We start from the raw sequence: 57,671 nt of genomic DNA on the forward strand, positions 1-57,671 counted from the left end.
GTGCACAAGCCCTTCGTTCGGCGTTTCCTGCCCGATGTCACCCGTCCGCTGATGACGGGCAACGATTTGGCTGCCGCGGTCAGGCGGCGCAGGCTGGATGCGGTGGTGGTGGGCAGCGACCAGGTGTGGCGCCCGCATTACCACCAGGACGAGCAGGCGCTGGTCTATTTCCTGGACTTCGTGGAACCTGAGGTGACCGCGCGCATCGCCTATGCCGCCTCGTTCGGCAAGCCGCAGTGGGAACATGCGGACATCGCCGAGCCCGCCAGCGAGCTGCTAAGCGATTTCGCCCATGTCTCGGTGCGCGAGAATACCGCCGCCGACATCTGCGCTGAGACGTTCGGCGTGGAGAATGCCGAGGTCGTGCTGGATCCGACACTGGCGGTCGACCCCCGGTTTTACGAGGAAGTCGCCTCCGACGCCGCCGACCTCGACTGCGAGGACGGCGAGTTCGTGTTCGAATATGTGCTCGACCGCGAAAGGATCGAGCCGGGCATCGCCGAGAGGCTGGCCGACGATCTGCCCGATCTGTCACATGCCCGCGCGATCCATCCCGAACTGCCGGGCGACGCCGATACGCTGCCCGACTGGATGGCGCATTTCCGCCATGCCGGCTGCGTGCTGACCGACAGCTTCCACGGCACGGTGTTCTGCATCCTGAACCGCCGCAATTTCATCACCATCGTCAACCCCAAGCGCGGCGCCGACCGGTTCCACACGCTGCTGGGCGCGCTGGGGCTGGAAGGGCGGACTGTGAAGCGACTGGACGATGCGACCGCGCGGCGACTGCTGTCGCAGCCGATCGACTATGATGCGGTCCATGAAAAGCTGGACGCGCTGCGCCGCAGCTCTCGCGATTTTCTGAAAGGCGCGCTGGACGCCGCCCGCTAGAACGGCCTAGCACGTCGCGCCCGGCTGCCGAAAGGGCAACCGGGCGCTCTGCGATCAATAGCGGTAATGCTCGGGCTTGAACGGGCCTTCGACCGGCACGCCGATGTAATCGGCCTGGCGCTTCGACAGCGTGGTCAGCTTCACGCCCAGCTTGTCGAGGTGCAGCGCGGCGACCTTTTCGTCGAGGTGCTTGGGCAGGATGTGGACCGCGTTGTCGTACTGGTCGGCCTTGGTGAACAGCTCGATCTGCGCCAGCGTCTGGTTGGTGAAGCTGGACGACATGACGAAGCTGGGGTGCCCCGTGGCGCAGCCCAGGTTCACCAGACGGCCCTTGGCGAGCACGATGATCTGCTTGCCGTCGGGGAAGGTGACGAGATCGGTACCCGGCTTCACTTCCTTCCACTCGTAATTGTCGAGCGCCGAAATCTGGATCTCGCTGTCGAAGTGGCCGATGTTGCACACGATCGCCATGTTCTTCATGGCTTCCATGTGCGCGCCGGTGATCACGCCTTCGTTGCCGGTGGCGGTCACGAAGATGTCGCAGCGCTTCACCGCCTCGTCCATGGTGACGACTTCATAGCCTTCCATCGCGGCCTGCAGCGCGCAGATCGGATCGATCTCGGTCACCAGCACGCGCGCGCCGCCGTTGCGCAGCGAATCCGCGCTGCCCTTGCCGACATCGCCGAAACCGGCGACGCAGGCGACCTTGCCGGCCAGCATCACGTCGGTCGCGCGGCGGATCGCGTCGACCAGCGATTCCTTGCAGCCATACAGGTTGTCGAACTTCGACTTGGTCACGCTGTCGTTCACATTGATCGCGGGAAACGGCAGCTTGCCGGCCTTGGCGATGTGATACAGGCGGTGGACGCCGGTGGTCGTCTCTTCCGACACGCCCTTGATGGCCTTGACCGTCTCGGTCAGATAGCCGGGCTTCTTCGCGATGAACGCCTTCAGCGCGCGCTGCATCTCGATCTCTTCGGCGTTTTCGGGATCGGGCATGGTCTCGCCCGCTTCCATACGCGCGCCCCACAGCGCGAACATGGTGGCATCGCCGCCATCGTCGAGGATCATGTTGCAGGTCTCACCGCTTCCGGCGTCCCAGTCGAAGATGCGGCCCACGTAATCCCAGTATTCGGCCAGGCTCTCGCCCTTCACCGCGAACACGGGGATGCCCTGCGCCGCGATGGCGGCGGCGGCGTGGTCCTGCGTCGAATAGATGTTGCAGGTCGCCCAGCGAACCTCTGCGCCCAGCGCGGTCAGCGTCTCGATCAGCACGGCGGTCTGGATCGTCATGTGCAGCGATCCGGTGATGCGCGCGCCCTTCAGCGGCTGCGATGCGCCATATTCCTCGCGCAGGGCCATCAGGCCCGGCATTTCGGTTTCGGCGATGGCGATCTCGTCCCGGCCATAATCGGCCAGCGAGAGATCGGCGATAACATAATCCTTTTCAGCGACACTGGCCACGGCGGGTACTCCTGAGTCTGTCTATCCATCGGGGCACCGATCGGGCGCCCCTCACATGGACGCCGCTCTACAGAACGAGCGCGCCGAGGGCAAATATAAAGACTTCTTTATATGACGCGGCCACCGGGCGATGCGGCGCCCAGCAGAAAGGGGCCGAAGCCCGCGGCCCCGACCCCTTCTGTCAGGGGCGATCCATCAGCCCCTGTCGCCCCCGCGGCGAAGCGGGAAAAGGCGTATCGTTCAATCGACCATGGCGAACTGCGCAGGCCGCGCGGGCGACAGCAGATGCTCCGCCGCCAGCACCAGCTCCGCCTGTCCGCCATTGCTGGCCAGATCGCGCGTCACCTGCTTGAGCTGGTCGCATTGCAGCCACGGATGTCCCAGCCCGTACTGGTTCGCCATGCCCACGCTGATCTTGTCCATCTCGCGCTTGGCCCCGCGCTCGCCCAGCCGCTTCACATGGCCGTTCTTCAGCGTGGCATAGGCGCCCTTCATGATGGTCAGCCGCTTGGCCGAGAAATCGTTGTAATCCGCCTGGAAATCATGCGCGCCCTTGCGGCAGCGCAGCGAGGTCACCATCAGCATGATGTCCAGCTTGCGCAGGTTTTCCGCCTGCGCGGCGTCGGCAGGCGTCTCTGCCAGTGCGGCCTGCGGCGCGCCCGCCAGCATGGCAAAGGCCGATGCGGCCGCGGCAATTGTCCTGAAAGTCCCCATTTCGCATATCCCCGGTCTGCCCGGACCGCCCCTCGGTCCATGGTCAGCAGGATCGCGCGATTCCTTTACTCAATCTTCAAGCTGCGCGGTAAACCGATCTTAACCATGGCGCGCACAGTTCCGCCGCCCTTCTCGCACGGCGCCTCCTTGCACCGGGCCGCGCAGCCCCTATGTCTCGCCCTGACGCGCGTTAAGGCGCGGATGCACGGGAAAGAAGGACACAACACCATGACCATCAAGCAAGGCGAAAAACTGCCCGACGTGACGCTGACCAAGACCACCCCCGACGGCCCGGAAAAGGTCCAGTCCGCCGATTATTTCGCCGGCAAGAAGGTGGCCCTGTTCTCGGTCCCCGGCGCCTTCACCCCGACCTGCTCGGCCAAGCACCTGCCGGGTTTCGTCGAAAAGGCGGACGAGCTTAAGTCCAAGGGCGTCGATGAAATCGCCTGCACCGCCGTGAACGATCCCTTCGTGATGCAGGCATGGTGCGACCGCGACGGCAGCGAGGCGATCACCATGCTCGCCGATGGCAATGGCGACTTCGCCGAAGCGCTGGGCCTGACCATGGACGGCAGCGGCTTTGGCCTGGGCAAGCGCGGCCAGCGCTGGTCGATGGTGGTCGACGACGGCACCGTCACGGAACTGAATGTCGAGGATCCGGGCGCGTTCGAGAAATCGACCGCCGAATACATGCTCGACCAGCTCTGATTCCAGGCCGAGATTAAAGAGGGGCGCTTCCGTTCGCGGAGGCGCCCTTTTTCGTTGCGCTTTTCCATGGCGCCCCCTTCCCCTCGGGTTTCGCCGTGTTACGGTGCCTTTCGGTCGAACTCGGGTCGCTTGGGGAAAGACCATGATCGCCAGACTGCTCGCCATGGCCGCCGCCTTGCTGGCCGCCCTGTCCGTCACCGCACGCGCCCAAGACCTGCTGATCCAGAACGTCCGGCTGATCGACCTTTCCGCCGAAAGCCCGCAATTGAGCGCGCCGCAATCCGTGCTGATACGCGGCGACCGGATCGCCGCCATCGCGCCGGTCGGTGCCATCCCCGTGCCCGAAGGCGTCACCCCGATCGACGGAAACGGCGGCTATCTCCTCCCCGGCCTTACCGACATGCATGTGCACGTGTGGGATCAGGCCTCGCTCGGCTCCTATCTGGCGCATGGGGTAACGGCGATCCGCAATGCCTCGGGCATGCCGTTCCATCTGGACCTCGCGCAGCGGATCGAGGCGGGCGAGCTGGCTGGCCCGCGCCTCCTCACCACCGGCCCGATCCTAAACAGCCACGGGGCGAACGAACAACTCAACCACCAGTTCGTCACCACCAGTGCCGAAGCGCGCGCCGCCGTCCGCTGGCAGCACGAGGCGGGCTTTCGCCACCTCAAGGTCTATTCCAATCTCACGCGCGAGGCATGGGCGGGCGTCAAGGCAGAGGCCGAGGCGCTGGACATGACGATCATGGGCCACACACCCGAAGGCATCCGCGCCCAAGGCACACCCCGCGACCGTCCCTTCGACATGGCGTTCACCGATCTGCTCGATGCGGGCTTCGTCACGATCGAGCATGTCGAGAGCATCGTCTGGCACGGATTGCGGAACCGCCACGATCCGGCTGCCGCCCACGCGCTGGCGCAGCGCATCGCCGCATCAGGCACGCCTGTCGATCCCACGCTGGTCGCCTTTCGCAACCTGCTCCACGTCGCCGAGACGAAGGGGGCCTATCTGCGGCGACCCGGCACCGAATGGATGAACCCGATGCTGGTCGCGCAGTCACAGGGCGAATACGACCGCTGGACGAACGAAGCGGTCGAACCCAACCGCGAGGCCTTTGCCTTCTACAAGCAGATGACGAAGATGCTGTCCGACGCGGGCGTCACGCTGGTCGACGAGCTGGAATTGCTGGTCGAAGCGGGCCTCTCCCCCGCTCAGGCGCTGCGCACCGCCACGCTGAACCCCGCGCAGGTGCTGGGCGAGGACGCGACACGCGGCCGCATCGCGCCGGGCATGATCGCGGACATGGTGCTGGTGAACGCCGACCCGCTAGAGGATTTTACCGCGCTGCGAAGCCCCGTGCTGGTCATCGCACAGGGCCGCCCTCACGACCGCGCCGCACTGGACGCCTTGCTGGACGAAGCCGCCAGACCCGACCTCGCCCGCACGCAGGCAAACGTGATCGCCGGGCTGCAGGCGCAGGGCACCGATGTCAGCGACCTGACGGGGGGCTGAAGTTGCCCGCGAGAGGAATGTTCGCCGGCAATTCAATCGAACAATCGTCCGGCCCATGCGGCCTTGCAGCCTGATCGCACGGAAAAGCTCAATCCTCCGCCGCGTGTGCCTTGAACTTCTCGATCAGCTTCGCGAAATCGCCCGACATTGCTTCCTGCCGTGGCGGGAACTCCTTGAAGGTCATCACGTGCTGGGTCATGAAATCGATGATCGGCAGCAGCACCCAGCCCTTGTGCTCGGCCAGCTTGCGATTGACGTCGCCCCATTGCCGTTCATACGGGTCCATCAGGATGTTGGTGATCATCGGTCGTCCCAGATGGACCAGCGGGTTGTCCCATTTTCCTTCCATCTTCGCCGCGATGGTCACCTTCCACGGTCCGTATCGGACAGCCGTCAGATTGACCTCGTCGTAGTAGAAGTAATGCTTGCGCGCCGACGGTCCCTTGCCGGTAAACAGCGCGGTCTGGTCATAGCCGTCGAGGTGGACCTTGTATGTCTTGCCCTCGTGCTCGACGCCTTCCCTCAGCTTCTTGTCGATGTCGGACATGCCGACCAGCGCCGCGAAGGTCATGAAGAAATCCTCCATGGCAACGATATCCGAACTGACCTGCCTGGGCGGGATCTTTCCGGGATAGCGGATGACGCAGGGGACGCGGACGCCGCCTTCCCATGTGGTCCCCTTGTCCCCTCGAAACGGCGATGTGCCGCCTTCCGGCCACATGTACTGATAGGCGCCGTTGTCGGTGGTATAGACGACGATGGTATCCTCGGCGATGCCCAGCTCGTCCAGCTTGTCCAGCAACTGGCCGACATGGCCGTCATGCTCTGCAAGACCGTCCCCATAGATGTCCGCTTCCGAAGCGCGCGACACGCCCTTTCGCTCGTCGAGCAAATGGGTGAACACATGCATGCGGCTGGCGCAATGCCAGACGAAGAAGGGCGTATCCTCCTTCACCTTGCGCTCCATGAAATCGGATGTCTTGGCGACGATCTCGTCGTCGAAGGTCTTCATGCGCTCGGTATCCAGCACGCCTTCGTCCTTGGTCTCGCCATCGGCGGAGCCGGAAATGACGCCGCGCACGCTCCATTTCTTCTCGAACTCCGACGTCTGGGGCCGGTCGGGGTCTTCCGGATCCTCGTTCGCGTTGAGGTGATAGAGATTGCCGAAGAACTCGTCGAAACCGTGACGATGGGGCAGATGCTCCTCCCGGTCGCCAAGGTGGTTCTTGCCGAACTGGGCGGTGGCATAGCCATGCATCTTCAGGATCTGCGCGATGGTCGGGTCCTCGGACGACATGCCTTGCGGCGCACCGGCGCAGCCCACGGTGGTCAGCCCCGTGCGAGCAGGCATCTGGCCGGTGATGAAGGCAGCCCGCCCGGCCGTGCACGACGGCTGGGCGTAAAAGGACGTCAGCTTGATGCCCTCATCGGCTATCCTGTCGATATTGGGCGTGGGCACGCCCATGATGTCGCCGCCAAAGCAGCTGACATTCGAATAGCCGATATCGTCTCCGAAAATGACGAGGATGTTGGGCTTTTTCTTGTCGGGCATGATCACGACCTTTCTAAGTAATCTTGAAAGACATGATCCGGGTTTAGGGCGCGAGTCTGAACCTTAGTATCGGGGTAAGGCACGAGTTCTGTCGCGGTTTCCACTGTCCTACAGCCCGGCCGTATCGTAACACCGCCGCTCGCCCGAAACGGCGATGCGGTTCTTTCCCAATGTCGATTTTCTCCGGATGTTTTCCCCGGCCCCGCGCGGTGTCACCTTTGGCCCGCAAGGCCAGCATTTCCGCGCCTTACGGCCGGGTGACAGCCCTTGTAGGACGTGTCGCCTTTGTCACTTTTCGCCGGGCTTTACGCCTCAGGCCGCATCGCCGCCCTGAAAGGTGTTGTCGCGCGGAAAGCCGTTGGGCGGCAGGCGGCCTGCCGCGCCGCGCGCGACCTTCCATTGCCACATGTCGCTCTCGGTCCGGGTCCGCCCGCTGTCGCCGCCCATCTTCCACGACAGGCCCTCGTCCAGCTTCAGCGTGATCGCATCGGACAGCCCGCCATCGCGGTAACGCTGCAGCTGCACCCCCTGCCCGCGCGCCATCACCGGCAGTTCCTCAAGGCTGAAGATCACCAGCTTGCGGTTGTCGCCCACCACCGCGACATGATCGTCCTGCGGCGCGATCTCGCGCACGATCTTCAGCGTGACCTTGTCCTTCAGGTTCACGACCTGGCGGCCCTTGCGCGTCTCGGCCAGCAGCTCGTCCATCTCGGCGGCAAAGCCCCGGCCCGCGCTGTTCGCCAGCAGGATCTGCCCGCCCTTGCGATAGACCAGCACCGCGACGATCGGCTGACCCGAATCGATGTCGAGCGTGGTGCGAAGCGGCTCGCCAAAGCCCCGCCCGCCCGGCAGCTTGTCGCAGCCCAGCGTGTAAAAGCGCCCGTCGCCGCTGGCGATCAGCAGCTTGTCGGTGGTCTGCGCATGCAGCGCGAATGCCGGCCCGTCGCCTTCCTTGAACTTGAAGTCCGCGCCCTTGCCGTCGGGGCCAAGGTCGACGTGCCCCTTCATCCCCCGCACCCAGCCGCGCGCCGAGATGATGACCGTGACCGGCTCCTTCTCGATCATGGCGTCCATGCTGAACTCGACCGCGGGCTCGGCCTCGGCCACGGTGGTGCGGCGCTTGCCCAGCGCGGTATCCACTGCATATTCCTTGCGCAGCGCAGTCAGGTCGCGCTTCAACCGCGTGCGCTGGCGCGCGGGGCTGTCGATCAGCTTCTGCAAGTCCTCGCGCTCGGCCAGCAGCGCGTCGTGCTCCCCCCGAAGCTCCATCTCCTCCAGCTTGCGCAGGGACCGCAGCCGCATGTTCAGGATCGCCTCGGCCTGCCTGTCGGTCAGCGCGAACTCGGCCATCATGACCTGCTTGGGTTCGTCCTCGGTCCGGATGATCTCGATCACGCGGTCGAGGTTGAGGAAGGCGATGATATAGCCTTCGACCAGTTCCAGCCGCCGGGAGATCTGTTCGAGCCGGTGGTTGGCGCGGCGCAGCAATATGTCGATCTGCGAGGCGATCCAGTGCTGCAGAACCTCGCCCAGCCCCATCACCTGCGGCGTACGTGTCGCATCCAGCACGTTGAGATTGAGGCTGAAGCGGCTTTCCAGATCGGTCAGCCTGTAGAGGCTTTCTTTCAGCAATTCCGGATCGACGTTGCGGCTGCGCGGGACGAGGACGATGCGGATCTGTTCGTCGCTCTCGTCGCGAACGTCTTCCAGGATGGGCAGCTTGCGGTCGCCGATCAGCTGCGCGATCTGCTCGATCAGCCGGCCCTTCTGCACCTGGTAGGGTATCTCGCTGATCACCAGCTGCCACTGCCCGCCGCCCAGCCGCTCGATCCCGGCGTCGCGGTCGGCCTCGCTCGCGGCCTCGGCGGCGTGGAAGCGGCCGCGCATGCGGAACGCGCCGCGACCGGTCTCATAGGCGTGCGAGATCGCCTCGGCGCTGTCGACCACCAGCCCGCCGGTGGCGAAGTCGGGGCCATGGAACACTTCCATCAGCTCGGCATGTTCGGCGCGCGGATTGTCGATCAGCTTCAGAGCGGCATCGACGATCTCGGCCACGTTGTGGCTGGGGATGTTGGTCGCCATGCCCACCGCGATCCCGCTGGCGCCATTGGCCAGCAGGTTGGGGAAGATGCCGGGGAAGATGTCGGGCTCGGATTCCTCGCCATTATAGGTCGGGATGAAGTCGACCGTGCCCTCGTCCAGCCCCTGCATCAGCAGCATGGCGGTGCGCGTCAGCCGCGCCTCGGTATAGCGGTAGGCCGCGGCATTATCGCCGTCGATATTGCCGAAATTGCCCTGTCCCTCGTCCAGCGGATAGCGCAGCGCGAAATCCTGCGCGAGGCGGACCATGGCGTCATAGACCGATGCATCGCCATGCGGGTGATATTTGCCGATGACGTCGCCGACCACGCGGGCCGATTTCTTGAACGCATCGGTGGGGTTCAGCTTCAGCTGCCGCATCGCCCACAGCAGGCGGCGATGCACTGGCTTCAGCCCGTCGCGCAGATCCGGCAGCGAGCGCGCGGTGATCGTGGACAACGCATAGACGAGATAGCGTTCGGACAGCGCGGCATCGAAGGGCGCGTCGACCAGACGGTCGAACGGATCGGGTTCAAGCGTATCGGGAATCTCGTCGGCCATTCCTGCGGATTAGCAAGCGGGCGCGGCAGCGCAAAGCGCGGGCGCAAGGCAATCCCCCGCCGCGGCATATTCGGCCGCGCTGCACGGGCTGCGCTCCGCATGCGACGAGCCGTTGAACAGACCGGAACGGGCCATTCGCGCAGCCGTTAATTATACAAAGGCCCATAGATCATAGGCCCCACATAAAATTCAGGAGAACGAGCATGACCCAACGCGTCCTCATAATCGCCACCAATGGCTTTGAACAAAGCGAACTCACCGGCCCGCGCGACCGGCTGCGCAAGGATGGCTATGAAGTCATCGTCGCCAGTCCGGAAAGCGGCAAGATCAAGGGCTGGGACCAGGACGACTGGGGCGACGAAGTCGACGTCGACCTGACGCTGGATGAAGTCAGCACCGGCGATTACCACGCACTCGTCCTGCCGGGCGGGCAGATCAATCCCGATATATTGCGCATCAACGATACGGCCGTTGGCCTCATCCGCGAATTCGCCAATGCAGGCAAGCCGGTCGCCGCTATCTGCCATGCTCCGTGGCTGCTGATCGAAGCGGATCTGGTACGCGGCAAGACCGTGACGAGCTGGCCGTCGGTGCGGCGCGACCTTGCCAATGCGGGCGCCAATGTCGTCGACCGCGAAGTGGTGGTCGATGGCAATATCATCACCAGCCGCAATCCGGACGATATTCCGGCCTTTGCCAGCGCAGTGAACGAAGCCCTGCAGAAAGCGGCCGAGCCCGCCGACGCCTGATCGACCGATCCGGATGACGAAAGCCCCCACCCGCCGGCGGGGGTCTTTTTTTTATGCGCAATTTTGGCCCGCAAATCGATTCCCGGCGTGCATCGATCGGGAACAAGTTCAACGGCTTGATTGTTAACCTGCCTTGTTAACCGCGTTTGTCACCCGAGCGCCGCTTGCTCGGTCTTTCAGTCCCGCGTAAATCCGTTGGGAATCAGGGGAATTTCCGTTTTGTCTGGATGTTGGCCAACCGGCGCTATCCCATTTTGGCTCAGGTACAAGGGGGCGCTTGCTCCTAAGCTGTTAAGGTTCAACATTAATGTATCGGACAAGGGTCTTTCGGCCCGCGCGATGCACCTCGTGACCGCTGCCGAAGGGCGGTTCGTGACAGGTGCGGCGTACCGGGCATGACCGGTTGCCGGGCAAGGGGTCGATGCTCGCTGCCATGAAGGCGGCTGCATCGAAGAAAGCAATAAGCGGACATCGGCCGACGGGCCGTTCCGCGGGGGGCCAGGCCGAAAGGACGACGCCCCGATCAATGGGGCGTAGTCGATGAAAACAGGGGCAGACACCACGGGCGCGAACGGACTGAGCGGCAACGCCGCCGGGACGAATGCGGCGGGGGCACGGCTGGCACAGGATGCAGCGGCCAATGTGATCGCCGGCACCGGCCGTCGCGCGCTGGCCGATCCCGACCAGACGACCACGGTGGTCCTGCCCGAAGGCGCCACGCTCGACGATCTGCGCGTCGATGGCGACAATCTGATCGTTGCCCTGCCCGACGGCACGCAGATGGTGATCGTCGACGGCGCGATTTATGACGTCGACCTGGTGATCCAGGGAACGCGCATTCCCGACGAGAACTGGAAGGATTATCTTGGGATCGAGGACCAGATCGATCCCGAAGCAGGCGGCACCCGCAGCTCCGGCGGCAATTTCGCGGACCCGGTCATGCCGATCGACCCGGCCTACGACATCGGCAATCTGCTGCCCTATACCGAACTGCAGTTCCCGGTGCAGGAAGATGTCGAAATCGGCCAATATGTCCTTCGCACCGATGACGAAGGCCCGGTCCCGCCCGGCATCCTTCCCATTATCGAGAGCATCGCGGGCACCACCGTAGACGAGGACGGGCTGCCCGCGCGCAACGGTGATGAGGGTCCCGAGCCTGCCGGCACGATGGACGAGACCGACGCCGAAAGCGCGACCGGCACGATCCGCTTCAACTCGCCCGGCGGGGTGGACGAGATCCTGATCGACGGCATCCCGGCCATCGATATCGTCGACGGAGAGGCCGTGATCGTCTTTCCGCCGACGGCCATCGGCCCGGGCCTGCTCACCATCGTGGACGTTGACCTCGCCACCGGCACGATCACCTATGATTACACGCTGACCGACAACACCGACGGCACCGGAACCAGCGTCGATTTCGACGTCACCATCGTCGCGCCCGGCGGACCCAGCGCCACCGGCAATGTCGTGGTCACCATCATCGACGACGTGCCGGTCGCAGTCGACGACGGCAATCTCGCGACCCTGCCCGACGAGGCCAGCGGCGCGGTCATCGGCACCGTCGCCCAGATCGTCTCGAACGACGATTACGGCGCCGACGGGGTCGGAAATCCGGCCATCACCATCGGCAATGGCGATCAGGGCGGCACGATTGCCGTCGTCAATGGCGAGCTGGTCTATACCCCCGCGGTCGATGTCGCGCCCGGACAGACCGTCGTCGAACGCTTCACCTATACGATCACCGACGGCGACGGCAGCGTCTCGAACGAAGCGGTGTTCACCGTCACCCTGACCGAGGGCGGACCCGCGCTCAATGTCGATGCCGCGCGCATCACCGTGGACGAGGACGGCCTTCCGGGCGGGCTCGCCGGCGGACCGGGCGACGTCGCGGGCACGGCGACCAGTGCCAGCGGACAGCTTGCCGGGCTGGACTTCGGTCCCGACGGCGTGGGCGATATCGCGCTTGCCGCTTCTGCCGATACGGGTCTGGTCACGCTGGCCGGGAACGCCGTCGAAACGGTGTGGGACGCGGCCAGCCATACGCTGACCGGACAGGATGCGGTGACGGGTGAAACCGTCTTCACGCTGGTCATCACCGATGTCGCCAACGGCAGCTATATCTTCACGCTGCTGTCCCCCGTCGCCCATCCCGGCGCGGCAGAGGATAATGCGACGCTGTCGATCCCGGTCACGGTCACCGACGGCGACGGCGACAGCACCGGCGGCACTATCGCGCTCGTCATCAACGACGACAGCCCGGTGGTCAGGCTGACCGGCACGCAGGCAGGCGTCGCGCTGCTGGACGAATCGCCGCTGTCGGCAGACGGCATCGCCAGCGCCACCATCGATTTTTCGGGCAATTTCGCGGTCGGCTATGGCGCCGACGGCATGGGCGCGACCAGCTACGCGCTCGGCCTGTCGGGTGAGACTGTCGGATCGGGCCTGTTCACGCTGGACGGGACGCAGATCGTTCTTACCATCAGCGGCGGCGTCATCACCGGTTCGGCCGACGGCACCGATTATTTCACCATCAGCGTCGATGCGGCCGGCAAGGTCACTTTCGCCTTCACCGAAGATTACGCGAATGTCAGCCATGGCGACCCGGCCAATCCGGACGATGTCGTCGCCATCATCGCAGAGGCCGGCGCGATCACGCTGACCGCGACGGCCAGCGATGCGGACGGCGACACCGCCAGCGCCGTGATCGACCTGGGCACGGGCATTTTCGTGATCGGCGACGATGGGCCGGTCGCGGTGGACGACGGCGGCTTCGTTGTGGACAACGGCCCCCTCGCGATCGACGTTTTCACCAATGATAGCCCGGGCACCGACGGCGTCGATCCCGCCACCGGCATCGCGCTGGCGGACGGCCCCGCCAAGGGCACGGTCAGCTATAACGGCGACGGCACCTTCACCTACACGCCCAACGCGGGCGCAAGCGGAAGCGACAACTTCACCTACACGATCACCGATGCGGATGGCGATACCTCGACCGCGCAGGTGACCCTGACGATCACGCCCGACACGGCGCCGGTCATCGTGCGCACCGGCAATGTCCGCGTGGATGAAGACGGGCTTGCGGGCGCCAACGCCGACAGCGGCCAGACCGATCCGCGAGAGAATGCCTCGACCGGCATGGCGTCGGGGGCGGGCACGATCCGGGTCGATTTCGGATCCGACCTGCCGACCGATCCGCGCGGAGCGTTTGCGTTCTCCAATGCCGATGCGCTGGACGGTTCGATCCGTTCAGGCGGGCAGCCGGTCGATTTCTCGGTCGATGCGGCGGGCAATCTGGTCGGCACCGTGGACGGCGGAGTGACGACGGTCATCACCATCGCGCTGGGCACGGTCTCCGCACCCTCGAACGGTGTGGTCAATTACAGCTATACGGTGACGCTGCTGCAGCCGGTCGACCATCCGGTCGGCGGTGTCGAGGACACGGTGAGGCTCGGCGGAATCACCTTCACGGTCACCGACAGCGACGGCACGGCCACGTCGGGCCAGTTCTCTGTCAGGATCAGCGACGACGTCCCGACGGCAGAGGCGCAGGCAGAAGGCGCCCCCATGCTGGTGGTGGACGACAGCACGCTGGGCATTGACGCCAGCGCCGATTTCTCGGCCGTATTCGACCTGTCGGCTGGCGCGGACGGCACCGATGCGACGCGCTATGCGCTGGGCATCGCGGCGGCTGGCGCGGACAGCGGTCTGACCGACACGGCAAGCGGCGACGCGATCCTGCTCTATCTGGAAGGCAGCACGGTCGTGGGCCGCGTCGGCGGCGAGACAGGCGATATTGCCTTCACGCTGGATGTCGATGCGAACGGCACGGTCACGCTCGACCAGCGGCGCGCCATTGCGCATGACGATCCGTCAGACCCGGTCGAGGCTGCGCCCGATGCGGCCGAAACGCTGGCCTCGGCAGGCCTGATCACGCTCACCGCGTCGGTCACCGATGGCGACGGCGACACCGCCAGCGCCACGGTGAACATCGGTCAGACCTTGCGGTTCGAGGATGACGGCCCGGCGATCGACGCAATGATCGCCGATGACGATGCCTATGCTCAGACCAGCGACGCCGCCCTTCCCGGCAGCGACAGCGCCGTGCTGAACCTTGGCGCGCTGTTCGGCTATTCCGGCGCGGACGACGGCGCCGACGGCGAGGGCAGCATTTCCGAAAGCTTCGCCCTCACCCTCCTCGTCGCGGAAGGCAGCGCAAGCGGCCTTTCCAGCGGCGGTCAGGCCATCAACCTGTTCATCAGCGCCGACGGAACGGTCGTGACCGGGTCCACCGCTGGCAGCGGAGGCGGCGTCGGCGTTGCGAATACCGTGTTCACGGTGTCGCTTGCCCCCGACGGCACGCTGACGCTCAGCCAGATGCAGCCCATCGACCATGCGCCGGGCAGCGACAGCGTCATGCTGCCGAATGGGCTGATCGGTGCGGATTACGGCGTGACCATCACCGATGGCGACGGCGACAGCGTGACCGATACGACCAGCAACGATCTGGGCGGCAATCTGGTCTTTGGCGACGATGCACCGTCGGTCGAAGTCAGCGGCGAACTGCCCGCGGCGGTGCTTGACGAATCGCCGCTCGCGCCTGACGGCGACGGCATCTATTCGGTGACGAAGGATTTTTCGGCAGGGTTCAGCTTCGACCCCAGCGCCGACGGTCCGAACACCGCGACCTATGCGCTGCAACTGTCGGCCAATGGTACCCCCAGCGGGTTGTTCGCGCTCGACGACAGCGATGTGACGGCTGCCGACGGCGACGGTATCGGCCAGGGCGACCCGATCCTGCTGACCATGGACGGCGGCGATGTCGTCGGCATGGCGAATGGCACCGAATATTTCCGCATCTCGCTGGACCAGGCGACGGGCGAAGTGACCTTCACTCGGTCCGAGAATGTCTGGCATGCGGTGACCGGTTTCTATGCGGGCGACGATGCGCAGACCATCACCCTGCCCGCCGACATCCTCAAGCTGACGGCTACCATCACCGACCGCGACGGCGACAGCGACACCGCCTCGATCGATATCGGCCAGAACAGCTTCACGATCGAGGATGACGGCCCCAGCGTCGGCATGGTGACCAAGTACACCGGCTTCCAGCTTTCGGGCACGACCGATTACGCGATGGTCGCCAACGACATTCTCGATTTCGAATTCGGAACCGACGGACCGCTCGGCGGGTCGCTGGGCACCGGCGTCGAGTTCGTCATCCGCCCGACCAGCAGTGTGGCTGGCATGGCCCTGACCAATATCGACCAGCCGGTCTACGACCCGGTTGACGGCGTCTGGAAATTCGCGTTCGACTATGTCGACAGTGAGGGGCAGGCCGGATCGAACAGCGGTTCGATAAGCTATGACGGCACCAATTATCAGCTGGTTCTGAACGACAGCTTCGAATTCACCTCGGTCACCTCGCTGTCGGACCCGGTGAACAGCACCGCTTATGAAGTGGACGGCGTCTCGAACGATCGCAGCGAGATCCTCGTCAACGAACTCGCCAACGGCACCGAAGCTCCGATCTTCGTGCAGATCACCGGCGTGAAAGGCGGCATCACTGCGGGCGGCGACAACGCGCTGTCTGCCGGCGAACAGGTCGGCGGCGACCAGAGCTGGATAACCACCGACAACAATGCCTATGGCGTGGCGGGAGAAGCGCTCGACAGCGGCGAGGTCCTCGACCTCAAGTTCCATGCGTGGGATCCGAAGCAATATGACGTCGACACCTCGGCCTTCGTTTCGGGCCTGACCTTCACCCTCGACGGCGTGGGTGCGGATCAGGATTTCGTCGTGATCCTCAAGCTCGCCGATCCGAACGATCCCGGCAATATCCTGACGACCCGCGCCGTCGTGGTCGGATCGGACGATATCTACCGCCAGGCCGATGCGATCCCCGACGGCTTTGCGGCGCCGGCGCTGGATAATGACGACGGCTTCGTCATCATCGAGGCGAACGACTATCTGCAGAGCGGCGAAAGCTATGTCATCGTCGGCGCGCAGGTCATGTCCTCGACCGGCGGATTGACCGGCAGCGGCATCGACCTCAACGGCGCAACCGGCGATGCAGGTGCCAGCAGCGGCACGGCGGGCTTCGGCGCGGAGACCAACGACAGCGATGTCGTGACCATAAGCGACATCGGCCTGATCCGCACGGTTATCAGCCAGCAGACCGTGTCGCTCGACATCGACATCACCGTGACCGATGCCGACGGCGACACCGAATACACCACATTCCACATCAACCCGTTCGGCGATCCGGTCGTGCTCGACATGGACGGCGACGGGTTCCACTTCCAGTCGCTCGACAGCGGGGTGATGTACGACATCAACGGCGACGGCGTGCTGGACCAGACCGCGTGGATCGGGGCCGGCGACGCCATCCTCATTCGCGATGCGAACGGCAACGGCATCGTCGACGACGCCAGCGAGTTCATCTTCCACCAGGACAGGATGACCGACCTGCAGACCCTGCATGCGCAATATGGCGATATGCTGGACGGCAATGATGGCGATTTCGGCAAGTTCGGCATCTGGCTGGACAATGGCGACGGCGTGTTCCAGTCGGGCGAATTCAAGACGCTGGCCGAAGCGGGCATCACCGATATCGCGCTGACCAGCGATGGCACGCCCGGCACCGCGATCGGCGGCGAGGTGCAGATCATGGGCACGGGCAGCTTCAACGGCGGGACCGGTGCGCTGGTCGATGCGGCGTTCCGCTATCAGCTCGGCACGAAGGCTGCGGCAGGACAGCGCACGCAGGAGATGGCCGCGATCGCCGCAACGGCGACCGCCGTGCTGGCTTCGACTGCCGCCCACGCGGAGCCGTCTTTTGACGGCCAGCAGATGGTTAATTTCGAGGAAACGGGCCAGGGACAATCGTTCGCCCCCACGGTGGCACAGCTGCAATCGGGTCACGAACTGCCGTCGCTGTCGTGGAACGCGCAGATCGCGGCAGACCCTGCCGCACGGCCAGAGGCGGCGCGCGACCACCATGACATCGACCACCAGTTCGCCGCGGAACGCCCGCTGGCGGGGCAGAACGAAGATGTCACGCCGCTCGGCCGCGGCGATGGGCTGGACGATGCGGGCGCGTCGTCGCAGCACGAGGCGGCATTCGATGCAGGCCACGCCGCTCCGTCGGCGGGCGCGGTGTCGGCGCAGATGATGGAAGCGCTGCTCCAGCTGTCGGCTGAACAGCCCGCGGCAGGCGACGCCGCCCAGCCCGCGAGTGACGCGGTGCGCGAGGCTCTGGCAGAAGTGACCGGAGAGGATGCGATCTCTCAGCTCGTCGATCAGGTGATTGACAGCGCATCGGCGGACGCACAGGGCGCGGCTGCGAATACGCATGGATGGTGGGCCGGACAGGGGGCGGCCGTGCATGGTGCCGGGCATTCCGGTGGTGACGGCGTTGGGCACGACGGGGGTGCCAGCGATCTAGCGGCCTTGCTGAACGGGCTTGTCGCCGGAACGGGCCATGGCGGCGCCATGCCTGCGGATAATGGCGACGAAGCCGCGCTGATGGCCGCCGCAAGCCAGTAGGCGGCAACAGGGTAATCACAGGGGGCGGATCGGCGAAAGCGATCCGGCCGCATAATGGGGGCATTGGAAATGGAAGTTCGTACCGTCCGCAAGCTGGCGGCAGGCGTGGCCTCGGCCTCGCTCGCCATGCTGCTGGCCTGCCCGGCAAATGCGCAGACAGCTCCGCAAGCGGATCAGGACCTGATGGGCCTGAACGATGGCGAGCTGCGCGACGCGCTGGACATGCGGTACGATGCTGCGCTGGCCGCCACGCTGGACCCTGCGATCATCAACGCGACCGATGCCCGCTTTCACTGGGCGTCCGAAGCCAAAGTGCAATGCGCGATCGCCATCGGCTTTACAAAGAACGATCTGCGGGACGAGGATTCGATCCGCAAATGCGATGCCGCCTATCGCCGCCTGATGGCGCCGCCCCCGGCACCGCCGCCGCCCCCGCCCCCCCCGCCGATTCCAGTTCGCCCGGCGATCTGCGACCAGGCGGTCAATACGGTGTTCTTCGACTTCGACAGCCGCGCCGCGCCGCAATCGACTGCAGCGACCGCGCAATTCCTGCGTTCGAACACGCAGACCTGCGGCTGGACCGGCTTCGACGTGGTCGGCCACACCGACCGCGCGGGCAGCGACGCGTATAACGACACGCTGTCGATGGCCCGCGCGCGGTCGGTCGCCGACATCATGGTCGCACAAGGCATTCCCGAAACAATGATCACCGTCGCCGGACGGGGAGAGCACGATCTCGCCGTCCAGACGGTCGATGGTGAGCGCAATCCCCAGAACCGCCGCGTGGTCATCACGGTCCGCTAAGGGACGAAACACATGAAGAAGCTTCGCAAACTCACCCTGATCGCCAGCGTCATGGTCGCCGGCGTTTCGACGCTGGCCATCGGCCAATCCGCTGCCGCACAGGAAGCCATCGGCGCACAGGAGACATCCGGCGCGATCTCGATGGCCGAGGCGGTGGCCGTGGGCGTCGATTCGCACCCGCAGATCAGCCAGGCGCAGATGAACAAGGAAGCCATCCAGTTCGAGCGCAAGCAGGCGCAGGGGCTCTATGGCCCGCGTGTCGAGGTGGAGGCCGGCGTGGGCGTGCGGCGGCTCGACAATCCGACGCGCAGTTCGCTCGGTATTTCGAACGACTGGCTCAACCCGCTCGACGCGCAGGTTCGCGCCGACTGGACCGTGTTCGATTTCGGACGCCGCCGCGGCGAATTGCTGCGCCAGGCCGCACGCGTCGATGGCGCGTCGCTGCGCGTTCTTGAACGCAGCGAGTTCATCGGCCTGCAGATCGCGCGCCAGTATCTCGACGTTCTGCTGCAGGAACGCGTCGTCGCGGCCAGCATGGACAACACCGCCTTCCACCGCACGCTGGTCGGCAACCTCAGCGAAGGCGTGCAGCAGGGTTCGATCTCCATCGCCGACCGCCAGCAGGCGGAGGAACGTCTGCAGGCCGCGCTGGTGCGCGAGGCCGAGGCCAGCGAAACGCTGCAGAACGCGCGCATCCGGCTGCAGAGCCTGACCGGCCTGCCGATCCAGAGTGTGATGCTGCCGCCGGACCTCGGCGCGATGCTACCCGCCAGCGAAGCGCAGGCGATCGGTCTTGCCCGCACCCAGAACCCGCTGGTGCGCGAAGCGCAGGCCGATGTCGACGCCGCCAATGCGCTGGCGAAGAGCGCCAAGGGCGACCTCTATCCGACCGTCGGCGTCGAGGCCTATGCCCGCGCGGGCGACGAGATCGACGGGTTCCAGGGCGAAACCACCGATGTTCTGGCCCGCGCCTATGTGCGCTGGCAAATCTTCGACAGCGGGATCAACGCGGCGAAATATCAGGAAATGGTCCGCCGTTCGAGCGAGGCGCGCTTCGCCATGCATGCCCAGCAGCGCGAGGCGGAGGAAGACGTTCGCACTGCATGGAACGGACTTGAGACGCAGAAGCGCGTCGTGCAGGAACTGGCCACGCAAAGCACCGTGACCGACGGTCTGATCAATTCCTATCAGGAACAGTTCAATATCGGCCGCCGCTCGCTGCTCGACGTGCTGGATGCGCAGAACACGCGCTATAACGTGCAGGTCCGGCTGGAAAGCGCCCGCTTCTCCGAGATTTTTGCGCAGTATCAGGTGCTCGCGGCGACGAACCGCTTCCTTCAGGCCCTGTCGGTCGAACCGCACTACGGCGCGGGCGAGGCGGAGCGCGAGCGCTTCGACTATGGCCCGTCGGTTGCGGCGGAACGCCAGGGCCGCGTTTACCCCAAGTAAGCGCCTCCATGGCTATGCCGAGCATATGAACGACAGGCGATTGCCCCATGGACATGGCTGACGGCCCGGCAGCGGATATGCGCGAACGCCCCGCAGGCGGCAATGTCCCTTCGGCGCGCGCGGGCGATCCGCTGGCCGAATGCCTTGCACGGGTGGCGCGCCACTTCGACACGCCCTTCGCGCCCGCGATGCTGCACAGCTCGCTAGCGATGGGCGCGGATGGCCTGCTGCCATGGCACCAGTCCGGCCCCGCGCTCGAACTGCTCGGCCTGAATTACGAGGAACGCCGCGCCCGGAAGCTGCCGCTCGATGCCTCGCTCTATCCGATGATCGTGCGGACGGCGGACGATTCGATCGTCCTGCTGCTCGATCGCAACGACAGCGATGTCCTCGCATGGCATCCCGGCACCGAACAGGAGCACTGGACCCCGGCGGACGGCTTCGCGGACAAGCAGGGTCTCACCCTGCTGTCGGTCGAGGGAGACCCGACCGCCATGCGCGACGCGGGCCAGCCATGGCACCGCAAGGCCCGCCAGCACTGGTTCTGGTCCGAGATTACCAAGCGCCGCCGCGAATTCTGGCCGGTCCTGCTGGCATCGGTGGTGATCAACTTGCTGGCGGTCGCGCTGCCGATCTTCACGATGAATGTCTATGACCGCGTGATCCCGAACCGCGCGGACGCCAGCCTGTGGGTGCTGGCCATCGGCGTGCTGATCGCCTTCGCGCTGGAATTCGCGCTGCGGCGCGCGCGCACCGATGTGCTCGACGGGATCAGCCGCGACCTCGACATCTCGCTTTCGCAAAAGATCTATTCGCGCGTGATGGCGACGCCGCTGGCCGAAAAATCGGGCCATACCGGCAATCTGGTGGCGCGGGTCAGCGAATATGCGGTGCTGCGCGACTTCTTCGCCTCCACCACGGTGGTGCTGGTCGTAGACGTGGCGTTCCTTGTCATCTTCGTCGGTTTTATCGCGATCATCGCGGGGCCGCTGGCCTTCGTGCCGCTGCTTGCGATCACCGGCATGGCGCTGCTCGGCCTCTATCTTCAGCGCAAGGCGGGCGATGCCGCGCGCGACGCGCAGGCGGATTACGGGCTGCAGCAGACGCAGCTGGTCGAAAGCATCACCGGCCTCGAAACGCTAAAGAGCATCGCGGGCGAAGGCGAGATGCTGGGCCGCTGGCGCCGCCTGTCCGACATGGCGAGCCGCTCGCAAAAACGTCTGCGCGAGGTGAATTCAACCGCCATCGGCGCGGCTTCCACGTTTCAGCAGTTCAGCACCATCGCGCTGGTCATCGGCGGCTATTATCTGTTCGACGCGGGCATTATCACCATGGGCGCGATCATCGCGATCGTGATGCTGTCGAGCCGCGCGCTCGCACCCGCGGGGCAGCTGGCCTATCTGCTCACCCGCTGGCGGCAGGCGCGGGAGACGCTCGATTCGATCGAGCGCCTGTGGGACCAGCCCGACGAACGCCGCATGGGCTCCGCCTCGCTGCCGCCGCAGGTGCGCAGCGCCAGCGTGGAACTGCGCGATGTCAGCTTTGCCTATCCGGGCGCGAACACCGCCTCGCTGTCGAACATCAACCTCACCATCCGCCCCGGCGAGCGGATCGCGATCATCGGCCGCGTGGCGGCGGGCAAGTCGACGCTGGGCCGCGTCATCTCCGGCCTGTTCGAACCCAGCAGCGGCGCGATGCTGGTCGACGGGATCGACAGCAAGCAGTACCGCCCGCACGATCTGCGCCGCGAATTCCGCTTCGTCGCGCAGGATTCCAACCTGTTTTCCGGCAGCATCAAGGACAATCTCTCGCTCGCCTCCTCACGCGCCAGCGAGGAGCAGCTGATCGCCGCGCTGCGCAAGGTCGGTGCGGACCGCTATCTCTCGCGCGATGCTGGCGGTTTCGACCGCGTCGTGGGCGAAGGCGGACGTCAATTGTCGGGCGGGCAGCGCAATTTCCTTGCCCTCGCCCGCGCTTTCGTCGCGCCGTCCAAGCTGCTGTTCCTCGACGAACCGAGCGGCGCGATGGATGCGCAGACCGAGCGGCTGTTCATCCAGTGCCTGTCACAGAATCTGACAACGGATCAGACCCTGATTGTCTCCACCCACCGACCCGCATTATTCCAGCTTTGCGAGCGGGTTATCGTGATCGACGGCGGACGGATCGCCGCCGACGGCCCGAAGGACGAGGTGATCAGGAACGTGGGCATGCGCACCGATGGCTAATATGCCCTCCCGCACACTGGCGGCGGCAGCGGTGCTGTGCGCCGGTTTCGCCCTGTCCGCGCCCGTGCCGCTCCCCGCGCCCGCACAACCGGTCGATGCGCCCGTCGTCATGTCGGTTCAGCAGCAACGCGAGGTCGCCGCCCTGACCGAGGGCAAGCGCGCCGAGCTGGTGGCCAAGGGCGATAACGCCAAGGCCCGCAACGCGCTGATCGCGGTCACCCGCGCCCCTGCCGAAGCGATGCGCGGCTTCACCGCCAGCGGCCCTGCGCGCGCCGCCGCGCAGCAATGCCTGGCACAGGCCATCTATTACGAGGCCGGTTACGAGCCCGAGAGCGGCAAACGCGCGGTCGCGCAGGTCGTGCTCAATCGCATGCGCCATCCCGCCTATCCCAATTCGGTCTGCGGCGTCGTCTATCAGGGCGCGAACGACCCGGTGTGCCAGTTCAGCTTTACCTGCGACGGTTCGCTCGCCCGCCGCCCCTCGGCGCGCGCATGGGCCGATGCGCAGGCAGTCGCGCGCGACGCGCTGGCAGGCCATGTCGAGAACAGCGTCGGCTCCGCCACCCACTACCACGCCGACTACGTCGTGCCGCGCTGGGCCTATTCGCTGGGCAAGGTGCGGCAGATCGGCACGCATATCTTCTATCGCTTCAATGGAGGCGCTGGCCGCGCGCGCGCCTTTACGCAGCTTTATGCCGGGGTCGAACGCATTCCCGAACTGACCCGCCCTGCCGCCGACATTCAGCTGGCAGGCGGCCCCGATCCGGTCACGGGCCGCTTCGACAACGGGCTGACCGTCGCGCCCAGCAGCGCCGATCGCCACGCGCCTGCCGACATCGGCGGACGGCTCGACACGACCAAGGGCTGGAAACTGGAATTGCCCGCGCCCACGCAAGGCCATTATCGCCAGCTCGTCGCCGGTCAGGCGGGCGACACTCATTTGGCCGAATTGGCAGAGGCGCAGGCGCAATGATCGCACAGGCACGACAGGGCTGGGAAAAGCTCGACGGCGCGCGCCGCCTGATCGTGGTGGCGGCGGTCGGCGTGCTGCTGCTGCTGATCTGGGCCAGCCTCGCCCCGCTCGACGATATCACGCGCGGTCAGGGGCGTGTCATTCCGTCGAGCAAGGTGCAGGTGGTGCAGGCCGCCGATCCCGCCACGGTCGAGGAAATCCTGATCCAGAACGGCCAGCAGGTGAAGCGCGGCGAATTGCTCGTCCGCCTGAACGACAGCGAAAGCGCCAGCCAGCTGGGCCAGCTCGAGACCGAGACGGAGCGGCTGTCCGCACGCGCCGACCGTCTGAACCGCGAGGCCAGCGGCACCAGCGCAGGCTGCGAACCCGGCAGCGTCTGCGCCGAGGAAGCGCGCCTGCAAAGCGTCCGCGCCGCCGCCAACCGCAGCCGAGAGGCCGCACTGGCCGCTGCCGTCGAGCAGCGCCGCCGCGACCTGCGCGAAGGCGAGGCGACCGTCACCGCGCTTGAGGAAAGCACTCGGCTGGCGCAGGAACAGGTAAACATGCTGGCGCCGCTGGCGGCCAAGAACATCGTGCCGCAGACCGAATTGCTCAGCGCGCAGCGCGAGCTTGCCGATCTGCGCGGACGGCTCAGCGGTGCGCGGCAGGGCGTGCAGCGCGCCAGCGCGGGCGTGCGCGAGGCGCAGGCCGAACTCGCGAGCGCGCGGCTGGATTTCCAGCAGCAGGCGCTGAACGAACGCAGCGAGATCACCACCCGCATCGCGGTGAACGAACAATCGATCCGCGGCGCCGAAGCGCGGGTGCAGCGCAACGAATTGCGCTCACCGGTCGACGGCATCGTCAACGATCTGCAGATTACCTCGGTCGGCGGCTTCGTGTCGCCAGGCGAGACGATCATGCAGATCGTACCCACCGGCGAACGCCTGCTGGTCGAGGCGCGGATCAAGCCTTCGGACATCGCCTTCATCAAGGTGGGCGACCGTGCGAACGTGAAAGTCACCGCCTATGATTTCTCGATCTATGGCGGGCTTGCGGGCACGGTGCGCCAGATCAGCGCCGACAGCGTCTATGACGAGAACGAGCGCGAGAGCTATTACCTCGTGCAGGTCGAGACGAGCCGCGCCTTCATGGAGCGGGCGGGTCAGAGGCTGGCCATCATGCCGGGAATGATCTGCGACGTGGAAATCATCACCGGCCGCAAAAGCGTGCTGGCATATCTTCTGACGCCGTTCACCCGCGGCCTCTCGACCGCGCTGACGGAGCAGTAAGACCCGTCAGAATCCGTGCAGGAAGCGCCGGTTGCCGCTGAAGGAATAGACCGGGCGGAAATCATTGGCGACCGACCCGTCGAGCAGCGCGTCGCTGCCATTGTCGAGCACCAGCGGCTGGCCATCCAGCCTGACCACCAGCACCGCGTGATCGGCGCGGCGGATCGTGTCGCGTGCCAGCGTCAGGAACATGTCCTCGCGCGGGATGCCCAGTTCGGACAGGATCTGCATCTTGGCGATCGCATAATCCTCGCAGTCGCCCTTGCCGCGCCGCAGGGTTTCGCCCGCATCGGCCCAATAGTCGCGCTTGCCGTAATTGACGCTGTCCTCGGCGAACTGCACCCGCCCGTTCACCCAGCGGTTGACCGCGGCCACCATGTCCCGTCGCGACGGCTGCGCGCCCGCGCTCAGCATGGCGGAGCGCACATTGGCCTGCCCCGCGCCGCGCGCGCTGACCCGCGCCCATTGCGCGTCGAAACCGGTGTGACGGATCGGCACGATGCGGCTGGCAAGAAAATCGCTGCTGCGCCCGCTGGCTGCCTGCCCCCGCCCCTCGGACGGCGCGAAGGAGGCGCAGCCGATGCTGGCCGCAGCAGGTTCCATCTTGACGGGAACGGCAGCGATTGCCGGAAGATAGGATGCCCTGCGATGCGCCGGTCCATTGCCATCCGACATGCCCGCCTGCTGCCTGCGGATGCGGTCCAGCGCCGACATCTGTTCGCCGGAGCCATCGCGCGCCGCAACGGTCATGCATCCGACCGGAGCCTCCACCGCTTGCTGCCACGCGGTAAAGGCGACGGCATTCCAGGGCGCGGCATGGGCGGAAGGCGCAATCAGCGCCGCCGCCCCCGCAGCATGAAGGGCTATCCGGCGGCACAGGCGCAAAGGCGTGGATCTCACCATGCACGGAGCATGGCGCACGGAACTTCAAGAAAGCCTTTGCAGCTTTAGTTAACGGCGCGTGCACCAAAGCATTGCGGGCTCTACGTAGAAATACCTAGCGTACCGCGCCTGACCGTTCAGAAACCGCGCAATCGCGCGCCATCTGCCAGCCCTCGGCCAGGCGGGCAAGTTTCCGTATTGTCTGGACGGCGCACAGCGCCAGCCTTGCGCAAAAGGGTTAAGCGGCGCGCTCCGTCAGCGGCGCATCATGTCATGCGCGGTATCGGGCACGCGCACCACCACCCCATCGAGATCCTGATCGACCAAGATCTGGCAGGCCAGCCGACTGGTCGGCCCCGCTCCGGCGGCAAGGTCCAGCATGTCCTCCTCGTCATCGCTGGCGACGGACAGGCGTGAGAACCAGTCTCCGGCGACGATAACGTGACAGGTCGAGCAGGCCATCTGGCCCTCGCACGTCCCTTCCAGCGGCATCCCCGCGGCCTGCCCGATCTCGAGCAGGGTCGAACCCGCCTTGCCGTTGGCTTCGACCTTGTCGCCCTTGGGCGTAACGAATGTAACGCGGACCATCAGCCAGCACCTTGCGCCTGCGCCGCCGCGTTGATCGCGGCAGCGGCTTCCTCCAGGTCCTCTCCGGTCGTATATCGGCCAAATCCCAGCCGTATCGTGTTTTTTGCCAGCTTGGCAGGCAATCCGATCGCCTGCAAGACCCGGCTGGGCTTGCCCGACCCCGATGCGCAGGCGGATCCGGCGGAAAAGGCGATGCCGCGCGCATCGCTCATCAATCGCGACACGTCGATGCCGTCCTTGCGCAGGCTGAGATTGCCGTGCCAGCGCGCCTCCGCGCTGCCGTTCAGGGTCCAGCCGTCGAACAACTCCAGCGCGCGGTCCCACAGCGATTCGACATGCGCCGCATCCGCTTCCATCCGTTCCGCCGCCAGCTTTGCTGCCGCACCGAAACCCGCGATCAGCGCGGGGCTGAGCGTGCCGGACCGCAACCCGTCCTCCTGCCCGCCGCCCGTGATGATCGGGTCGAGTTTCACGCCCTGACGCAGCCAGAGCGCGCCGATGCCTTTCGGCCCGTGCAGCTTGTGCGCGCTGATCGCGACCGCATCGGCCATGGCGACCGGCATCTTGCCCGCCGCCTGCACCGCATCGCAGACGAGGAACGCGCCCGCCTGCTTCGCCAGCCGCGCAACCTCGACCATCGGCTGAATGGTGCCGATCTCGTTATTGACCTGCATGACCGCGACGACGCCGGTTCCGTCTGGCAGCGCATCGGCCCACAGCAGGCCATCCTCGCCCACGGGGAGCACATGCCGCCCTCCCTTCAGCCGCTCGGCGGTGTCGAAGACCGCGCTATGCTCAATCGCGCTGACGGAAGCGGCCTTGCCCGCCCGCGCCTGTTCATTGCCCAGCAGCGCCATGTTCAGCGCCTCGGTCGCGGTGCCGGTAAAGATTACGCGACCGCCCGGCGGAAACAGCGCCGCCACGCGCTCGCGTGCCAGTTCGACGGCGGCCTCCGCCTGCCTGCCATAGCGGTGCGGACTGTGCGGATTGCCGAAACCGGTTCCGCCCGGCCCATCCAGCCAGCGCAGCATCGCCTCACGCGCTTCGGGCGCCAAAGGAGTCGTCGCCTGATAATCGAGATAGATCATGCGCCCGCGCCCGCCCCGACCCCGGCCCCGGCCTGCGCCCGTCCGCGAGCCTGTGCCGCCAGTTCGCGCCACACCGCAAGGAAGGCGTCGATATCCGCCTCGCTCGTCTCGCGCCCGATCGACACGCGGATGACCTCGCCAGCGGCCTTTTCGTCCAGCCCCAGCGCCATCAGCACGCGGCTGGGCTTCAGCGAACCGGACGAGCAGGCGCTGCCCGCCGACACCGCGATCCCCGCGCCGTCCAGCCGGATCAGTTGCACCATGCTCGCCAGCCCCGGCAAGCGATAGGAGCCGATGGTCGCGATGCGCGGCGAAGCAGCCGCGACGACTTCGCCGCCTGCATCGATGATCGCGTCCTCCAGCTTGGCGCGCAGCCGCGCCGCGCGCTGCATCCAGTCGTCCCCCGCTTCCAGCGCGGCGGCCATCGCCATCGCGCCCGCCACGTTCTCTGTCCCGCCGCGATAGCCGCGCTCCTGCCCGCCCGTCGGCGCGATCAGGCCCAGATCGCGCAGCAGCAGCGCGCCGATCCCCATCGGTCCGCCGAACTTGTGCGCGCTGATCACCGCCATGTCGCAGGCCAATCCACTGGCCGGCAATGCGATCTTGCCCGCCCCTTGCGCGCAATCGGCCAGCAATATGCCGCCGCCAGCACGCACCGCGTCATGAATGGCGGCCAAAGGCTGGATCACGCCCGTCTCGTTATTCACCTGCTGAACCGCGACCAGCGTGTCCGCCGGATCGCCCAGCGCGCCGATCTCGACCAGCCCGTGCGATCCGACCGGCAGCACCGCCGCGCCCGGCACATGGCGCATCACCGCGTCATGTTCGACCGCGGAAACGGCACGGCGGGCCGCATGGCTTCGGGTCAGCGCGATTTCCAGCGCCTCGCTCGCCCCGCTGGTGAAGATCAGCTCGCCGCTCCAGCCCAGCGCCGCCTTCACCCGTGCGCGCGCATCTTCCAGCGCTGCCTTGGCCGCGCGGCCCGCCCGGTGCGGGCTCGACGCATTGGCATCCAGCGCCAACCCTTCCAGCATCGCGTCGCGCGCCTGTGGCAAAAGGGGGGCGCTGGCGGCGTGGTCGAGATAGACAGGGGTCAAGGCGGGCCTCGATTGCTTGGCTGTAGGGTTGTGCGCCGCATCGGCACGGCATTGCAGCACAAGATTGCGCTCTTGCGCGTGCTATCTATATAGGCACGAACTCCATATCACACCCCCGCGCACCGCAAAGGATTCCCGCGGGGCACTAACAGGTGCCATTTCCACCGATGCCTTCCGTTATATTCCCCGGACCCGAAGGCCGCCTAGAAGGCCGCTACCACCCCGCGCCGCGCCCGCGCGCGCCCCTGGCGCTGATCCTGCATCCGCACCCGCAAGGCGGCGGCACGATGAACGAGCGGATCACGCAGGCGCTCTACAAGGATTTCGCCGCGCGCGGTTTCGCCGTGCTGCGTTTCAACTTTCGCGGCGTGGGCCGCAGCCAGGGCAGCTTCGACAATGGCATCGGCGAATTGTCCGACGCCGCCGCCGCGCTGGATTGGGTGCAGACGATCCATCCCGAAGCGCAGGTGACATGGGTCGCGGGCGTATCGTTCGGCGCGCTGATCGGCATGCAGTTGCTGATGCGCCGGCCCGAGATTCGCGGCTTCATCTCGATCGCGCCGCCCGCGAACATGTACGATTTCTCGTTCCTGGCCCCCTGCCCCGCCAGCGGCATCATCATCCAGGGCGCGGCCGATACGGTGGTGACGCCGAACGCGGTGCAAAAGCTGGTCGACAAGCTGCGCACGCAAAAGCACATCACGATCCACCACGACGAAATCCCGCGCGCGAACCATTTCTTCGAGCACGAGTTCGACGACCTGATGCGATCGGTCGACAATTACCTGAATTTCCGGCTGAGCCCGGACTGCCCGATCCGCTGATCGATAAAGGGGCCTGCGTCCTGGACGCGGTCCCGACAAGCGGCTGGAGCGGGTGAAGGGAATCGAACCCTCGTCGTCAGCTTGGGAAGCTGCTGCTCTACCATTGAGCTACACCCGCAAAGCATCGCTGCAAGGCGGAGCAGGCGGTTGGCAGATTTCGCGCGAGCGGTCAATCCGGATCGCGCGGCGGCGGATCCAAGCGGCGGCGCTGTTCCGGTTTGTCTGCGCCGCGCCGCTCGGTTAAGGGCGGCCATGCTCTCTCCCTTCGCCCTGATAGAGGATCTGGAAACCGGCACCGCACGCCTGTTCGAAGACCCGCAGGACGTGTTCGCGCCGCGCGATCATGCCGATGTTCCTGCCGCGCTGAAACGGCTGGAATCGCTGCGCCGGGAGGGCAGGCGACTGGCAGGATGGCTGGGTTACGAGGCAGGCTTCGCACTCGACCCGCGCCTTGCCCCGCTGTGCCGGCCATCGGGTGAGCCGCTGATGTGGATGGCCGCATTTGGCGACGCCGCCACGATGCCCGTCGCCGCGGTCGACCACTGGCTGGCAGGGCGCAGCAGCGGCACCGGTACGCTCGGCCCGATGGAGCCGCGGATCGGCAAGCATGAGTACCTCGCCCGCTTCGACCGGATCATCGAGGCGATCCGCGCGGGCGATATCTATCAGGCCAATCTCACCATCCCGCTGGGCGGCACATGGCAGGGCGATCCCGTCGCCGTCTACCGCGCGATCCGCCCGCGCGCGGCGGCGCGGTTCGGGGCGCTGCTGTTCGACGGTACGCAATGGCTGCTCAGCTTTTCGCCCGAGCTGTTCTTCCGGGCCAGGGGCGCGGACATCGAAACCCGCCCGATGAAGGGCACCCGCCCGCGCGGCCATGACGCCGACGCCGACAGCGCGCTGAAGGCGGACCTCGCCGCCAGCCGCAAGGACCGGGCCGAGAACCTGATGATCACCGATCTGATGCGCAACGACCTTTCGCGCCTCGCGCTGCCGGGATCGGTGCGCGTCGAGGACCCGTTCCGGATCGAGGCCTATCCCACCGTCTTCCAGATGACGAGCACGGTGCGCGCCACGCTGGCGAAAGGCTTCGACGCGGCCGAGGTGCTGCGCGCCATGTTCCCCTGCGGATCGATCACCGGCGCGCCCAAATTGCGCGCGATGGAAATCATCGAAGCGATCGAGGGCTGGCGGCGCGGCCCCTATTGCGGCGCGATCGGGCAGATGGACGCGGACGAGGCCTGCTTCAACGTGGCGATCCGCACGCTGCGGCTGACGCCGGACGGGCGCGCGACATTCGGCGTCGGATCGGGCGTGGTTGCCGACAGCGAGGGCGAGGACGAATGGCGCGAATGCCTGTCGAAGGCCCGCTTCCTTTCCCGGATCATTTCGTCAGATTGATCTCGCGCAGCCGCTGCAACAGGAAATCGTGGCTGGGCAGCGGTTCGTACTGGTCGGGGTGATCCGCATCGACGCACTCCGGCAGCGTTTCGATCACGAAATCGGGCCGGAAATGCAGGAAGAACGGCATCGAGAACCGGCTGCGGCGCGATGCCTCGCCCTGCGGATTGACGACGCGGTGCACGGTCGAGCGCAAACGGTCGTTCGTCAGGCGCGAAAGCATGTCGCCGATGTTCACCGCCAGCGCGCCGGGGGGCGGCGACACCGGGATCCATTTGCCCTGACGCGACAGCAGTTCCAGCCCCGCCTCTTCCGCGCCCAGCAGCAGGGTGATCGTGTTGATGTCGCCATGCGGTGCCGCCCGCACCGCACCCTCGGCATTCTCTACCGGAGGATAATGCAGCAGGCGCAGCACCGAATTGCCCTGGTCCACCGTGGCGTCGAACCAGTCGGGTGCCAGCCCCAGATGGACCGCGATGGCCGACAGGATCTTCAGCCCCGCCTTGTCGAATTCGGCATAAAGCGTCTCGAAAATCTCGCGGAATTCGGGAAGCTCGCCCGGCCAGACATTGGCGGGCATGAATTCCTCAAGCGGATCGCCGGCGGGCAGGCTGCGCCCGACGTGCCAGAATTCCTTCAGGTCGCTGACATCCGCGCCCACCGCCTTTTCGGTGCGATAGGGCGTATATCCGCGCGCGCCGCCGCCGCCCTCGATGAAATAGGCGCGCTTGGTATCGTCCGGCAGCGCAAAGAATTCGCGGCTCAGCCTTTCGGCCCGCGCGATCAGGTCCTGATCGATCCCGTGGTCCGACACGACCGCAAAGCCGAATTCGGAAAAGCTGCGTCCGAGCTCATCCGCCAGCACCTCAACCGGCTGCGTCAGCGAAACATGGGCGATAGTGTCGGTCATGCCAATTCCAGTCATGGAGCCGCCCTTACATCGGCAGCATGAGTCCCGCCAGAGCCGCGCTCATAAGGTTCGACAGCGAACCCGCCGCCAGCGCCTTTGGCCCCAGCCGCGCGACCACCGGCCGCTGGTTGGGGGCCAGCCCGCCGATCACCGCGATCTGGATCGCGATGGATGAGACATTGGCGAACCCGCACAGCGAGAACGTGACGATGGCGCGGCTGCGCTCGCTCAGCACGCCGGGGTCGAAACCGCCCAGTTCGATGAAGGCGACAAATTCGTTGAGCACGATCTTGGTGCCGAACAGCCCGCCCGCGACCTGCGCCTCGTTCCACGGAATGCCCAGCAGATACATCACGGGCGAGAAGATCCAGCCCAGCACGGACTGGAAGGTCAGCCCCTCGACCCCCAGCAATTCGCCCACACCAGACAGCAAGCCGTTGGCGAGCGCCACCAGCGCCACGAAGGCCAGCAGCATCGCGCCGACCGCGACCGCCAGCTTCACGCCGGTCTGCGCGCCCTGCGCGGCGGCCATGATGACATTGGCAGGCTTTTCCTCGTCGTCATGCGCGCCGGGAATATCGTCGCCCGTCTCACCGGCCACTGTCTCGCCCTCCGCCACGGGCGAGGGTTCGATGGTGTCGGGCATGATGATCTTGGCCATCAATATGCCGCCGGGCGCGCTCATGAACGCGGCGGCCAGCAGATAAGGTAGATATTGCGCGCCCAGCAGGCTGGCATAGGCGGCCAGGATCGTGCCCGCGACGCCCGCCATGCCCACGCTCATCAATGTGAACAGCCGCGACGGCGCAAGGCCCGCCAGATAGGGCCGCACCACCAGCGGGCTTTCAGACTGGCCGACGAAGATATTCGCCGCCGCCGCCAGCGATTCGACGCGGCTGATGCCCGTTACCCATGCGATCGCCCCGCCCACCCAACGGATGATCAGCTGCATCACGCCCAGATAATACAGCACCGACACAAGGCTGGCGAAGAAGATGATGACGGTCAGCGCCGCGATGGCAAAGCTGTTGCCGCCGATGTCCGGGCTGGCCAGCGGGCCGAAGATGAAGTTGGTCCCCTCTGCCGCATAGCCCAGCAGGTTCGACACGCCGCGCGACATCGTCGCGATCACCGCCGCGCCCCACGGCGTGCGCAGCACCAGCACCGCCATCACCGCCTGCAGCGCAAAGGCCGCACCCACGACGCGCAGCCGGATCGATCGGCGATTGTTCGAAAGCGCAAGGGCGATCAGCAGGATCAGGCCGATGCCCAGAAGGCTGACGAAAGGCGTTTGCATGAAGGAGGCATACCGGCAGCGGCGGGAAACGGGCGACTCCATGCCGCTATTGCAACAAGCCGCGCCCATGCTCAAGCGCGTTGCGCGGCGGGTCTCCGTTCCTATCCCCGTCGATGCCCCCGAATTTCGCAAGCCGGCGCTTTCCCGGCAGGCATTTTTGGCGCTAGTGATGCGCGATGATCGAATCCGCCCGCGAGATCGACCTCTCGCCCCAATATCCCCGCCCGCTGTTCCTCTATGCGCTGTTCTACGGCGGCATGACCTGCATCGCGGGCGTATTGGGCGCGAAACAGGTCGCGCTCGGCCCGCTGGCGGTGGAGGCGGGGATCTTCCCCTTCCTGTTGCTGGTGTCGATCTCCAGCAGCGTCGCGCAGCTCTATGGGCAGAAGACCGCGACGCAGATGGTGCGCTTCGGCTTCGTGCCGCTGGTAATGGCGATTTTGCTGACCTTTATCGTGCTGGCCCTTCCGACCGATCAGGGCATGTACGAACCCGCGAAAGAGGCGTTTCCCATCGTGCTGGGGCAAAGCTGGCGGCTGATGGCGGCGGGTATCATCGCCTATGGCATCTCGATGTCGCTCAACGTGCTGATCTTCTCGCGCCTTGCGGTGCTGGTGCGCGTGCCGATGCTGGCGCGCGGCGCGGTCGCCTCGATCGTCAGCCAGGTGATCGACACGCTGATCTTCATCACCGTCGCGTTCTATGGCGTGCGGCCCATCGCCGACCTGATCGCCGGACAGGCGCTGGCCAAGGTGGTGCTGTCGCTGGTGCTGGTGCCGCCGGTGATCGCGCTGCTGGTGCGACTGGCGCGCTGGATGGAGCCCGGAAACATCCATCCGCGCGCCTGAACGTGCGGCCTATTCGGGCGCGAACACACGGTTCAGATAAGCGGCCAGACGCAGCCCCCCCTTCTGCAGCCGTTCCTCCATCAACCCCTTGAACCGGTAGTTGTATTCATAGCCCAGATCGGGATCGGCGGGATACAGGCCGGGCCGCACCGCCGCGCTGTCGGCGATCCAAACCCTCGGATCGGGGCTGGCCCATTCGCGCATTTCCTGCGGCGTCAGGTCGGCGTTCAGCCATTCGGCATATTCGCTGTAGGACAATTCCTGGCTGTCGAGCAGACCCGAATCCCACAGCGCATGCAGATTCGTCGGCTCGCCGAACCACGTCACCTTTACGTCATTGCCGCCACGGTCGGTGCCGTCGCCCGCATGCAGCGGCTGCTGCAGGTCGCCGACGATATGGACGATGAAGCGCAGCGCTGTCTGCCTGTCGGACAGGCTCGCCGACGGATCGCGCAGGGTCGCGGCAAAGCGGTCCAGCGCGGTCAGCGCATCGCCCTGCGGCGGAGCGCCTGCATCGTCATACGCCTGCCCTTCCGGCACGGTCACGTAATGCCATGGGCTGGCGGTCTGCTGCCAGAATTCGTCGGGATCCGAACGCATGAAATCGGGCCACGGCCCGGCTTCGGCCAAGGTTTCGCTGCCCAGTATCTCCAGCATGGCGGCATGCGCCTGCGGAGAGAGATATTCCTGCGCGATCGCGCCCACGATGCGGTGCCCGTTCGCGCCCCACGCCATCGCGGGCGGGCTGGCGGCAAGCGTGCAGGCCATGGCGGCGAGGGCGCAAAGGCTGCGGGCGATGCGGTTGTTCTTCACTCTCGGCGACACTCCGGACGGGCTGATATTCAAAGACGGCTTCGTGACGAGCCACTGCCGCAAGCGCAAGGGCCTGCCCCGAGGGGCACCCTGACAAAACGGCAGGGATAGTCTCCATTGCGTCGGGCGCTATGCCCGCGTTATGCGACAAATTGAAGGAAAGCCGCCATTCGGTTTCGGCAATCCGCTCCGCCTGTCCTTTGCCCGGCCACATACGGGCCAGCCATTTACGGGAATGCCATGAATTACGTAGAAACGATCAACAAGGAAGTCATGGGCATGGCCGAAGGGCTGGTCGCCTCGCTGCCCAGCCTGGCCATCGGGCTGGTCATCATCCTCGTCACATGGCTGGTCGCCAAGATCGTCGTGCGCATCACCGGGCGGATCGCCGCCAAGGCCAATCTGCGCGAAAGCCTGCGCAATCTGATCGCGACCGTCACCCATGTCGCGGTGTGGATCATCGGCCTGATGATCGCCGCGACCGTCGTGCTGCCCGGTCTGGAACCGGCAGGCCTTATCGCGGGGCTCGGCATCGGCACGGTGGCGATCGGCTTTGCGTTTCAGGACATTTTCGAGAATTTCCTCGCCGGCGTCCTCATCATGCTGCGCGAGAACATGCAGATCGGCGATCTGATCGAGGTCGAGGGCGTGCTGGGCAAGGTCGAGAAGATCACCTTGCGCGAGACCCATATCCGCCAGCTCACCAACGAGCTGACGATCATGCCCAATTCGATGCTGTTCAAGAACCCGGTCCAGATCCTGACCGACGCGCATATCCGCCGCGACGAGCTGATGGTGGGCGTGTCCTACGACACCGATCTCGACCGTGCGATGAAGGTGATCGAGGGCGCGATGGTGGGGATCGAGGCGATCGACACCGAAAAGCCGGTCTCGGTCTTCGCATGGTCCTATGGCGCAAGTTCGGTCGATTTCCTCGTCCAGTGGTGGTCCGACGCCCGCCCGCGCGACCGGCGCGAGACGAAGAGCGACGTGGTGCGCGCGATCAAGCGGGCGCTGGACGATGCGGGGATCGAGATTCCGTTCCCCTATGTCACCCACACCTTCAAGGAGCCGGTGCCCCTGCTGCGCGATGCGGCCGAGTAAGCCTGCATGGACAGCACCACTAAGGCCCGCCTGATCGCCCTCGCCCGCGAGGCGGCGGGCAAGGCCCATGCGCCCTATTCGCGATTCCACGTCGGCTGCGCGGTGATGGCCGAGGACGGTTCGGTCGTGACCGGCGCCAACATGGAGAACGCCTGCTACCGGCTGGGCCTGTGTGCCGAGCAATCGGCGTTGACCGCCGCGCAGCACGCGTTCGGTCTGGCCGCGATCACCCATGTGGTCGTGGCGGGCGGTCCGATGGCCGACGGCGCCATCTCGGGCGAGGATGTCGTCACCCCATGCGGCGGCTGCCGTCAGGCGATTGCCGAGGCGGCTTCGCTATCGGGCCGCGACATCGTGGTGATCTCCGCCAGCGCCACGGGTAGCGAGATGCTGGAGACTACGATCTCGCAGCTTCTCCCGCACGGGTTCGGCGCGGACGTCCTGCCCGGTTAGGCGATCCGACGCTCGGCCCGCTGGTCGAGCAGCGCATTAGCCTCAAGCGCGCCCATCGGACGGCCGAACAGAAAGCCCTGGATCTTCGAGCAGCCGAGCTGGCGGATGCGTTCCAGCTCGCGCTCGCTCTCCACGCCCTCGGCCGTCGTTTCCATGCCCAGCGCGTCGCACATGGCGACCACGGCGCGGATGATGGCCAGCGATTCGGGGCTGTCCTTGGCCGCGCCGGTGACAAAGCTGCGGTCGATCTTGATCGTGTTGAACCGGTTGTTGCGCAGATAGCCCAGCGAGGAATAGCCGGTCCCGAAATCGTCCAGCGCCAGCTTGCAGCCCAGCGACTGGATCTGGTTCAGCGTCGATTGCGCCGCCCCGCCGTCGCGCAGGAAGATCGATTCGGTCACTTCCAGCTCCAGCCGTTCAGGCGCGAGCCCGCTGGCGGCCAGCGCCGACACGACCGTGCTGGCGAAATTGGCGTCGAGCATCTGCTCTGCCGAGACGTTGACCGCCACCTTCACATGGCCCGGCCAGTGCGCCGCCTCGTCACAGGCGCGGCGCAGCGCCCATTCGCCGATGGGGACGATCAGCCGCGTATCCTCGGCAATGGGGATGAACTTGGCGGGGCTGACGCGGCCGAACTCCACGCTGTTCCAGCGCATCAGTGCCTCGAAGCTCAGGATCTCCTCTGTCACCGCGTCGACCACCGGCTGGAAGTTCAACTCCAGCTCGTCACGCTCAAGCGCGTGGCGCAACGCGAATTCCAGCTTGCGCCGCTCCTCGGCATGGGCGTGCATCTGCGGCTCATAGGCGAAATGGCTGCCGCCGCCCTCGTCCTTCGACCGATAGAGCGCAAGGTCGGCGTTGCGCATCAAAGTTTCCACCGTGCGCGCATCGCGCGGGCCCACGGCGGATCCCACCGACGCGCCCACGAACAGCGTGTGGTGATCGACGTCATAGGGCTTCGACAGCACGTCGATGATCGCATGCGCCATGCGGTCCACCGCCTCGCGGTCGTTGACGTCGGCCATGACGACCGCGAACTCGTCGCCGCCCAGACGGCCGCAGGTGTCGTGCTGACCCATCAGCACGCGCAGGCGGCGCGAGACCTGTGCCAGCAGCTTGTCGCCGATCTGGTGGCCCAAAGTATCGTTGACCGCCTTGAACCGGTCGAGGTCGATCATCAGGAACGCGCAGCGCGTGCGCCACTGCTCGGCCCGCTGCAGCGCAGTGCCCAGCGCCTCGGTCAGCATCATGCGGTTGGGCAGGCCGGTCAGCTGGTCATAGCGGGCAAGCTGCGCGATCTTCTCGGCGCTCTCGCGCTGTTCGGTGACGTCGGATCCCACGCCGCGAAAGCCCGCGAACTGGCCGTGCTCGTCATGCTTGGGCGTGCCCGACAATTCCCACCAGCGGGTGCGCCCGTTCATCGACACGCGCACCATCATATTGGAAAAGCTTTCGCGCCGCTTCAGCCGCTCGGCCAGATCGCGCAGCGACGACGGCAGCGCGCCCGAATCCCAGCCCTCGCCCGCGATCAGGCGCAATAGGGGCTGACCGTCGGCCTCGCGCGGTTCCATGCCCAGCGCGTGGGCGAACCGGGGCGACACGCCGCGCACCCGGCGCGAGGCATCGACCTGCCACAGCCAGTCGGCCGAATTTTCCTCGAACTCGTGCAGCAGCAGCGAGACGGTTTCCTGTTTCTCGGCCAAGTTCGCCTCGGTCAGGCGCAGCCGCAGATACAGGCGCGACAGCGACACCGCGCCCGCCGCGACCACCACGGCAAAGGCGATCTGCGCCAGCACGCCGCCGAAATCGCCCGCCAGCACCATCGACAGCGCGCCGGCGATGCCGAAGATCGCGATGAAGGTCATCGCTGCGGTCGGCACGGCGGACAGCGCCAGCACGAACACGCCGATCAGCAGCGCCATGACCGCATATTGCGGCGCATTGCCGCTGGCCATCGCATCGGGGAACGCCAGCATCGGCCCTGCCCACAGCAGCCCCGCCATGCCGACGGTGGCGAGATGGGTGCGCTGCTCCTCGACCGCCATCTGGCGGCGTTCGGCATCGATAAAACCGCGCTCCATGCGCAGCAGCGCCGCCGCGATCATCACGACCAGCAGGAACCAGCCGCCCGCCAGGATCATCCCGGCGCTTTCCATCCAGAAGGTGATGGCCGGAACCGCCGCGCCGATGAACACCGCAAAGCGCAGCGCCGCGGTGCGCGCCAGCGCCGCATATTGCAGGCCCAGCAGTTTCTGCGTCTTGGCCCCCGCGATCCCCAGCCTCTGCATGAAGCCGCCGCCCAGCGGACCGCTCGCCGGTTGGGAGGACGGCCGGTCGTCGACCGCGGCTGGCCCGTTACGGGCATTTTTTCGAGCAAGCGCGAACATGGCAAAAGCCTACGCGAGGCTTGGTAATCTTTTCGTTAATGGCCACCCCGCGACCGCGCGGAATTATTCGAAGTTAAAGCATTAGTCCTTGGCGGATGGCGCGGCGCGGCTATGATCGCGGCCCGTGGCCGAACTCGCGACCTCGCTCCTGCCCTATCTTGCGCTGCTGGCGGCGGGGCTTGGCGCCGGTTTCGCCGGCGGGCTGTTCGGCATCGGCGGCGGATTCGTGGTCGTCCCGGCGCTGACGCTGATCCTGCCATTGCTGGGCACATCGCGCGAACAGGTCATGCATGTCGCGATCGGCACCTCGCTGGCGACCATCATCTTCACCTCGCTGCGTTCCGTCCATTCGCATGCCAAGCGTGGTGCGGTCGATGTTCCCTTCATCAAGGGTTGGGCGCCGTGGCTGGTCGCGGGGACGATCGCGGGCACGCTGATCGCCGACGGCGTGTCCAGCAGCACGCTGGCGCTGATCTTCGGGATCGGCGTGCTGATCTTCGCCGCCTATTTTCTGCTGCCGATCCGCCCCGAAAAACAGCGACTGGCCAGCGCCATGCCGACCGGGATCGTGCGCGCGGGGCTGGCCGGGTTCCTCGGCCTGATCTCGGCTTTGCTGGGGATCGGCGGCGGCACGATCACCACGCTGACGATGACCAGCTGCGGCGCGCCGATCCACCGCGCCATCGGCACCGCATCGGGCATCGGCGCGATCATCGCGGTGCCTGCCGCCGTCGGGTTCGCCATCGCCGGATACGGGGAAAGCGGCCTGCCGCCCTTTTCCGCCGGATATGTCAACCTGCCCGCCGCGCTGGCCATCGTCGCCACCGCCATGATCACCGCCCCGCTGGGCGTCGCGGCAGCCCACAGGCTCAGCCCCCGCTTGCTGCGGCGCGTTTTCGGGGTTTATCTGGTGGTCACCGGCATAACCATGATCGCAAAGGCTTGATAATCCACGGGAGAAGACAGATGCGCACACCGTTCCATTTGCTTGCCGCCGCCGCCGCGCTGACGGCTCCGCTGCCTGCCATGGCCGACACGCTGGTCGATATCGTGAGCGAGCGGGTGGACGAAAGCGTGCCCATGCCGCTGTTCAAGGCCGATGCCGCATGGCCCCGCCTGCCCGAGGATATCATCCTGGGCCAGTCTCCCGGCCTTGCCGTCGATTCGCAGGACACGATCTGGGTGCTGACCCGGCCCAATTCGCTCGACCCTACCGAATCCGGCCTCGCGCAGGATCCGCCCATCGCGCTCGCCTGCTGCAAGCTGCCGCCGCATGTGCTGCGCTTCGATCAGGAGGGGAATCTGCTGTCCGGATGGGGCGGCCCACAGCTAGCCCCCGGCGACGGGGACGCAGAGCAATGGCCTGCCAATGTCCACGGCCTCTATGTCGATGACGAGGGCACGGTCTGGATCGGCGGCAATGGCGACGGCGACCATGTCGTCCTGAACTTCACCGCCGACGGGCAATTCATCCGCCAGTTCGGCACGCGCGGCGAGACGGCGGGCAATGAATCGCGCACCACGCTGGGCAATCCTGCCGACATCGCGGCGAATGACGAATCGGTGCTGGTCGCCGACGGCTACATCAACAAGCGCATCGTCGAATTGTCGGACGCCGACTTGGCCATGACCCATCTGTTCGGCGCCTATGGCGAGGTTCCCGGCGGCGGCACGCGCGACGAACCCTTCGACCAGAGCCAGGCCAGCAGCACCGCGGACGGCGGCGCGAACCCCGAATCGCGCATCTTCGGCGATATCGTGCACTGCGTGGTGCGCGGCCCCGACAGCACGATCTATGTCTGCGACCGGCGCAACAACCGGCTGCAACTGTTCCGCGAAACCGCGGACGGGGCCGAGTTCCTGCAGGACATCGTGATCGGCGCTGGCACCGGCGGCACGCGTTCGGCCAGCGATGTCGCGTTCAGCCCCGATGGCACCTATGTCTATGTCGCCGACATGATGAACGGGCGCATCTGGGTCTTGCTGCGCGAAACGCACGAGGTGGTCGGCAGCTTTGGCCGCAACGGGCGCTATCCGGGGCAGTTCATCTGGCTGCACAGCGTCGATGTCGACAGCATGGGCAATGTCTATACGACAGAGGTCGGCAGCGGCCGCCGCGTGCAGCGCTTCGTGTTCCAGGGCCTGTCGGACTGATCGGCGACGGGCGGCCTTCCGGTCATTCCCCGACCGGCATGCCCCCCGCACCCTCGATCTCGCCGCCGTCAGCCTCGAACCCGCCGCCCAGCGCGACATAGAGCGTCGCACCATTCTGCAGCAGCGCCCGCCGCGTCGCGAGCAGGTCCTGCTGCGCACTGAACAGATTGCGCTCGGCGTCCAGCACCTCGAGGTAATCGGTCACGCCCTCGCGGTACCGCAGGGTCGAGATGCGGTCGATCTCCTCCTGCGCGGCGACGGTGCGTTCAAGAACCGCGACCTGCTCCGCCAGCCAGCGGCGACCCGCCAGCGAGTCCGACACCTCGCGGAAAGCCGTCTGCACCGCCTTGTCGTAATTGGCGATCTCCTCGACCTCCAGCGCCTGCGCATAGTCGAGGTCGGCTTCCCGCGCGCCCCAGTCAAAGATCGGCAGGCTGATGCCGGGACCGAAACTCCATGCAAAACCGCTTTCGTTGAACAGGCTGCCCAGCGAATCCGACGCAAGACCGACGCTGCCAGTCAGCGAGATCGTCGGGAAGAACGCCGCCCGCGCCGCGCCGATATTGGCACGCGCGGCGCGCAGATTGGCCTCTGCCGCGGCGATGTCGGGCCGCGCCAGCAACAGGCTGGACGGCAGGCCGGGATCCAGCCGCATGCCGTTGCCCTGCTGGTCCAGCGGAACCCCGGCAGGCAACCCCTCGGGCATACGGCCGCCGATCAGCACCATCAGCTGGTTGCGCAGCCGCGCCTCGGCCAGCCTTTCGCTCGCCAATTGCTGCTGCGCGGCGGTCAGCAGCGTTTCGGCCTGCCGCATCGGCAGTGCCGAGGTCACCCCGATATCCAGCCGCCGCCTCGCGATGATGAGCGAATCGCTACGGCTGCTGACCGTCGCCTCGGCCAGTTCGACCTGCGCCTCGGTCTCCAGCAATTCGTAATAGGTCGTCGCCACATCGGCGATCAGCGAGAGATAGAACGCCCGCTGCGCCGAGATCGAGGCAAGATACTGCGCCCGCGCCGCATCGCTCAGGTTCGCGAGCCGCCCCCAGAAATCCAGCTCGAACGCGCTGACCCCGACGCCCAGTTGGTAGTTGTCGATCGTGATCGCGTCGATATCGCCGCTTGCCTGCGCGGCGAAACCCGTCAGCGGCGTGCGGCTGCGATTGGCGCTGGCGCTGGCGACCACGGCGGGCAAGCGGCGGCTGTCCTGTATGCGATATTGCGCGCGCGCCTGCTCGATCCGCGCGGTGGCGGCGACGAGATCGCGATTATTCTGCAGCGCCGTCCCGATCAGTGCATCCAGCCGCGGATCGGCGAACCATTCGCGGTACGACAGGCTGGTCGCGACGACCGTGCCGTCGGGCCGGATGCTGTCATCGTAACTCGCGGGCACCGGCAGGTCGGGCGTGACATGGTCGGGCGCCATGTTGATACATCCCGGCAGGGCCAGCGCCATGGCCAGCGCGGCCAGCGGAGCGGTATGCCTGGCACTCATCGCGCGGCCTCCTGTTCGTTTCCTTCGTCCAGATGCCCCGCCGCAGACGGCTGCTTGCGGCTCAGCCAGCTGCGCGTCAGCAGATAGAGCAGCGGGATCACGAAAATGCCCAGCACGGTCGCGGCGATCATGCCGCCCATCACGCCAGTGCCCACCGCGATCCGGCTGGCAGCACCCGCGCCGCTGGCCAGCACCAGCGGCACCATGCCCAGGATAAAGGCGAGCGAGGTCATGATGATCGGCCGCAGCCGCAGCCGCGCCGCCGACTTGACCGCTTCCATCGGGGACAATCCGCGTTCCTCTTCCTCGATCGCGAATTCCACGATCAGGATCGCGTTCTTCGCCGCAAGGCCGATGATGGTAATGAGGCCCACGTTGAAATAGACGTCTGCCGACAACCCGCGCAGCATCGAGAACAACACCGCCCCCAGCACGCCCATCGGCACCACCAGCAACACCGACAGCGGCACCGCCCAGCTTTCGTAAAGCGCCGCCAGCACAAGGAACACGACCACGACCGACAGGCCCAGCAGCAGGCCGATCTGCCCGCCCGCCTGCTTCTCCTCATAGCTGAGGCCGGTCCATTCGAACTCGATCCCCGGCGGCAGCTGCGAGGCAAGCTGTTCCATCTCGGCCAGCGCATCGCCCGACGACTTGCCCGGAGCGGCGGTGCCCGACAAGGTCATCGACGGATAGCCGTTATAGCGGCCAAGGCTGGGCGGCGCGGCCGACCAGTCGGCGGTGGCAAAGGCGCTGAACGGCACCAGTTCGCCGTTATTATTGGGAATGCGCAGCGACATGATGTCTTCGGGCGTCATGCGATAGGGCGCATCGGCCTGCACCATCACGCGCAGCACGCGGCCCTGGTAGGTGAAATCGTTCACATAGGCCGAGCCATTGTTGATCGACAGCGCATTGTTCACATCGTCGATCGACAGCCCCAAGGCGCGCGCCTGCACGCGGTCGACTTCCAGCTCCAGTTCGGGCGCGGGGGCCTGATCCTCGGGCCGGATATTGGCGATCAGCGGACTCTGCGAGGCGAGGCCCATCAGCTGGTTGCGCGCATCGATCAGCGCCTGCCGGCCAAGACCGGCGCGGTCCTGCAGCTTCATGGTAAAGCCGCTGGCGGTGCCCAGCGAACGGATCGCCGGCGGCTGGATCGGGAAGACCATGGCGTTGTCGACCGCTTGGAACCGCTGCGCCGCGCGCGCCAGGATGGACGATGCCTCGCTCTCGACATCGGTGCGTTCGTCCCACGGTTCCAGCGATGCGAACATCATGGCATTGTTCTGGCCGCGACCGAAGAAGCTGAAGCCGCGCACGACGATCAGATCCTCGGTTTCGGGCTGCGACATCCACCATTCCTCGATCGGAGCGAGAGCCTCGTCGGTGCGTTCCATCGTCGCGCCGGGCGGGGTCTGGACGACTGTCATCAGGCTGCCCTGGTCCTCGGTCGGCAGGAACGCGGTCGGCAGGCGCGTGAACAGCAGCGCCGTCACGACGCCGAGCACCAAAAACACCGCCAGCCCGCGCATCGGGCGCGACAATATGCGCTCGTTGCCGCGTGCATAACGCTCGGTCATGCGGGCGAACCACTGGTTGAACCGCGCGAACAACAATGCGGCGCGATATTGCACTTTGGCCAGCGTGCCGCGCCAGCCCGGCTCGCCCATCGCGGCGGGCGGAACGGGATCGCCGGCGCCATGCGGATCGGCGCCTTCCTCGTCCTTCTCGATCGGCTTCAGGAAATTGGCGCATAATGCGGGCGTCAGCGTCAGTGCCAGCAGGGCGGAGAAGAAGATCGACACCGACAAGGTGACCGAGAACTGGCGATAGATACCGCCTGTCGATCCGGGGAAGAACGCCATCGGCACGAACACCGCGATCAGCACCAGCGTGATGCCGATGATCGCGCCGGTGATCTGGTCCATCGCCTTGCGAGTCGCCTCCAGCGGCGGCAGGCCTTCCTCGCGCATGATGCGCTCGACATTTTCGATCACCACGATCGCGTCGTCGACCAGGATGCCGATCGCCAGCACCATCGCGAACAGCGACAGCACGTTGATCGAAAAACCGAACAGCCAAAGGCCGAGACACGCACCCATCAGCGCGATGGGCACGACCAGCGTGGGAATGATCGTCGCGCGCCAGCTCTGCAGGAACAGGAACATGACAAGGAAGACCAGCGCCATCGCCTCGACCAGCGTCTTGACCACTTCCTCGACCGATATGCGCACGAAAGGCGTGGTGTCGTAGGGCACGGCCCATGCGACATCCTCGGGCAGTGTTTCCGACAGTTCTTCCAGTCGTTCCTTCACCGCATCGGCGGTGGCCAGCGCATTCGCGCCGGTCGCCAGCTGGATCGCCATGCCCGCCATCGGCTTGCCGTTGATCGATGCGACAAAGCCGTAATTCTCGGCCCCCAGTTCCACGCGGGCCACATCGGCAAGACGCACGGTGGCGCCGCCGGTCTCGGCGCGCAGGATGATCTGGCGGAATTCCTCGGCCGACTGAAACCGGCCCTGCGTGGTGATTGTCGCGGTCAGCTGCTGGTCGTCGACGAAGGGCTGCGCGCCCAATGCGCCGCCCGCCGTCTGGCTGTTCTGTTCGCGCACCGCCGCCAGCACCGCGGTGGGCGACAGATTATAAGATGCCAGCTTTTCGGGATCGAGCCAGATGCGCATCGCATAGGACGAGCCGAACAACGTCACGTCGCCCACGCCTTGCACGCGGCGCAATTCGTCGACCACCTGATTGCTTGCGATATTGCCAAGGTCGATGGCGTCTAGTTCGCCAGAGTTCGACGTCAGCGCCGCGATCATCAGAAATCCCGCGTTCGCCTGCCGGACCTGTATGCCCTGCTGGCGCACCTGCTCGGGCAGCCGCGCCTCGATCGTGGACAGCCGGTTCTGGACCTCGGTCTGCGCGATATCGATGTCGGTCCCCGCCTCGAAGGTCAGCGTGATCGTCGCCGCGCCGGTCGAGGTGCTGGACGAATCCATGTAGAGAAAGCCGTCCACCCCGTTCAGCGATTGCTCGATAACCTGCGTGACGTTCTGCTCCAGCGTCTCGGCATCGGCACCCGGATAGGCGACGCTGATGCTCAGCGATGGCGGCGCGACCTCGGGATATTGCTCGATCGGCAAGGCGCGCAGGGCCAGCAGTCCCGCCAGCACGATGCCGAGCGATATCACCCATGCGAAGATGGGCCTGTCGATGAAATAGCGGGCCATGGGCTTACTCGGCCCCCTCGTCCGACTTCGGCACGGCTTTCGCGGCTGGGGACTTCGCGGCGGGCGCCTGCTGGCCGGTCGGTGTGTTGGCGACGGTCACCGGCATACCGGGGCGCAGCGTCTGCAGGCGGCTGACGATCACCTCGTCGCCGGGGCGCAGACCGCTTTCGACGATCCAGCGGCCCTCGACCATCTCGCCCAGCGTGACCTTGCGCGCCTCGACCATGCCGTCCTTGCCCACGACATAGACGCTGCCCCCGTCATCTGCCAGCATCACCGCAGCCTGCGGCACGCTCACCGCATTGCGGCGCGTGCCCACCGTGACCCGGCCGCGCACGAATTCGCCCGGCAGCAGCTGATAGTTGGGATTGGGCACCTCGGCGCGAACCTCGACCGTGCCGGTGGTTTCCTGCACCGACACCGCCAGGAAGTCGATCTTGCCGGTAATGGGATAGGCGCTGCCGTCGGGGAACAGGATCTGCACGTCAATCGCATTGCGGTCGGGCAGGTCGATCTCACCCGACGCGATCGCGCGCTGGGTGCGCAGCAATTCGGTCGCGGACTGGTTAAAGGTGACATAGACGCGGTCGATCTGCTCCACCGTGGTCAGCAGCGTGCCTTCCGGCTGGCTGACCAGCGCACCCTCGGTCACCTGCGCGCGGCCCGCGCGGCCCGAAATCGGCGCGCGCACCGTGGTATAGCCCAGCTGCAGCCCCGCCGCGCGCAGCTGCGCGCGCAGCTGCGCCACATTGGCATCCGCTTCGCGCATGGCGGCGACGGCGGCGTCATATTCCTGCCGGCTGATCGCATTCTCGTCGACCAGCGGGCGATAGCGCTCCACCACGGCGCGGGCGTTGGCGGCGGTCGCCTTGGCCCGGTCGAGGCTCGCCTCGCTCTGCGCATAGCTGGCCTGCAGTTCGGACGGGTCGATGCGGAACAGGGGCTGCCCCTCGCCAACATCGGTGCCCTCGGTGTACAAGCGGCGCTGCACTATGCCGGTGACGCGGGCGCGCACCTCGGCGGTGCGGATCGCCGCGACGCGGCCGGGCAGTTCGACGATATTGGGCATGTCCCCGGCCGTGACCGTATAGGTCCTGACCGGCACCGCCGACGGCGCCGCCGCTTCCTCGACGCCCGAATCGCAACCGGCCGCAAGGGTCAGCGGCGCAAGGGCCGACAGGACGAGGGTAAGCGTTTTAAGTCGCATGCGCCGAATTCCGATTTTGCAGTTGCGAAGGCGTAATAGGTATTACACAAGAGACTTCAAGACCGAAAAAGCTATTGGAGCAGGATTATTGACCGAGGCAGGATCGACGGAGGGCCTCCAGCAGGAAAGGCTCGACAAGCGGCGGCTGGCTTTTCAGCAGGCGGCCCGCGAACTTTTTATCGAGCAAGGTTACGAACGCACGACGCTTGCCGAAGTGGTCGACCGCGCCGGCGGGTCGCTGGCGACGCTGTACAAGCTGTTCGGCAACAAGGAGGGTTTGCTTGACGCGGTTTTAGCGCAATCGCGCGATCTCGGCCATAGCGTCGTCGAAAGGGTCGCGGCGCAGGGCCTGCCCCCTGCCGAAACGCTACACCGGCTGGGGGCAGAGCTGAACGCGATCTATCTCGATCCGCCGAACCTGTCGGTGGTCCGCATCGTTATCGGGCGCAGCATCTGCGATGTCGATTTTGCCCGCAGCTTCTTCGACCTGTCGCAGATGAAGGCAAAGCTAGCCATGCGCGCCCTGTTCCGGCGCTGGGCGGACCAGGGCATCGCGCTCAATGGCGATCCCGAAATGCTGGCCGACCTATTCCTCAGCCTGCTGGTGTTCGACTTCCAGATCCAGGCGGTCAGCCACGGCTTCATGGCGCCGCCCACCGAGGCGCAGGTGCGCGAACGCACCGATTTCTTCCTGCGCGGCGCAGGCTTGGCAGGCTAGCCGCGCCACGCAGCCTGTCGGCAGGTGGCCCGATCAGGCGGTAATCAGGGCCGAAACCGATCCCGCGCCTTCGAAACGCGCCTCGACCGACTGGCCGACCGTCACGTCATGCACGCCCGTGACCGCGCCCGAGGATACCCAGCCGGGCGCCTGTGCCATCAGGCCGCGCTGATCCAGATTGGCCAGCAGGAAACGCACCGCGCCGAATGGGCCGTCCAGCATGGATGCGGTCGTGGCCTTGCCGACGCTCGCGCCGTCGATGATCGTCTCGACCGCAATGTCGTTGATGCGGTCCCAGCGTTCGCGCGGCAGCACCGGGCCCAGCACCAGCCCGGCATTATTGCCATGGTCCGACACGGTCACGCAGGGACCGTCGGCGTTGATGCCCGGATAGGGCGATGAAGCGATCTCGATGGCGATGCGGATTTCCTCGACCCAGTCATAGGTCTCGGCGTCGTTCGTGGGCAGCTTCGCGCCTTGGGGCACGCGGATGCGGATCGCGAATTCGGCCTCCGCCGCCGCAAAGCCCTTCTCGAACACGGGCATCGCTATGGGGCTGCCGACCTGTTCGTAAATCGTGTCGGCCATGATCGGCCCGATCAGCCGGTTCGCGCCCAGCTCGCCATCCACCGGCGGCGGGATCTTGCCGACCTTCCAGCCGCCCACCGGACGGTCCCACAGCCGCAGCGCATGGTCCTGCACTTCATAGGCCTCGGCCAGCGTTCGCGGCCGCTCTCCGGGATAGTCGGGCAGCGCCTTGCCTTCGGTGCGCGCGGTAACGAATGCCTGCGCGATGCGCTCTATTGCGTGGCCGTCCATGATCCCCTCGACGTTTCTGCTTCACAACTAGGAAACCGGTGTCATAATGAAGACAGCCGGGAAAGCAAGACCTTCCCGGAACAAGGTCCGGTACCGGGCCATGAACAGGGAACGGGAGGGGGCAACGCCGACGATGGCGCTTCATGCGTCAGACCTTACGGCTTTTGTCACTCTGCGCTAAGGCCTGAAAGACCAGGGGTCTGCGGAGTTTGGAATGGGAAGTGAACGAAGGAACGAGCGGCAGCCGACGATCAACGACGTCGCCCGCGTGGCGGGTGTATCGAAAAAGACCGTCAGCCGGGTCATCAACCGCTCGCCCCTGCTCAAGGACGATACGCGGCAAAAGGTCGAAAGCGTCATTGCGGAACTGGGCTATGTCCCCAATCCGCAGGCCCGCGCGCTGGCGCTGCGCCGCAATTTCCTGCTGGGCCTGCTGCACGACAACCCGAACGCGCAGACCGTGCTGAATTTCCAGATCGGCGTGCTCGACGCGATCCGCGACACCAATTTCGCGCTGGTGGTCCGTCCGGTGAACCGTCACTCGCCCAACATGCTCGACGACATCCGCGACTTCCTCGAAAAGCAGCGGCTCTACGGCGTATTCATCCTGCCCCCGATTTCCGAGAACGAGGAACTGGCCGCGCTCTGCCGCGAGCTTGACTGCGCCTATGTCCGCATGGGGTCGACCCAGCTCGACAGCCCGCAATATCTGGTCGAATCGAACGACCGCGAGATCGTGGCCAGCGCGGTCGACCATTTGGTCGAGATGGGGCACCGCCGCATCGGCCTGATCGAGGGGCCCGAAGGCTTCCGCTCCGCCTTCGAACGGCGCGAGGGTTTTCTCGACGGCATCCGCCGCCACGGGTTGGAATATCGCGCCGAATGGCACGCACCCGGCCAGTACACCTTCGATTCGGGGATCGAGGCGGCGGAGCGCATCCTCTCCCTCCCCGACCGTCCCAGCGCAATCTTCGTTTCGAACGACGAGATGGCGGCCGCCTCGATGCATGTCGCACGAAACAAGGGCCTGCTGGTGCCCGACGACTTGTCGATCATCGGCTTCGACGACAGCCCCATCGCCTCGCATATCTGGCCGCCGCTCACCACCGTGCGCTGGCCCATCCGCGAGATGGCAAGCGTCGCGGCGCACAAGCTGATCGATTCCGAAGATGCCGATCAACTGCCCTCGCGCCTGCCGTCGCAGCTGATCCGCCGGTCCTCGGTCGCGCCGCCGCGCGAAAAATGATCGTCCCTGCCGGTTGAAATACCCCCCCTATGTCGTCTATCTAGGCTTTTGACACCGGTTACCTAAATCCAGCCCGCATCGGGCGGAATACGAAAATTCGGCTCGGACAGAGCCAGACAGCGAGGATGTTATGAAGATTGCAATCATCACCGAGAACAGCCAGGCCGCGAAGAACTGCATCATCGAGGAAGCGCTGAAGTCCACGGTCGAGCCGATGGGCCACGAAGTCGTGAACTATGGCATGTACACGCCCGAGGACAAGGCGCACCTGACCTATCCGATGGTCGGCCTGCTGACCGGCATCCTGCTCAATTCCAAGGCGGTCGATTTCGTCGTCACCGGCTGCGGCACGGGTTCGGGATCTATGCTGGCGGCCAATGCCATGCCGGGCGTGTTCTGCGGCCTCGTCATCGATCCGACCGACGCGTTCCTGTTCGCGCAGATCAACGACGGCAACGCGGTCGCCATGCCCTATGCCAAGGGCTTCGGCTGGGCTGCCGAACTCAATCTGCAGGACTGCTATCGCAAGCTGTTCGAGGGTGAGAGCGGCGTCGGCTATCCCAAGGAACGCGCCGAGGTCATGGCCAAGAACCGCGGCGTCCTTGCCGATCTCAAGGCCGCCAGCTGCAAGGACATGCTGACCGTGCTCAAGAGCGTGGACCAAGACCTGCTCAAGACCGCCATTTCGGGCGAACGTTTCGAAGAGCATTTCTACCCCGCGTCGAAGGACGAGCAGATCAGCGCCTATCTGAAGAGTCTGTAAGCGCCGATCCATCGCGGGGGTGGCGCGGCCATCCCCGCCGATACGACATGAACGACCGCCTTGCGCATGCAGGGGCCGACCGCGACAAACATCGTCCGGCGGCGACGAAACCCCGAGAGGACGACCCGATGAACAGCCCCTTCGACCTTACCGGCCGCGTCGCGGTCGTCACCGGCGCCAACACCGGCATCGGACAGGGAATCGCCCTCGCTCTGGCTCAGGCCGGGGCGGATATCGCCGCCGTAGGCCGCAGCGAAGCCACCGAAACCGCCGACAAGGTGCGCGCCCTTGGCCGCAAGTGCGAGTTGGTCTCCGCCGATCTCTCCTCCATCGCGTCGGTCAAGGATGTCGTGGAAAGCGTCGTCTCCTCGCTCGGCTCGCTCGACATTCTGGTCAATAATGCGGGCATCATCCGGCGCGAGGACGCGCTGGACTTCTCGGAAGAGGACTGGGATGCCGTGATGGACACCAATCTGAAGTCGCTGTTCTTCCTGTGTCAGGCGGCCGCGCGGCACATGACCGGCTGGTCCAGCCAGTCGGGCAAGCGCGGCAAGATCATCAATATCGCATCCATGCTGACCTTTCAGGGCGGTATCCGCGTGCCCAGCTATACCGCCAGCAAGTCGGGTGTCGGCGGCCTCACCAAGCTGATGGCCAACGAATGGGCGGCCAGGGGCGTCAATGTGAACGCCATCGCGCCGGGCTATATCGCCACCAACAACACCGCGGCGCTGCAGGCGGACGAAGCCCGCAACCGCCAGATCATGGAACGCATCCCCGAAGGCCGCTGGGGCGATCCCAAGGACATCGGCGGCGCGGCGGTCTTCCTCGCCAGCAACGCGGCGGACTATGTGCAAGGCCATATCCTCGCCGTCGACGGCGGCTGGCTTGCCCGCTGAGGACGCCGCGGTGAGCGAACGCCGCACCGGACCAGTCGTATGCTTCGGGGAAATGCTTCTGCGGCTGAGCCCGCAGAGCCATATCCCGCTGGCACAAGCAGGCAGCGTCGCCATCGACGTCGGCGGGGCGGAGGCGAATGTCGCCGCGGCGCTTTCCAGCCTTGGCGTGCCCACGCGCATGATGTCGGTCGTCCCCGACAATCCGCTGGGCTGCAAGGCGATCGCCGCGATGGGCGCAGCGGGCAGCGACACTCGCTTTATCGTGAAGCAGCCGGCCAAAACACCTGGACGCATCGGCCTCTATTTCTTCGAACCGCCTGCCGGGCCCATCGCGGGCCGCGTCACCTATGACCGCGCGGGTAGCAGCTTTGCGCTGGCCGATCCCTCCGCCCTGCCCTTCGCCGAGGCGCTCGACGGGGCCAGCCTGCTCCACATGTCGGGCATCACCCCCGCGCTTGGCCCCGATGGGGTGGCGCTGGCGCGCGCCGCCGTGGCGGCGGCCAAGGCGGCGGACGTGCCGATCTGCTTCGACGGCAATTACCGCGCGAATTTGTGGGACGCATGGGACAGCGACCCGCGCGCGATCCTGACCGAGCTGATGTCCGAAGCCACGCTGATGATCGGCAACCACCGCGACATTTCGTTGCTCTTGGGCACAACATTCTCGGGCGACGGCCCCGACCGCCGCCGCGAGGCGAGCCAGGCCGCGTTCGAAGCCTTTCCCAAACTGCAATTGATCGCCAGCACCGCGCGCCATGTCGAGACCGCGGGCACACACCGCATCGCCGCGCGCATCGATCTGCGCGATACCCATTGGCAGACCGAAGAAGTGCGGATCGAGAATATCGTCGACCGCATCGGCACCGGTGACGCCTATGCCGCGGGCATGTTGCGCAGCTGGCTGGCGGGCGGTTCGGCGCAGGACATGGCGAAGTCCGGTCTCGCGCTCGCGGCGCTGAAACACGGCGTTCCGGGCGACATGATCCTCGTGACCGCGGACGATCTTGACAGCTTCGATCCGGCGGGCGGCGATGTCCGGCGCTGATTCCGCAAACCGCCGCAGCGTCCTGAAAACCGGGCTGATCGGCTCCGGCCTGCTGGCCGCGCCCGCCTTCGGCCAGTCCCGCACCCCGCGTGTCGGCGGCTATGAAGGCATCCGGCAAGCGGGCGTGAACGCCTTCCTCGGCATCCGATATGCGACAGCGCAGCGCTTCGCCCGCCCCGTTCGCCTGCCCTTCGCCAGCGCGCCGACGCCCGCCAAGGCGTTCGGCCCGATCTGCCCCCAGCGCGGCAGTCCGGACGAGCCGGTGAGCGAGGACTGCCTGTTCCTCAATGTCTGGACACCCGACCTCAGCCCCGCCGCGAAAAAGCCCGTCATGGTCTATTTCCACGGCGGCGCCTACAATGGCGGCACAGTCACCGATCCGGTCACCCACGGCCAGCATCTGGCGGGGCAAGGCGATGTCGTGGTGGTCTCGGTCAACCAGCGCCTCAACGTGTTCGGCTATCCGTGGCTCGCACCCTTCGATGCGCGCTATGCCGACAGCGGCAATCTGGGGCAGCTCGACCTGATCGCCGCGCTCGAATGGGTGCGCGACCACGCCGCGAAATTCGGCGGCGATCCGTCGCGCGTGATGGTGTTCGGCCAGTCGGGCGGCGGCGCCAAGATCGCGACGCTGATGGCCATGCCCGCCGCCAACGGCCTGTTCCATTCCGCCGCGACAATGAGCGGGCAGCAGGTCACCGCCAGCGGCCCGACCAATGCGCTGAAACGCATCACGGCCTTCTTCGAACAGGTCGGCGTCCCCGTCGGCGACGTGGACGGATTGAAGGTGCTCTCGACCGAGCAGATGGTCGCCGGACTCGACGCCACCGATCCGGTGCTGGGCGGCAGCCTCTATTTCGGGCCGGTGCTCGACATGGTGAACCTGCCGCGCCACCCTTTCTGGCCCGACGCCGCGCCGCAGTCTCTCGCGATTCCGATGATCCTGGGCAATACGACAGACGAAACGCGCGCCTTCATCAGCCCGGACGGTCCCTTCCTGCAGGGCATCGACTGGTCCAATATCGCCGAGCGCATCCGGCCCAACATCAAGATCGACCTGCGCCCCGATTACGTGGTGCAGCAATATCGCGAACATTTCCCCGACTGGTCGCCCGAGCAAGTGTTCTATGCCGCCACGACCGACGGACGCAGCTGGCCGGGCCAGTGGATCGAGGCGGACGAGCGCGCAAAGGCGGGTGCGGACAAGACCTGGGTCTATCAGCTCGACCGCGAATCCCCGGTCGATCCGCAGCGCGGGGCGGCGCATACCGACGACCTGCCCTATGTGTTCGGCACGCTGGACGCACCGGGCAGCTACTCCGGCACGGGCAAGCGGGCGCGGGACATCAGCGCGGCGATGATCAGGGCCTTCACTGGCCTTGCCCGCACTGGCACGCCGGGCCTGACCGACTGGGCACCTTACACCCTGCCCGACCGCGCCACGCTGATGGTGGCGCAAGACCGCATCGCGATTGAGAACGACCCGCGCGGCTGGCAGCGCGAAATGTGGTCGACCGCGCCCTATATCCAGCCGGGGATCTGAACCTTATTTCGCCGCCACCGGATAGGCGATGATGATCGACAGCGGCGCATCGCCGGTCTGCCGCATGCCCACGACCGCGCCTTCGTACAGATAGGCCGCCATGCCGGGTTTTAGCGCCGCCTCCACCCCGTCCGAAATCACCACGCCCTCGCCCTCGGTGACGTAATAGACCTCGTCATGGCTGATCGGATGCTCGCCGATGGCCGCGCCAACGTCGAGCACGCGGCGGCGGAATTCCATCGTGCGCGGCTGCGGCGCGGCGTCGCTGATGCGGTACGCGGTCGACATGCCGATCGCGCCATGGGGCGGCGCCTCGCGCACCATCACCTCGCTTTCGCTGACCACCACCATCGGCGGCGCGGTGCCGCTGGTCGGCTCCTGTGCCGTGGCGCAGGCGGAGCAGGCCAGCAGCGACACGCCCAATATGGCGCGCCCCGCGATCACCGGGCCTGCTCGCGCATGGCCCGGTCGCGCGCGCTCAGGAATTCCTGCGCCTCGACGGTCTGACCGGGATAGAGCCCCGATTTGGGCGTCATCGTCGCCAGATCCCACTGCGCCGGATCGAACGCCGCGCGGGTCGCGGGGAACGTCGGATAGCCGCCGACCTCGTCCTGCGAATCGATGATCTCGCCGCGCCCTTCGGCGATATAGAACAGCACGCGGATCTCCTCGTCCGTGCGGTCCCACGGCCGCGCACCGGCCTGCCGCAGCAGCGTCGTCTCCACGTCCTTGGCGGGCATCACGTCGTAACCGTCCGGGCTGTGCAGCGGTGCATCGACCTCGATCAACTCCGCCTCGGTCTGGCCATAGGTGCCGAACATGGGCAGCGGCTCGCCGTGGCGGTCCACCGCGATATTGTCGGCCCCGTAATATTTGAGGTCGCCCACACCGCCCAGCATCAGGAACGGCAGATCTTCCGACGTCGAATTGCCGCCGCGCATCACATTGCCGACCGCGGTGATCTCGCCCGCCACATGCGGATGACCCATCCATTCGAGGTCCATCAGATTATAATGCACCGCGCGCAGGCCGGGGTCATAGATGAAATTATTGACCATCAGCACCTGCGCCCCGCCCTTCACCAACGGCGAGCGTTCGACATTATGCGCCCAGATATTGCGGTCGAACACGATATTGGTCGCATTGTCGTGGATCAGCGAGCCCTTGGAATGCTCGCCCTTGGGATGGCTCGAATCGGCCAGCCCCTCGGCGGCGAAGTTCAGGCGGAAGGTAATGTCGTGGCTGGTGCCCTCGCGCCATTCCTCGACCGTGTCGCCGGTAAAGCGCGGGCCGCTGGCCGACATATTCTCGTCCACCGCCCACATGAAACTGTTGTTCTCGACCACGACATTATGCGCCGCCACGGTCGAGAAGGCGTCGGCCTCCCAGCCGCTGCGCTTGGGTTCGCCCGCGTCACCCATCATCACGCGCAAATGGCTGATCTTGACGTCATGGGTCTTCACGTCGATCCCGCCGCGCAGGATGGTGATGCCCGGCGACGGCGCGGTCTGGCCCGCGATGGTGACGAACGGTTCCTCGATGACAAGGCCCGATTTCTCCAGATCGATCGCGCCGCCGACTTCGAACACGATGATACGCGGCCCCTTCATGGCCAGCGCGGCGGCCAGGCTGCCCGGCCCGTCCTTCGCCAGCGTCGTCACCTTGAGGATCTTGCCGCCCTTGCCGCCCTCGGTCGGGTCTCCGGGCTGTGCCATCGAAGGCACACTCGTCGCCGCAAGGATCAGGGTCGCGGCTGCCAAGCCGCTGAAATAGGCGCTTTTCAACATCAATCATTCTCCCAACTGCTTGTTTCTTGACAGACCGTGGCGGCGGCGGCAATAGATAATGACACCGGTTACCAAAAACCGGGCGGGAGATTCGGATTGCCAGGGGCGCGTTTGCTGCCTTCCTCAGGTAACCGGTGTCATCTCGTTCGGAGCATGATGGGGAGGATACCATGAGGACCAACCGCAATTTTCTGAATTTCAAGAGCACGCTGCTGATCGGCAGCGCGCTGCTGCTGCCGCAGATGGCCCATGCGCAGGATGCCGCCAGCATGGACGCCGAAGAGGCTGCCGAGCAAGCGGTCGAGCAGGTCGAGGACGTCACCTCGCCCGGCGACAACGCCATCGTCGTCACCGGCTTCCGCGCCTCGCTGAACGCTGCGATCTCCGCCAAGCGCGAGTCGGTCGGTCAGGTCGATGTGATCGTCGCTGAGGATATCGCCAAGTTCCCCGACACCAACCTTGCCGAATCGCTGCAGCGCATTCCCGGCGTCGCGATCGAACGCGATGCGGGCGAAGGGCGCGCGATCACCGTGCGCGGCCTTGGCGCGCAGTTCACCCGCGTCCGCGTCAACGGGATGGAGACCATCGCGACCTCCACCGACGGCGCCTCGTCCAACCGCGACCGCGCGTTCGACTTCAACGTGTTCGCATCCGAACTGTTCAACTCGATCGTGGTCCACAAGACCGCCTCGGCCTCGCTCGACGAAGGTTCGCTTGGCGCAGTGATCGACCTGACCACGGGCAACCCGCTGGCCTATGGCGCGGGCACCAAGCTCGTCGGCTCGGTCCAGGGCCGCTACAACGATCTCAACGACGATCTCGCCCCGCGCCTTGCCGGTCTTGCCGCATGGGTCAACGATGACGAGACGCTGGGCGTGTCGGCCTCGGTCGCATGGTCGGAATACGAGACTCCGGAACTGGGCAACAACTCGGTGCGCTGGGCCAATAATGCCCAGTTCAACTCGGTCGGCGGCGTAAGCTGCGTCGACAATCCCGCCGATGCGGGCTGTTCGGAAGTCACCGCCGCCTTCCACCCGCGCATTCCGCGCTATGGTCTGGTGAACCATGACCGCGAACGCCTTGGCGCGACCGGCGCGATCCAGTTCCAGCCCAGCGATCGCACCAATATCGAGATCGACGGCCTTTATTCGCGCTTCTCGGAAGACCGCGACGAATATTGGGGCGAGGTCCTGCTGCGTTCGAACGAGCGGACCATCGACGTCGCGAATTATGCGATCGACGGCGACAACAACATGATCAGCGCGGACCTGACCAACGCGTGGATCCGCAACGAACGCTATCACCGCGAAAGCGAGACCGAGTTCTACCAGATCTCTGGCAAGCTGGAGCAGTATTTCACCGATACGCTGATGGCGCGCTTGTCGGGCGGCTTCTCGGAATCCGACGCCTCGATCCCGGTCGAGACGACGATCATCTTCGATGACCGCGACGGCGTATATTCCTACGACTACACCGACATGAAGAGCCCGCTGCTCTCGTTCGGCACCGATGTCACCGATCCCACCAACTTCCAGCTGGCCGAATTCCGTGATCGTCCGTCCGAAGTGAACAACAAGTTCAAGACCGTCGCACTCGACCTGGAATTCGAAGCCACCGACGGGCTGACCTTCAAGACCGGCCCGTTCTGGCGCGAGTTCGACTTCTTCACCACCGGCGCGCGCCGTGACAGCCAGTATTGCTCGGCCTTCACCTGCCCCGAGGGAGCCTATGGCGCCCCCGTCACCGCCGACCTGGCCGAACTCTTCGAACTGGGCGATGCGGGCCAGCCTTCGGGCAACACCAACAGCTGGGTCGTGCCCGACCTCGACGCGACCACCGATTTCCTCGATCTCTACAACCGCCCCGCCGTCACCCAGCAGGGCGACGAGCGCGGCGTGACCGAGGAAGTGTGGGGCGGCTATTTCGAGACCGGCTTCGAACTGGATCCGGGCGTGCGCATCAACGGCAATTTCGGCATGCGCTTCGCCCACACCAACCAGACGTCCAGCGGCTTCAACAGCGGCCAGTTCGTGACCGTGAAGCGCAGCTATGACGACCTGCTGCCCGCCATCAACGTCAATGTCTTCCCCGCGGACAATTTCATCATCCGCGGCGCCGTCGCCAAGGTGCTTACCCGCCCCAGCCTCGGTTCGCTGACGCCGGGCGGTTCGGTCGACCAGTTCAACTTCGGCATCTCGTCGGGCAATCCGTTCATCGATCCGTATCGGGCATGGAACTACGACGTCGCGTTCGAATACTACTTCGCTCCGGGCGCGATCGCGTCGGTGGCGCTGTTCCGCAAGGATGTCGAAAGCTTCCCGATCAGCGACGTGCAGACCATCACCTATGCGCAGAGCGGCCTGCCGCTCTCGCTGCTGACGGACGGCACGCCTGCCTATGACGCGGTCGTCAACGGCACCGATCCGGGTCGCGAATTCATCGCCCGCACGACGGTCAACGGCGAAGGCGCGACGATCCAGGGTATCGAGGTCGGCTTCAACCTGCCCTTCTCGGCCTTCGCCGACGGCTTCGTCAGCGACTTCGGCGTGCTGGGCAATGTCACCTATGTCGACAGCTC

The 57,671-nt window shown here is 65.9% G+C and carries 42 protein-coding genes and 1 tRNA gene (2 of these 43 only partly in view); 24 read left to right on the forward strand and 19 right to left on the reverse strand.

What is annotated here, in order from left to right:
- A protein-coding gene (locus tag AC4FIJ_RS02700) for a polysaccharide pyruvyl transferase family protein (protein WP_490335180.1) crosses the window boundary here: on the forward strand, positions 1–891 show its 3' portion. 231 nt of this gene lie to the left of the window's left edge; 891 of the gene's 1,122 nt are visible here — the last part of the coding sequence; its start codon lies beyond the left edge, outside the window; it ends in the stop codon at positions 889–891.
- A gap of 54 nt (positions 892–945) precedes the next feature.
- On the opposite strand, the gene ahcY is transcribed toward AC4FIJ_RS02700, so the two are convergent.
- Together ahcY and AC4FIJ_RS02710 are read right to left on the reverse strand one after the other, a co-directional pair.
- A complete protein-coding gene (ahcY, locus tag AC4FIJ_RS02705) occupies positions 946–2,355 on the reverse strand; it encodes an adenosylhomocysteinase (RefSeq protein ID WP_490335181.1) in 1,410 nt (469 codons plus the stop codon).
- Positions 2,356–2,595: 240 nt separating this feature from the next.
- The gene (locus AC4FIJ_RS02710) at positions 2,596–3,069 is read right to left on the reverse strand and encodes an S-adenosyl-L-homocysteine hydrolase (RefSeq protein ID WP_490335182.1); all 474 of its coding nucleotides are present in this window, start codon (positions 3,067–3,069) and stop codon (positions 2,596–2,598) included.
- 228 nt (positions 3,070–3,297) lie between these two features.
- On the opposite strand from AC4FIJ_RS02710, the gene AC4FIJ_RS02715 reads away from it, so the two are divergent.
- Both AC4FIJ_RS02715 and AC4FIJ_RS02720 read left to right on the forward strand, forming a co-directional pair.
- Positions 3,298–3,777: a peroxiredoxin gene (locus AC4FIJ_RS02715; RefSeq protein WP_490335183.1), complete on the forward strand. Its 480-nt coding sequence runs from the start codon at positions 3,298–3,300 to the stop codon at positions 3,775–3,777.
- 142 nt (positions 3,778–3,919) lie between these two features.
- Positions 3,920–5,290 (forward strand): amidohydrolase family protein, encoded by a 1,371-nt coding sequence (locus tag AC4FIJ_RS02720; RefSeq protein WP_490335184.1) that lies wholly within the window; start codon positions 3,920–3,922, stop codon positions 5,288–5,290.
- 88 nt (positions 5,291–5,378) lie between these two features.
- Here AC4FIJ_RS02720 and AC4FIJ_RS02725 read toward each other — a convergent pair whose 3' ends face one another.
- Together AC4FIJ_RS02725 and parC are read right to left on the reverse strand one after the other, a co-directional pair.
- Positions 5,379–6,842 (reverse strand): arylsulfatase, encoded by a 1,464-nt coding sequence (locus AC4FIJ_RS02725; protein WP_490335185.1) that lies wholly within the window; start codon positions 6,840–6,842, stop codon positions 5,379–5,381.
- Between the two features lie 312 nt (positions 6,843–7,154).
- Positions 7,155–9,482, reverse strand: a complete 2,328-nt coding sequence (parC, locus tag AC4FIJ_RS02730; RefSeq protein WP_490335186.1) for a DNA topoisomerase IV subunit A — start codon at positions 9,480–9,482, stop codon at positions 7,155–7,157.
- Between the two features lie 203 nt (positions 9,483–9,685).
- On the opposite strand from parC, the gene AC4FIJ_RS02735 reads away from it, so the two are divergent.
- From AC4FIJ_RS02735 to AC4FIJ_RS02765, 7 genes are all read left to right on the forward strand, one after another.
- Positions 9,686–10,231: a type 1 glutamine amidotransferase domain-containing protein gene (locus AC4FIJ_RS02735; protein WP_490335187.1), complete on the forward strand. Its 546-nt coding sequence runs from the start codon at positions 9,686–9,688 to the stop codon at positions 10,229–10,231.
- A gap of 540 nt (positions 10,232–10,771) precedes the next feature.
- Positions 10,772–17,776 (forward strand): DUF5801 repeats-in-toxin domain-containing protein, encoded by a 7,005-nt coding sequence (locus tag AC4FIJ_RS02740; protein ID WP_490335188.1) that lies wholly within the window; start codon positions 10,772–10,774, stop codon positions 17,774–17,776.
- Between the two features lie 69 nt (positions 17,777–17,845).
- Positions 17,846–18,580: an OmpA family protein gene (locus AC4FIJ_RS02745; RefSeq protein ID WP_490335189.1), complete on the forward strand. Its 735-nt coding sequence runs from the start codon at positions 17,846–17,848 to the stop codon at positions 18,578–18,580.
- Between the two features lie 12 nt (positions 18,581–18,592).
- Positions 18,593–20,029 (forward strand): TolC family protein, encoded by a 1,437-nt coding sequence (locus AC4FIJ_RS02750; RefSeq protein WP_490335190.1) that lies wholly within the window; start codon positions 18,593–18,595, stop codon positions 20,027–20,029.
- Positions 20,030–20,076: 47 nt separating this feature from the next.
- Positions 20,077–22,254 carry a type I secretion system permease/ATPase gene (locus tag AC4FIJ_RS02755; protein ID WP_490335191.1) on the forward strand — a complete coding sequence of 726 codons (2,178 nt, stop codon included), beginning with the start codon at positions 20,077–20,079 and terminating at the stop codon, positions 22,252–22,254.
- Entirely contained in the window at positions 22,247–23,227 is a 981-nt protein-coding gene (locus AC4FIJ_RS02760; RefSeq protein WP_490335192.1) for a cell wall hydrolase, read from the forward strand. Before AC4FIJ_RS02755 ends, AC4FIJ_RS02760 begins: the two co-directional genes overlap by 8 nt.
- On the forward strand, positions 23,224–24,495 hold the full coding sequence (locus AC4FIJ_RS02765; protein ID WP_490335193.1) for an HlyD family type I secretion periplasmic adaptor subunit: 1,272 nt from the start codon (positions 23,224–23,226) through the stop codon (positions 24,493–24,495). Before AC4FIJ_RS02760 ends, AC4FIJ_RS02765 begins: the two co-directional genes overlap by 4 nt.
- Positions 24,496–24,501: 6 nt before the next feature.
- Here the strand turns inward: AC4FIJ_RS02765 and AC4FIJ_RS02770 are convergent, their stop codons facing one another.
- From AC4FIJ_RS02770 to AC4FIJ_RS02785, 4 genes are all read right to left on the reverse strand, one after another.
- Entirely contained in the window at positions 24,502–25,398 is an 897-nt protein-coding gene (locus tag AC4FIJ_RS02770; protein ID WP_490335194.1) for a transglutaminase-like cysteine peptidase, read from the reverse strand.
- 234 nt (positions 25,399–25,632) lie between these two features.
- Positions 25,633–25,965: a 2Fe-2S iron-sulfur cluster-binding protein gene (locus AC4FIJ_RS02775; protein WP_490335195.1), complete on the reverse strand. Its 333-nt coding sequence runs from the start codon at positions 25,963–25,965 to the stop codon at positions 25,633–25,635.
- Positions 25,965–27,053 carry a cysteine desulfurase family protein gene (locus AC4FIJ_RS02780; protein ID WP_490335196.1) on the reverse strand — a complete coding sequence of 363 codons (1,089 nt, stop codon included), beginning with the start codon at positions 27,051–27,053 and terminating at the stop codon, positions 25,965–25,967. Before AC4FIJ_RS02780 ends, AC4FIJ_RS02775 begins: the two co-directional genes overlap by 1 nt.
- Positions 27,050–28,150: a cysteine desulfurase family protein gene (locus tag AC4FIJ_RS02785; RefSeq protein WP_490335197.1), complete on the reverse strand. Its 1,101-nt coding sequence runs from the start codon at positions 28,148–28,150 to the stop codon at positions 27,050–27,052. The genes AC4FIJ_RS02780 and AC4FIJ_RS02785 overlap by 4 nt, the downstream gene beginning before the upstream one ends.
- A 167-nt stretch (positions 28,151–28,317) precedes the next feature.
- Between AC4FIJ_RS02785 and AC4FIJ_RS02790 the strand changes: the two genes are divergently transcribed.
- Positions 28,318–28,974, forward strand: coding sequence for an alpha/beta hydrolase (locus tag AC4FIJ_RS02790; protein ID WP_230280095.1), 657 nt, complete (start codon positions 28,318–28,320; stop codon positions 28,972–28,974).
- A gap of 44 nt (positions 28,975–29,018) precedes the next feature.
- Here the strand turns inward: AC4FIJ_RS02790 and AC4FIJ_RS02795 are convergent.
- Positions 29,019–29,092, reverse strand: a tRNA-Gly gene (locus AC4FIJ_RS02795).
- Positions 29,093–29,226: 134 nt separating this feature from the next.
- On the opposite strand from AC4FIJ_RS02795, the gene pabB reads away from it, so the two are divergent.
- Complete coding sequence (gene pabB, locus AC4FIJ_RS02800; protein WP_490335198.1) at positions 29,227–30,375, forward strand: aminodeoxychorismate synthase component I; 1,149 nt, start codon at positions 29,227–29,229, stop codon at positions 30,373–30,375.
- Here the strand turns inward: pabB and AC4FIJ_RS02805 are convergent.
- Together AC4FIJ_RS02805 and AC4FIJ_RS02810 are read right to left on the reverse strand one after the other, a co-directional pair.
- Positions 30,359–31,285, reverse strand: a complete 927-nt coding sequence (locus AC4FIJ_RS02805) for an isopenicillin N synthase family dioxygenase (protein WP_446155722.1) — start codon at positions 31,283–31,285, stop codon at positions 30,359–30,361. The genes pabB and AC4FIJ_RS02805 overlap by 17 nt on opposite strands.
- Before the next feature lie 25 nt (positions 31,286–31,310).
- Complete coding sequence (locus AC4FIJ_RS02810) at positions 31,311–32,582, reverse strand: NupC/NupG family nucleoside CNT transporter (protein ID WP_446155721.1); 1,272 nt, start codon at positions 32,580–32,582, stop codon at positions 31,311–31,313.
- A 176-nt stretch (positions 32,583–32,758) separates the two neighbouring features.
- Here AC4FIJ_RS02810 and AC4FIJ_RS02815 point away from each other — a divergent pair, with 176 nt between their 5' ends.
- Positions 32,759–33,430, forward strand: a complete 672-nt coding sequence (locus AC4FIJ_RS02815) for a queuosine precursor transporter (RefSeq protein WP_446155720.1) — start codon at positions 32,759–32,761, stop codon at positions 33,428–33,430.
- Positions 33,431–33,439: 9 nt separating this feature from the next.
- Here AC4FIJ_RS02815 and AC4FIJ_RS02820 read toward each other — a convergent pair whose 3' ends face one another.
- Entirely contained in the window at positions 33,440–34,243 is an 804-nt protein-coding gene (locus AC4FIJ_RS02820) for a S1/P1 nuclease (protein ID WP_446155719.1), read from the reverse strand.
- 240 nt (positions 34,244–34,483) lie between these two features.
- Between AC4FIJ_RS02820 and AC4FIJ_RS02825 the strand changes: the two genes are divergently transcribed.
- Positions 34,484–35,347: a mechanosensitive ion channel family protein gene (locus AC4FIJ_RS02825; RefSeq protein WP_446155718.1), complete on the forward strand. Its 864-nt coding sequence runs from the start codon at positions 34,484–34,486 to the stop codon at positions 35,345–35,347.
- Between the two features lie 6 nt (positions 35,348–35,353).
- Positions 35,354–35,800, forward strand: coding sequence for a cytidine deaminase (locus AC4FIJ_RS02830; protein WP_490335199.1), 447 nt, complete (start codon positions 35,354–35,356; stop codon positions 35,798–35,800).
- Here the strand turns inward: AC4FIJ_RS02830 and AC4FIJ_RS02835 are convergent.
- Positions 35,797–38,187, reverse strand: coding sequence for a putative bifunctional diguanylate cyclase/phosphodiesterase (locus AC4FIJ_RS02835; protein ID WP_490335200.1), 2,391 nt, complete (start codon positions 38,185–38,187; stop codon positions 35,797–35,799). The two genes, AC4FIJ_RS02830 and AC4FIJ_RS02835, sit on opposite strands and share 4 nt — an antisense overlap.
- A 124-nt stretch (positions 38,188–38,311) precedes the next feature.
- Here AC4FIJ_RS02835 and AC4FIJ_RS02840 point away from each other — a divergent pair, with 124 nt between their 5' ends.
- Complete coding sequence (locus AC4FIJ_RS02840; protein WP_490335201.1) at positions 38,312–39,133, forward strand: sulfite exporter TauE/SafE family protein; 822 nt, start codon at positions 38,312–38,314, stop codon at positions 39,131–39,133.
- A gap of 20 nt (positions 39,134–39,153) precedes the next feature.
- A complete protein-coding gene (locus AC4FIJ_RS02845; RefSeq protein WP_490335202.1) occupies positions 39,154–40,341 on the forward strand; it encodes an NHL repeat-containing protein in 1,188 nt (395 codons plus the stop codon).
- Between the two features lie 22 nt (positions 40,342–40,363).
- On the opposite strand, the gene AC4FIJ_RS02850 is transcribed toward AC4FIJ_RS02845, so the two are convergent.
- Genes AC4FIJ_RS02850 through AC4FIJ_RS02860 form a run of 3 tightly spaced genes read right to left on the reverse strand, consistent with a single transcriptional unit; the run spans position 40,364 to position 46,273 of the window.
- A complete protein-coding gene (locus AC4FIJ_RS02850) occupies positions 40,364–41,833 on the reverse strand; it encodes an efflux transporter outer membrane subunit (protein ID WP_490335203.1) in 1,470 nt (489 codons plus the stop codon).
- Positions 41,830–45,066, reverse strand: coding sequence for a multidrug efflux RND transporter permease subunit (locus AC4FIJ_RS02855; RefSeq protein WP_490335204.1), 3,237 nt, complete (start codon positions 45,064–45,066; stop codon positions 41,830–41,832). Before AC4FIJ_RS02855 ends, AC4FIJ_RS02850 begins: the two co-directional genes overlap by 4 nt.
- A gap of 4 nt (positions 45,067–45,070) precedes the next feature.
- Positions 45,071–46,273, reverse strand: a complete 1,203-nt coding sequence (locus AC4FIJ_RS02860; protein ID WP_490335205.1) for an efflux RND transporter periplasmic adaptor subunit — start codon at positions 46,271–46,273, stop codon at positions 45,071–45,073.
- A gap of 88 nt (positions 46,274–46,361) precedes the next feature.
- Between AC4FIJ_RS02860 and AC4FIJ_RS02865 the strand changes: the two genes are divergently transcribed.
- On the forward strand, positions 46,362–46,991 hold the full coding sequence (locus AC4FIJ_RS02865) for a TetR/AcrR family transcriptional regulator (protein ID WP_490335206.1): 630 nt from the start codon (positions 46,362–46,364) through the stop codon (positions 46,989–46,991).
- A 33-nt stretch (positions 46,992–47,024) separates the two neighbouring features.
- Here AC4FIJ_RS02865 and AC4FIJ_RS02870 read toward each other — a convergent pair whose 3' ends face one another.
- Positions 47,025–47,810 carry a 2-keto-4-pentenoate hydratase gene (locus tag AC4FIJ_RS02870; protein ID WP_490335207.1) on the reverse strand — a complete coding sequence of 262 codons (786 nt, stop codon included), beginning with the start codon at positions 47,808–47,810 and terminating at the stop codon, positions 47,025–47,027.
- 214 nt (positions 47,811–48,024) lie between these two features.
- On the opposite strand from AC4FIJ_RS02870, the gene AC4FIJ_RS02875 reads away from it, so the two are divergent.
- The 5 genes from AC4FIJ_RS02875 (at position 48,025) to AC4FIJ_RS02895 (ending at position 53,306) form a co-directional block, all read left to right on the forward strand.
- The gene (locus AC4FIJ_RS02875) at positions 48,025–49,056 is read left to right on the forward strand and encodes a LacI family DNA-binding transcriptional regulator (RefSeq protein WP_490335208.1); all 1,032 of its coding nucleotides are present in this window, start codon (positions 48,025–48,027) and stop codon (positions 49,054–49,056) included.
- A 130-nt stretch (positions 49,057–49,186) separates the two neighbouring features.
- The gene (locus AC4FIJ_RS02880) at positions 49,187–49,819 is read left to right on the forward strand and encodes an RpiB/LacA/LacB family sugar-phosphate isomerase (protein WP_490335209.1); all 633 of its coding nucleotides are present in this window, start codon (positions 49,187–49,189) and stop codon (positions 49,817–49,819) included.
- 128 nt (positions 49,820–49,947) lie between these two features.
- Positions 49,948–50,718, forward strand: a complete 771-nt coding sequence (gene kduD / locus AC4FIJ_RS02885; protein ID WP_490335210.1) for a 2-dehydro-3-deoxy-D-gluconate 5-dehydrogenase KduD — start codon at positions 49,948–49,950, stop codon at positions 50,716–50,718.
- Between the two features lie 10 nt (positions 50,719–50,728).
- Positions 50,729–51,763, forward strand: coding sequence for a sugar kinase (locus AC4FIJ_RS02890; protein ID WP_490335211.1), 1,035 nt, complete (start codon positions 50,729–50,731; stop codon positions 51,761–51,763).
- The gene (locus tag AC4FIJ_RS02895) at positions 51,750–53,306 is read left to right on the forward strand and encodes a carboxylesterase/lipase family protein (protein ID WP_490335212.1); all 1,557 of its coding nucleotides are present in this window, start codon (positions 51,750–51,752) and stop codon (positions 53,304–53,306) included. Before AC4FIJ_RS02890 ends, AC4FIJ_RS02895 begins: the two co-directional genes overlap by 14 nt.
- Before the next feature lie 3 nt (positions 53,307–53,309).
- On the opposite strand, the gene AC4FIJ_RS02900 is transcribed toward AC4FIJ_RS02895, so the two are convergent.
- Both AC4FIJ_RS02900 and AC4FIJ_RS02905 read right to left on the reverse strand, forming a co-directional pair.
- Positions 53,310–53,657, reverse strand: a complete 348-nt coding sequence (locus tag AC4FIJ_RS02900; protein ID WP_490335290.1) for a cupin domain-containing protein — start codon at positions 53,655–53,657, stop codon at positions 53,310–53,312.
- An 89-nt stretch (positions 53,658–53,746) separates the two neighbouring features.
- Positions 53,747–55,093 (reverse strand): pectate lyase family protein, encoded by a 1,347-nt coding sequence (locus tag AC4FIJ_RS02905; RefSeq protein ID WP_490335213.1) that lies wholly within the window; start codon positions 55,091–55,093, stop codon positions 53,747–53,749.
- 170 nt (positions 55,094–55,263) lie between these two features.
- On the opposite strand from AC4FIJ_RS02905, the gene AC4FIJ_RS02910 reads away from it, so the two are divergent.
- Positions 55,264–57,671, forward strand: partial view of a TonB-dependent receptor gene (locus AC4FIJ_RS02910; RefSeq protein WP_490335214.1) — the 5' portion only. Its footprint extends 367 nt past the window's final position; the window shows 2,408 of its 2,775 coding nt (coding positions 1–2,408); the start codon lies at positions 55,264–55,266; the stop codon falls past the right edge of the window.

Source organism: Croceicoccus sp., assembly GCF_983967925.1.

What these genes read in the sequence shown, in the direction of transcription:
- AC4FIJ_RS02805 (WP_446155722.1), bottom strand. Translation starts at nt 31,285, where the DNA reads ATGACCGACACTATCGCCCATGTTTCGCTGACGCAGCCGGTTGAGGTG.
- AC4FIJ_RS02875 (WP_490335208.1), top strand. Translation starts at nt 48,025, where the DNA reads ATGGGAAGTGAACGAAGGAACGAGCGGCAGCCGACGATCAACGACGTC.
- AC4FIJ_RS02825 (WP_446155718.1), top strand. Translation starts at nt 34,484, where the DNA reads ATGAATTACGTAGAAACGATCAACAAGGAAGTCATGGGCATGGCCGAA.
- parC (WP_490335186.1), bottom strand. Translation starts at nt 9,482, where the DNA reads ATGGCCGACGAGATTCCCGATACGCTTGAACCCGATCCGTTCGACCGT.
- AC4FIJ_RS02810 (WP_446155721.1), bottom strand. Translation starts at nt 32,582, where the DNA reads ATGCAAACGCCTTTCGTCAGCCTTCTGGGCATCGGCCTGATCCTGCTG.
- kduD (WP_490335210.1), top strand. Translation starts at nt 49,948, where the DNA reads ATGAACAGCCCCTTCGACCTTACCGGCCGCGTCGCGGTCGTCACCGGC.
- AC4FIJ_RS02895 (WP_490335212.1), top strand. Translation starts at nt 51,750, where the DNA reads ATGTCCGGCGCTGATTCCGCAAACCGCCGCAGCGTCCTGAAAACCGGG.
- AC4FIJ_RS02780 (WP_490335196.1), bottom strand. Translation starts at nt 27,053, where the DNA reads ATGATCTATCTCGATTATCAGGCGACGACTCCTTTGGCGCCCGAAGCG.
- AC4FIJ_RS02790 (WP_230280095.1), top strand. Translation starts at nt 28,318, where the DNA reads ATGCCTTCCGTTATATTCCCCGGACCCGAAGGCCGCCTAGAAGGCCGC.
- AC4FIJ_RS02770 (WP_490335194.1), bottom strand. Translation starts at nt 25,398, where the DNA reads ATGGTGAGATCCACGCCTTTGCGCCTGTGCCGCCGGATAGCCCTTCAT.
- AC4FIJ_RS02725 (WP_490335185.1), bottom strand. Translation starts at nt 6,842, where the DNA reads ATGCCCGACAAGAAAAAGCCCAACATCCTCGTCATTTTCGGAGACGAT.
- AC4FIJ_RS02845 (WP_490335202.1), top strand. Translation starts at nt 39,154, where the DNA reads ATGCGCACACCGTTCCATTTGCTTGCCGCCGCCGCCGCGCTGACGGCT.
- AC4FIJ_RS02750 (WP_490335190.1), top strand. Translation starts at nt 18,593, where the DNA reads ATGAAGAAGCTTCGCAAACTCACCCTGATCGCCAGCGTCATGGTCGCC.
- AC4FIJ_RS02870 (WP_490335207.1), bottom strand. Translation starts at nt 47,810, where the DNA reads ATGGACGGCCACGCAATAGAGCGCATCGCGCAGGCATTCGTTACCGCG.
- AC4FIJ_RS02760 (WP_490335192.1), top strand. Translation starts at nt 22,247, where the DNA reads ATGGCTAATATGCCCTCCCGCACACTGGCGGCGGCAGCGGTGCTGTGC.
- AC4FIJ_RS02740 (WP_490335188.1), top strand. Translation starts at nt 10,772, where the DNA reads ATGAAAACAGGGGCAGACACCACGGGCGCGAACGGACTGAGCGGCAAC.
- AC4FIJ_RS02850 (WP_490335203.1), bottom strand. Translation starts at nt 41,833, where the DNA reads ATGAGTGCCAGGCATACCGCTCCGCTGGCCGCGCTGGCCATGGCGCTG.
- pabB (WP_490335198.1), top strand. Translation starts at nt 29,227, where the DNA reads ATGCTCTCTCCCTTCGCCCTGATAGAGGATCTGGAAACCGGCACCGCA.
- AC4FIJ_RS02720 (WP_490335184.1), top strand. Translation starts at nt 3,920, where the DNA reads ATGATCGCCAGACTGCTCGCCATGGCCGCCGCCTTGCTGGCCGCCCTG.
- AC4FIJ_RS02855 (WP_490335204.1), bottom strand. Translation starts at nt 45,066, where the DNA reads ATGGCCCGCTATTTCATCGACAGGCCCATCTTCGCATGGGTGATATCG.
- AC4FIJ_RS02835 (WP_490335200.1), bottom strand. Translation starts at nt 38,187, where the DNA reads ATGTTCGCGCTTGCTCGAAAAAATGCCCGTAACGGGCCAGCCGCGGTC.
- AC4FIJ_RS02775 (WP_490335195.1), bottom strand. Translation starts at nt 25,965, where the DNA reads ATGGTCCGCGTTACATTCGTTACGCCCAAGGGCGACAAGGTCGAAGCC.
- AC4FIJ_RS02880 (WP_490335209.1), top strand. Translation starts at nt 49,187, where the DNA reads ATGAAGATTGCAATCATCACCGAGAACAGCCAGGCCGCGAAGAACTGC.
- AC4FIJ_RS02735 (WP_490335187.1), top strand. Translation starts at nt 9,686, where the DNA reads ATGACCCAACGCGTCCTCATAATCGCCACCAATGGCTTTGAACAAAGC.
- AC4FIJ_RS02830 (WP_490335199.1), top strand. Translation starts at nt 35,354, where the DNA reads ATGGACAGCACCACTAAGGCCCGCCTGATCGCCCTCGCCCGCGAGGCG.
- AC4FIJ_RS02715 (WP_490335183.1), top strand. Translation starts at nt 3,298, where the DNA reads ATGACCATCAAGCAAGGCGAAAAACTGCCCGACGTGACGCTGACCAAG.
- AC4FIJ_RS02745 (WP_490335189.1), top strand. Translation starts at nt 17,846, where the DNA reads ATGGAAGTTCGTACCGTCCGCAAGCTGGCGGCAGGCGTGGCCTCGGCC.
- AC4FIJ_RS02900 (WP_490335290.1), bottom strand. Translation starts at nt 53,657, where the DNA reads ATGGTGGTGGTCAGCGAAAGCGAGGTGATGGTGCGCGAGGCGCCGCCC.
- AC4FIJ_RS02765 (WP_490335193.1), top strand. Translation starts at nt 23,224, where the DNA reads ATGATCGCACAGGCACGACAGGGCTGGGAAAAGCTCGACGGCGCGCGC.
- AC4FIJ_RS02860 (WP_490335205.1), bottom strand. Translation starts at nt 46,273, where the DNA reads ATGCGACTTAAAACGCTTACCCTCGTCCTGTCGGCCCTTGCGCCGCTG.
- AC4FIJ_RS02815 (WP_446155720.1), top strand. Translation starts at nt 32,759, where the DNA reads ATGATCGAATCCGCCCGCGAGATCGACCTCTCGCCCCAATATCCCCGC.
- AC4FIJ_RS02905 (WP_490335213.1), bottom strand. Translation starts at nt 55,093, where the DNA reads ATGTTGAAAAGCGCCTATTTCAGCGGCTTGGCAGCCGCGACCCTGATC.
- AC4FIJ_RS02710 (WP_490335182.1), bottom strand. Translation starts at nt 3,069, where the DNA reads ATGGGGACTTTCAGGACAATTGCCGCGGCCGCATCGGCCTTTGCCATG.
- AC4FIJ_RS02755 (WP_490335191.1), top strand. Translation starts at nt 20,077, where the DNA reads ATGGACATGGCTGACGGCCCGGCAGCGGATATGCGCGAACGCCCCGCA.